The organism is Streptomyces sp. NBC_01689 (assembly GCF_036250675.1).
In the GTDB taxonomy this organism is placed as follows: Bacteria; Actinomycetota; Actinomycetes; order Streptomycetales; family Streptomycetaceae; genus Streptomyces.
The window spans coordinates 5,858,714-5,916,384 of sequence record NZ_CP109592.1 but is presented as its reverse complement, the minus strand read 5'-3'; the positions used below and the strand labels follow the sequence as shown (position 1 = coordinate 5,916,384).

The following is a 57,671-nucleotide window of genomic DNA, read 5'->3' as shown; positions in this document are numbered from 1 at the left end:
CGATCAGCTTTCCACACTCCGAAGAGCAGTACTGGCAGCCTGAGATGACTGAAAGTGCCGAATAATCAACGTTCCACCCATGAGCAACCACCGTCGAACGTTTGCCGACGTAATGGCCCTGGACCACCAGGCGAACCTGGCAGCCTAGATGCTCCTTAGAAAGGAGGTGATCCAGCCGCACCTTCCGGTACGGCTACCTTGTTACGACTTCGTCCCAATCGCCAGTCCCACCTTCGACAGCTCCCTCCCACAAGGGGTTGGGCCACCGGCTTCGGGTGTTACCGACTTTCGTGACGTGACGGGCGGTGTGTACAAGGCCCGGGAACGTATTCACCGCAGCAATGCTGATCTGCGATTACTAGCAACTCCGACTTCATGGGGTCGAGTTGCAGACCCCAATCCGAACTGAGACAGGCTTTTTGAGATTCGCTCCGCCTCACGGCTTCGCAGCTCTTTGTACCTGCCATTGTAGCACGTGTGCAGCCCAAGACATAAGGGGCATGATGACTTGACGTCGTCCCCACCTTCCTCCGAGTTGACCCCGGCAGTCTCCTGTGAGTCCCCATCACCCCGAAGGGCATGCTGGCAACACAGAACAAGGGTTGCGCTCGTTGCGGGACTTAACCCAACATCTCACGACACGAGCTGACGACAGCCATGCACCACCTGTACACCGACCACAAGGGGGCGACCATCTCTGGCCGTTTCCGGTGTATGTCAAGCCTTGGTAAGGTTCTTCGCGTTGCGTCGAATTAAGCCACATGCTCCGCTGCTTGTGCGGGCCCCCGTCAATTCCTTTGAGTTTTAGCCTTGCGGCCGTACTCCCCAGGCGGGGAACTTAATGCGTTAGCTGCGGCACCGACGACGTGGAATGTCGCCAACACCTAGTTCCCACCGTTTACGGCGTGGACTACCAGGGTATCTAATCCTGTTCGCTCCCCACGCTTTCGCTCCTCAGCGTCAGTAATGGCCCAGAGATCCGCCTTCGCCACCGGTGTTCCTCCTGATATCTGCGCATTTCACCGCTACACCAGGAATTCCGATCTCCCCTACCACACTCTAGCTAGCCCGTATCGAATGCAGAACCGGGGTTAAGCCCCGGTCTTTCACACCCGACGTGACAAGCCGCCTACGAGCTCTTTACGCCCAATAATTCCGGACAACGCTTGCGCCCTACGTATTACCGCGGCTGCTGGCACGTAGTTAGCCGGCGCTTCTTCTGCAGGTACCGTCACTCTCGCTTCTTCCCTGCTGAAAGAGGTTTACAACCCGAAGGCCGTCATCCCTCACGCGGCGTCGCTGCATCAGGCTTTCGCCCATTGTGCAATATTCCCCACTGCTGCCTCCCGTAGGAGTCTGGGCCGTGTCTCAGTCCCAGTGTGGCCGGTCGCCCTCTCAGGCCGGCTACCCGTCGTCGCCTTGGTGAGCCACTACCTCACCAACAAGCTGATAGGCCGCGGGCTCATCCTTCACCGCCGGAGCTTTCAACCCACCCAGATGCCCAGGCAGGTATTATCCGGTATTAGACCCCGTTTCCAGGGCTTGTCCCAGAGTGAAGGGCAGATTGCCCACGTGTTACTCACCCGTTCGCCACTAATCCACCCCGAAGGGCTTCATCGTTCGACTTGCATGTGTTAAGCACGCCGCCAGCGTTCGTCCTGAGCCAGGATCAAACTCTCCGTGAATGCTTACCGGTAATCCGGCGAAACACACACGAGAGCGGAACCGGAAGAGGAATAATCCCCCGGTTCACAGCGTCCTCGCTGTGCGCCTGCCCCGAAAGGCAGGACTTTTTCAAAGGAACCTCGCCCCGACCGATCGGCCGGAGACGGGGTATCAACATATCTGGCGTTGATTTTTGGCACGCTGTTGAGTTCTCAAGGAACGGACGCTTCCTTTGTACTCACCCTCTCGGGCTTTCCTCCGGGCGCTTCCCTTCGGTCTTGCGTTTCCGACTCTATCAGACCGTTTCCGTATCCGATTTCCTCGGCGCTTTCCAGGTTCCCGCTCTCGCGTTTCCCTTTCCGGCGACTCCGACTTTACCAGATCCGTTTTCCGTTCCGTTTCCGGTCGGAATTCATTTCCAGTGGCCGTTGGAGGGGCCTTTGCCTACTCACGCCTTGCGGCTCTCTTTCGGCGAGTCCGACTTTATCAGAAGCTTTTGACCGGCCTTGCCGGCCGCTCGGTCCTGAATTATCGGGAGGTACTTCTCGGAATCATCTTCACGAGAAGCTGATAGATGCTAACCGCTACCGACTGGACGTGTCCAGTTCTAGGCAACTGTTCGAATCTACCTCCCCACCGGCTCCATGTCAATGGTTCCTGTGGGGCGAAGAGGAGACTAGCAGGTCAACGGGCGGGGTCGCACATCACGCGGCCGTCGGCAGCGTGGCGCTGCGCTCGGCCTCCTCGACGTCGCCGGTGGCGCCGGACCGTGCCGCACGACCGCCCAGGACATACACGTAGGTGAGGAAGGCCAGTTCAGCCGCGATGCCTATGCCTATTCGGGCCCAGGTGGGGAGGCCGGACGGGGTGACGAAGCCTTCGATGGCGCCCGACACGAAGAGGACCAGAGCAAGGCCGATCGCCATGCCGAGGGCGGCGCGGCCCTCCTCGGCGAGTGCCGTGCGACGGGAGCGGGGGCCCGGGTCGATCAGGGTCCAGCCCAGGCGGAGGCCCGTGCCCGCGGCCACGAAGACGGCCGTCAGTTCCAGGAGGCCGTGCGGGAGGATCAGGCCGAGGAAGGTGTCGAGCCGGCCGGCCGACGACATCAAGCCGATGCCGACGCCGAGGTTGAGCATGTTCTGGAGGAGGATCCAGAGCACGGGTATACCCAGGAAGATGCCCAGGACCAGGCACATCGCGGCGGCCTGGGCGTTGTTCGTCCACACCTGGGCCGCGAAGGAGGCCGCCGGATGGCTGGAGTAGTAGGTCTCGTACTCGCCGCCGGGGCGCGTGAGCGAGCGCAGTTCGGCGGGGGCCGCGATCGTGGACTGGACCTCCGGGTGCGCGCCGATCCACCACCCGAGGAGGACGGCGATCGCGGTGGAGACGAGGGCCGTGGGTACCCACCAGTGGCGCGAGCGGTACACCGCCGCGGGGAACCCCTGGGTGAGGAAGCGCGTGACATCGCGCCAGGACGAACGCCTGGTGCCGGTCACGGCGCTGCGCGCGCGTGCCACCAGCTGGCTGAGGCGCCCGGTGAGCTGCGGGTCCGGGGCGCTGGACCGGACGAGGGAGAGGTGCGTGGCCGCGCGTTGGTAGAGGGCCACCAGTTCGTCGGCCTCGGCGCCGTTCAGCCGGCGCCGACGGCGCAACAGCGCGTCCAGGCGGTCCCATTCCGCGCGGTGCGCGGACACGAAGACGTCGAGGTCCATCGGTTCTGCCGCTCCTCGTCCTCTCGTACCGCGTATCAGCTTGTCGTACCGCGGCGCGATGTTGTCCTCAGCTTGGCAGACTGGCGGTTCTCGGGGCAGGTCAGGGGAAGGACGGGCGGGCGTGAGTGAGCTGGTGACGGGCGAGGCCGTGGCATTGGAGCTGCGGCCCGCGAAACTGCCGAGCCGTGCGCTGGCCGTGCTGCTCGACCTGGTCGTGGCGATGGCGGCCTATCTGATCGTCACCATCGGCCTGGTGGCCTCGACCGCGGCCCTGGACGAGGCGGCGCAGATCGCGGTGTCGATCGCGAGCTTCGTACTGCTGCTGGTCGGCGGACCGATCGCGGTGGAGACGCTCAGCCACGGCCGGTCGCTGGGGAAGCTGGCGTTCGGGCTGCGGGTGGTCCGGGACGACGGGGGGCCGATCCGGTTCCGGCACGCGCTGGTGCGCGGTGCCGTCGGGGTGGTCGAGATCCTGATGACGTTCGGGATCGTCGCGTGCATCGCCTCGCTCGTGTCGCAGCGCGGGCGGCGGCTGGGTGACGTGTTCGCGGGGACCCTCGTCGTGCGCGAGCGGATACCGGCCGGTCCGAGCACCTTCGTGCCTCCCCCGCCGCCCTGGCTGGCGGGGCGGTTCTCCGGGCTCGACCTGTCGGCGGTGCCGGACGGGCTGTGGCTGGCCGTTCGCCAGTACCTGACCCGGATGCGGCAGCTGGACCCGCAGGTCGGTGCGGCGATGGCGCAGCGGCTGGCCTCCGACGTCGCCGCGCGTACCGGCGCTCCGGTGCCGCACGGTGTGCCGGCGGCCGCGTATCTGGCGGCCGTGGTGCACGAGCGGCAGTCGCGGGACGCCCGGCGGGCCTTCGGGAGCGGGCCGGCGATGGCGGGGTCAGGGGGGCCCGGCGCGTACTCAGCCGGGGGGCCGGGCGGAAGCGGCCCGGTCGGTTGGCGTCCGGGATTCTCGGCGCCGTCGGCGGGGGCCGGGTCCGGTGCCGCGGGCGGAGATCCTCGGTCGCCGTCGCCGTCGCCGTCACCGACACCGTTGCGGGGCGGGGCCGACGGCGAGTCTCCGGAGGCACGGCCGACGGCGCCCGGGGAGCGGTCCGACCGGCCCGCGACGGGGTTCGCGCCGCCCGCCTGAACTCCGATGCCGCGAGGCCGGCGGGGCAGGTCGGGTCAGGCGAACACCGACGGCGGGGATTCGAGGTGTTCCAGCTCGATGCCCGGTGCCGCGAGGACGACGTCGCCCGCGAGGTGCACCTCGTGCCGCTCCCCCGTGTCCAGCGCTGTGACCTGGTACGCGTCCACAGTCAGGGGACCGTTGTCGGTGGCGTGTGTTTCTCTCGAGACCAGGGCCCAGGACTGGTCGAGGGTGCGCGGGGCGAGGACCGGGTCGGTGAAGGCGACGAGGCGGACGCGGGTGGCCGGGGCGGAGGGGATGAGGCGCAGCAGACGGGCGGTGGCGACGAGGAACGCGGGGGACGTGCCGGTGAAGGCGTGGGCGGGGACGTTGCCCTCGGTGGCCTCGGTGCCCGTGGGATCGGTGCGGACCCAGGTGACGCCGTCGAGCGCGGCGCCCCGGACCTGCCAGCTCGCGGCGTGCAGTTCGAGCCGGATGGGGCGGCCCAGTTCGTCGAGGGTGAGGTCGACGGAGCCGCTGTGATCGCCGGAGGGCGCCGTCAGCTGGGAGACGTAGCGCCAGCCGGAGGGGCCCGGCGCGCAGTGGAAGTGTTCTTCGGCGAGGGGGGTGTGGTCGTGCGGATCGTGGAGCGCATAGCGGCCACGTGGCATGGGCGTTCAGGTCCTCATCGGGGACAGGCCCCCGCCACGGGGGCGGGGGCCTGTCGACGTCCGTACGCCGCGCGGCCGGTGCGGCCGCTCGGCGGGGTGCTCAGTAGCGGTAGTGGTCCGACTTGTACGGGCCCTCGACCTCTACGCCGATGTAGGCGGCCTGCTCCGGGCGGAGCGTCGTGAGCTTGACGCCGAGGGCGTCGAGGTGGAGGCGGGCGACCTTCTCGTCGAGGTGCTTGGGCAGCACGTAGACGTCGGTCGGGTACTCCTCGGGCTTGGTGAACAGCTCGATCTGGGCCAGCGTCTGGTCCGCGAAGGAGTTGGACATCACGAACGACGGGTGGCCGGTGGCGTTGCCCAGGTTCAGCAGGCGGCCCTCCGACAGCACGATGAGCACCTTGCCGTCGGGGAACTTCCAGGTGTGGACCTGGGGCTTGACCTCGTCCTTGACGATGCCGGGGATCTGCGCGAGGCCGGCCATGTCGATCTCGTTGTCGAAGTGGCCGATGTTGCCCACGATCGCCTGGTGCTTCATCTTGGCCATGTCGGAGGCCATGATGATGTCCTTGTTGCCGGTCGTGGTGACGAAGATGTCGGCCTTGTCGATGACCTCGTCGAGCGTCGTGACCTGGTAGCCGTCCATCGCCGCCTGCAGGGCGCAGATCGGGTCGATCTCGGTGACGATCACCCGGGCGCCCTGGCCGCGCAGGGACTCCGCGCAGCCCTTGCCCACGTCGCCGTAGCCGCAGACGACGGCGGTCTTGCCGCCGATGAGGACGTCGGTGGCGCGGTTGATGCCGTCGATCAGGGAGTGGCGGCAGCCGTACTTGTTGTCGAACTTCGACTTGGTGACGGCGTCGTTCACGTTGATCGCCGGGAAGAGGAGGCTGCCGTCGCGGTGCATCTCGTACAGACGGTGCACGCCGGTCGTGGTCTCCTCGGTCACGCCGCGGATCTCCGAGGCGAGCTGGGTCCACTTCTGCGAGCCGTCGGTGATGGTGCGGTTGAGGAGTTCGAGGACGACGCGGTGCTCGTCGTTCTCCGCGGAGTCGACCGAGGGGACCTTGCCGTCCTTCTCGTACTTGACGCCGTTGTGGACGAGGAGGGTGGCGTCACCACCGTCGTCCAGGATCATGTTCGGGCCGCCGGTGGGGGTGTTCGGCCAGGTCAGCGCCTGCTCCGTGCACCACCAGTACTCCTCCAGGGTCTCGCCCTTCCAGGCGAAGACCGGGACGCCCTGCGGGTTGTCCGGCGTGCCGTTCGGGCCGACGGCGATGGCCGCGGCGGCGTGGTCCTGGGTGGAGAAGATGTTGCAGGAGGCCCAGCGGACCTCGGCGCCGAGGGCGACGAGGGTCTCGATGAGGACGGCGGTCTGCACCGTCATGTGCAGGGAGCCGGTGACGCGGGCGCCGGCGAGGGGCTGCGCGGCCGCGTACTCCTTGCGGATCGACATCAGGCCGGGCATCTCGTGCTCGGCGAGGGTGATCTCCTTGCGGCCGAAGTCGGCCAGGGAGAGGTCGGCGACCTTGAAGTCCTGTCGGTTGTCGACAGTCGTCATGGGGAGCTGCTCCTCGGGATCGTGGCGAGGTGGGTACGGCTGTACTGCGCGACGGCGGGCACAAGGGTGCCCTCGGGCACAGGCGTGCCCGGCGCGCAGCTCAGTCCGTCGGAGGCCCTCTCTCCCTCGGTCGGTCCGCGGTGGGACCGCCCGACCGCCATCAGCAGCGACGTCTGGCTCAGTCACCAAGCTACACCGGTCACCCCAGGCCTCCCCAGTCCGGCTCCGGCCAAAGTGTGCCGTGGACGGACCCGGGAAACCCCTAGCGTTCGGGCGGACGGGCGCCGGGGCGCGGGACCGCCGCCCGGCCGGCCGGGGTCCGGGCGGTCGGGGTACGGGTGCGGGAGGGGCGGGGTCCGGGGTGTCCGGGGCCAGTGCTCGGGGCCTGTGCTCGGATCAGTGTTCGGCGGGCCGGGCCGGGCCCCCCGGGGTGGCGTCGGGGTCCGCGCCCTTGGCCGCCTCGGCCTCGCTGTAGATGTCCGGCTCCAGGTAGATGACGCGCGCGATCGGGACGGACTCCCGGATGCGGGCCTCGGCCGCGTTGATCGCGGAGGCGACCTCGCCCGCGGTGTCGTCGTGCTGGACGGCGATCTTGGCGGCGACCAGGAGCTCCTCCGGGCCGAGGTGGAGGGTGCGCATGTGGATGATGCCGGTGACCGTGTCGCCGTCGACGATCGCGGTCTCGATCTTCTTCACCTCGTCGGCGCCGGCCGCCTCGCCCAGCAGCAGGGACTTGGTCTCGGCGGCCAGGACCAGGGCGATCAGGATGAGCAGGACGCCGATGCAGAGCGTGCCGATGCCGTCCCAGAGGCCGTCGTCGGTGAGCAGGGCCAGGCCGACGCCGCCGAGGGCGAGGACCAGGCCGATCAGCGCGCCGAAGTCCTCCAGGAGGACGACCGGGAGCTCGGGGGCCTTGGCGCGGCGGATGAACTGCGACCAGGAGAGCTTCCCGCGCAGTTCGTTGGACTCCTTGATGGCCGTGCGGAAGGAGAAGCCCTCGGCGATGATCGCGAAGACCAGGACGCCCACCGGCCAGTACCAGTGCTCGATCTGGTGCGGGTGCTTGATCTTCTCGTAGCCCTCGTAGACGGCGAACATGCCGCCGACGGAGAACAGGACGATGGAGACCAGGAAGGCGTAGATGTAGCGCTCACGGCCGTAGCCGAAGGGGTGCTGGGGCGTCGCCTCGCGCTGGGCCTTCTTCCCGCCGATCAGGAGCAGGGCCTGGTTGCCGGAGTCGGCGATCGAGTGGACGCCCTCGGCGAGCATCGAGGACGAACCGCTGAAGGCGAACGCGACGAACTTCGATACCGCGATCGCGAGGTTCGCGCCGAGTGCCGCCACGATCGCCCTGGTGCCGCCTGAAGCGCTCATCTGCTCCTGCTGTCCCTTCGTACGCCGTCCCGGACCCCGTCCGTACCCTCGTACCCCGGTCCGGGCTTTGCCCGCCCTTTGCGGTGGGCCATTGTTGCAGCCCGGTCCGGCGGCGCCGCGGCCGGTCACCTCCGGCGACCGGCCGGGCGGCTGCCGTCACCCCGTCAGGCGACCACTGTCGCACGGAAGATCGTGCCGGAACCCGACGCACCCGACACCACGGCCTTCTCACCGGCGGGCACGAAGACCGACTGGCCGGGAGCCAGGACCTCGCCGTCCGCGAGGACCGAGCCCGCCGTGCAGAGCAGGATCTGCGGGGTCTCGCGGGTGAGGTCGTGCGGGGCGGCGCCCTCCGCGAGGACGTAGCGGGAGAGGCGGAACTCGTCGATGGGGGTCGCGTAGACCTCCTCGCCGCCGGGGGACTCCTCCGGGCGCAGGACACCGGGGTCGCCCGCCTCGAAGCGGACGACGCGCAGCAGTTCGGGTACGTCGACGTGCTTGGGGGTCAGGCCGCAGCGCAGGACGTTGTCGCTGTTGGCCATGATCTCGACGCCCAGGCCGTTCAGATAGGCGTGCGGGACGCCGGCGCCGAGGAACAGGGCCTCGCCGGGCTGGAGCCGGACGTGGTTCAGGAGCATCGCCGCGAGGACGCCGGGGTCGCCGGGGTAGTGGTGGGCGATGTCGGCGTACGGGGCGTGGGCGCCGCCGAGGCGGTCGCAGGCGGCCGCGGTCTCGGTGACCGTGCGGGCCGTCTCGTCCGGGTCAGCGCTGAGCACGGCCGTCAGGACCTCGCGCAGGGCCGCTTCCTCCGGGTGGGCGCGCAGCAGGTCGACGTACGGCTTGAGCGAGTCGACGTCCAGGGCCGCGAGGAGGGCGGCGGCCTCCTCCGGGGCGCGGAAGCCGCACAGACCGTCGAACTCGGTGAGCGCGCAGATGAGTTCGGGCTTGTGGTTGGCGTCCTTGTAGTTGCGGTGCGGGGCGTCGGCCGGGATGCCCCGGCGCTCCTCGTCCGCGTAGCCCTCCCGCGCCTGTTCGAGGTTCGGGTGCACCTGGAGGGAGAGGGGGGCGCCCGCGGCGAGGATCTTCAGGAGGAACGGCAGCCGGGGGCCGAACTTGGCGACGGCCGCGCGGCCGAGCTCCTTCTCGGGGTCCTCGGCTATGACCTCGGTGAGCGGACCGCGCGCCGTGAGCGAGGGGGCGCCGGGGTGCGCTCCCATCCACATCTCCGCCTGCGGTTCGCCGGTCGGCTCGACGCCGAGCAGCCGCGGTATGGCGGTGGTCGAGCCCCAGGCGTAGGGGCGGACGGTGTTGTCGAGGCGGTCCATGTGTGCTGTTTTCTCCGTACGTACGCTGCTCTGCGGTCGTTTCCCCACCCGGGCGCCCGTGCGCCGTGGGGTGTCAGCCGGTGTGGCTCAAGGTCAGGCACCCGAGGCGAGCGCCAGGTAAACGGCGGCGAAATCCGTGACGGCGATCAGTTCGGCGAGCGTCTCGAGGTCGGCGCCCTCCTCGGGTTCGAGCTCGCTGATCGCGGTGTCGTGGCTGAGGGCCAGTTCGCGGGCGGCGGGCGCGGCGGTGAGGCCGCCCGCCGGGCGGTCGCGCAGGAGGACCACGCGGGCGTGCAGGACCTGCTGCTCCTCGACACGGTCGCGGAAGAAGTCGTCGGGGTCGGCGGCGGCGGCCAGCGCGCCGGAGAGCAGGACGCTGTGGGCGGCGAGCGCCTCGGGGAGCTCCGCGGCGAGCGCGGGACGCCCGGCCAGTTCCGCGAGCGCGGCGGTGAACCGGCGGCCCGCGGGACCGGCGGAGGTGCCCTCGGTCCAGATCACCGGGAGTGCTTCGGCCAGGTCGGCGGCGAGCGTCTTGGCGGGGTTGCCGTAGGTCGCGATGGCCGGACCGCAGCGTTCGGCCACCTGGTCGAGGCGGTCGGCGACCTTCTGCAGCGCCTCGGGCGGCGCGGTGACCAGTCCGGTGCGGTCCAGCAGGGCGAGGAGCGGGGTGAGCAGCGCCCACAGGACGCCGGGGGCCGAGGCCGCGAGGGGTGAGTTCGGCTCGTACGGGGCGGTCGCCATCGGTACGAAGAGGCCGTGCGTGCCCTGGACGGCCTCCGCGATCGGGGTGCCGGCGGGGGCGACCGCGACGACGGAGCTGCCACGCCGGTACGTCTGCTCGACCAGGAGTTCGAGTCCTGGTTCGGCGCCGTCCGGGGTGGCGATCAGTACGAGGTCCACCGGGCCGGCCCAGCCGGGGAGCTCCCAGCGCAGGGCGCCGCCCGCGGGGGCGACGCCGGTGGGGGTGAGCCGGGTGACGGGGCAGCTGGCCCCGGCGAGTGTGCCGAGCAGTTCGGCCACTCCGGTGGCGGCCAGTCCGGGGCCGGCGATCAGGACCGCGCGGGGGCGGCCGTCCGGCTTCAGGTCCGGGATCCCGGCCTCCGTGGCGTGCCGGGCCGCGGTACGCACGCGGGCGCCGGCCTCGGCGGCGCCGCGGAGAAGCTCACGACGGTCGGCGCGGGCGAGCGCCTCTGGGTCGTCGAGCAGCGAGTCGTCGAGCATGGGTCGGCAGCCTCCCGATCGCCGGTGTGTCGCCTGTGTCGCTGTGGTGCGGGACGGGCGCCCGGGTGGTGGCGGCGCCCGGTGGTTCGCTACGCCGGGCGGCGGGCCTCGTCGACGAGCAGTACGGGGATGCCGTCCCGGACGGGGTAGGCGAGGCCGCAGTCCTGTCCCGTGCAGACCAGCTCGTTCTCCTGCTCCTGGAGCGGGGCGTGGCAGGCCGGGCAGGCGAGGATCTCCAGGAGGCCGGCTTCGAGCGGCATGGGGTGTCCTTTCGAACAGGTGGATGCGGCCTGGTCAGAGTACCGCTGTGGGGGGCCGGGTGCCGGAGTTAGGTGGCGGGGGTGGGCCCTCCGGGGAGCGGGGGGTTGTGGCGGGGGCTGCCGCCCCGGGGCCGCCGTGTCGCCGCGACGGCTCGTCCTCGGGCGCCGGACGGGCCGGACGTGGCGGCCCGCGCCGACGGGTCTCGTCGGGTGGCGTGGGGCGAGGGGGTTCAGGGGCCGTGGCGGGTCCGCGGCCCCTGAAACGGGTGCCTCAGCCCCGGATGAGGTCCAGGACCTCGTCGCGGACCTTGGCCACCGTGGCCTCGTCCCTGGCCTCCGCGTTGAGCCGGAGGAGGGGCTCGGTGTTGGACGGGCGGACGTTGAACCACCAGTCGTCCGCGGTGACGGTCAGGCCGTCGAGTTCGTCGATGGTGACGCCCTCACGGCCCTGGTAGGTGTCCCTGATCGCGGTGAGGCGGGCCGTCTGGTCGTCGACGGTGGAGTTGATCTCACCGGAGGCGGCGTAGCGGTCGTACGCGGCGACGAGCTGGGAGAGCGGGCCGTCCTGGCCGCCGAGCGCGGCGAGGACGTGGAGGGCGGCCAGCATCCCCGTGTCGGCGTTCCAGAAGTCGCGGAAGTAGTAGTGCGCGGAGTGCTCGCCGCCGAAGATCGCGCCGGTGCGGGCCATCTCGGCCTTGATGAAGGAGTGGCCGACGCGGGTGCGGACCGGCGTGCCGCCCTGCTCACGGACGACCTCCGGGACGGACCAGGAGGTGATCAGGTTGTGGATGACCGTGCCGCCGCCGTGCTTGGCGAGTTCGCGGGAGGCCACCAGCGCGGTGACGGCGGACGGCGAGACGGGGTCGCCGTGCTCGTCGACGACGAAGCAGCGGTCCGCGTCGCCGTCGAAGGCGATGCCGATGTCGGCGCCCTCCTCGCGGACGCGCCGCTGGAGGTCCACGATGTTCGCCGGGTCCAGGGGGTTCGCCTCGTGGTTCGGGAACGTGCCGTCGAGCTCGAAGTACATCGGGACGAGATCGAGCGGCAGGCCTGCGAAGACGGTCGGGACGGTGTGTCCGCCCATGCCGTTGCCCGCGTCGACGACGACCTTCAGGGGGCGGATGGAGCTCAGGTCGACGAGCGAGCGCAGGTGTCCCGCGTAGTCCTCCAGCGTGTCGCGCCCGGTGATGGTGCCCGGCGTGGCGTCCGGGACCGGGGCGCCCGAGTCGAGCCAGGACTCGACGAGTTCGCGGATCTCGGAGAGGCCGGTGTCCTGGCCGACGGGGGACGCGCCCGCGCGGCACATCTTGATGCCGTTGTACTTCGCGGGGTTGTGCGAGGCCGTGAACATGGCGCCGGGCAGATCGAGCGCGCCCGACGCGTAGTACAGCTGGTCCGTCGAGCAGAGTCCGATCTCGGTCACGTCGACGCCGCGGGCCGCCGCGCCGCGCGCGAAGGCCCGCGAGAGGCCGGGCGACGAGGGCCGCATGTCGTGCCCGATCACGATGGCTTCCGCTCCGGTCACCTGGACGAAGGCGGCCCCGAACAGCTCGGCCATCGACTCGTCCCACTGGTCGGGGACCACCCCGCGTACGTCGTACGCCTTCACGAGCTGCGACAGATCAGCAGTCACGGCCAACCCTCCAGAAGTCCACTTCGGTCACCCCAAGCTACCCGTCCGTGCCGACCGCCCGCCGTGCGGAGGTGCATCGGACGCGCGACCGTCACCTGGGAAGCCCCTCCCGTCATCCGGCGACGCCCCGCGGGCCCGGCCCGGCACGCGCGGCGCCCCGACCGGCCTGGGCGGCAGCGTCCCGCCCGGTCAGGGCAGCATCCATCCGAGGACGGGCGAGCTCTGCCCCAGCACGATCAGGCACATGATCAGCAGCAGCCCCGCGCTCCACGGCAGCACCTTGCGCAGCAGATCCCCCTCGCGGCCCGCGAGTCCGACCGCGGCGCAGGCGATGGTGAGGTTCTGCGGCGAGATCATCTTGCCGAGGACGCCGCCGGAACTGTTGGCGGCGGCGAGCAGTTCGGGAGAGAGCCCCGACTCACGGGCCGCGCTGACCTGGAGGGCGCCGAAGAGGGCGTTGGCCGAGGTGTCGGAGCCGGTGACGGCGACGCCGAACCAGCCCAGGACGGGTGACAGGAAGGCGAGACCGGCGCCGGCCGCGGCCACGAACTGGCCGATCGTCGCGGCCTGTCCCGACAGGTTCATCACATAGGCGAGGGCCAGCACGGACGTGACGGTGAGGATCGCGAACCTCAACTCGTGGACGGTGGCCACCCATTCCTCGGCGGCGGTCCGCGCGCGCACGCCGAGGACGGCGGCCGTGCCGAGTCCGGCGAGCAGGACGAGGGTGCCGCCGGTCGAGACGAGCGGGAGCGTGAAGACGTTGCCGCCGACCGGTTCGCCGTGCGGATTGAGGACGTTCAGGAAGGGCCAGTCGAACGTCCGGGTCGCTCCGGCCAGCCAGTCCTTGACGGCCGGGATCTGGGCGACCGAGAAGACGAGGACGATCAGGGCGTACGGGGCGTAGGCGCGCAGGACGTCGGGGCGCGGGTCCTCCTCGTCCAGGTCCTCGCTGCGTACGCCGGTCAGGACCGCGACACGTACGGGTTCGGCGGCGGGCCGGCGGGCCCGCGGCAGGGCGACCAGCGCCGCGGCACCCGCCAAGGCGGCCGCGATGTCCGCGAGTTGGGCGGACACGTAGTTGGAGGCGGCGAACTGGGCGGCGGCGAAGGCGACTCCGCACGCCAGGGCGGGCAGCCAGGTCTCCCGCAGTCCGCGCCGTCCGTCGACCAGGGCGACGAGCAACAGGGGCACCACGAGGGCGAGCAGGGGGGTCTGACGGCCCACCACGGAGGCCACGGAGTCGAGTGGCACGCCGGTGACCTGGGCGAGGGTGACGACCGGTGTGCCCATCGCGCCGAAGGCGACCGGCGCGGTGTTGGCGACGAGCGCCACCACGGCCGCGCGCACCGGGTCGAAGCCGAGCGCGACCAGCATCACGGAGCAGATCGCCACGGGTGCGCCGAAGCCCGCGAGCGCCTCCAGGAGCGCGCCGAAGCAGAAGGCGACGACGAGTGCCTGGATGCGGGGGTCGTCGGAGAGGCGTCCGAAGGAGCGCCGCAGGACGTCGAAGTGCCGGGTGCGGACCGTCATCCGGTACACCCACAGGGCGTTGACGACGATCCACAGGATGGGGAAGACCCCGAAGGCGGCCCCCTGGGCGGCACTGGACAGCGTCTGGCCGAACGGCATGCCGTACGCGAACAGGGCGACCAGCGCGGCGGCGAGCAGCCCGAGGAGGGCGGCCAGGTGCGCCTTCATCCGGACGCCGCCGAGCAGGACGAGGACGACGAGGAGGGGCAGGGCCGCGACGAGGGCGGACAGGCCGAGCGAGCCGGCGACGGGTTCCACTTCCTGGACGTACACGGGGGCCTCCCCGGATTCGGCCGCACGGGACCTTCCGCGATGCGGAAAGCGATTTCTCGCGAGTGCCGAAATGGTCGTGTCCGCGACAACCGGCCGTCAATGGTCGTGCACGGCCCTGTGACAGGGGGGCACGGAAAAGCGGAGCGCCGGGCCGGCCGGGACGCGGACGCCGGGCGCTGGTCACGCCTGGTGGCGGGATCCCGAACGCGGGAAGTGGACGGAGGGGACGCTCAGTTGTCCGGGGAGCGCAGGACCCGCAGATGGCCGCGGCGGGCGACCTCCATCGGGTCCGCCGACCGCGCGCTGCCGCCGCCCTCGGCCGCGCGCTGCTGCGGACGGGCCGCCTCGCGCACCGCGTTGGCGAGCGCCTCCAGGTCGTCACCGCTGGGGCGGGAGGGGGTCGAGGCGTCGGCGAGCCGGACGACCTCCCAGCCGCGCGGGGCGGTGAGGCGCTCGGAGTGCTCGGCGCACAGGTCGTAGCAGTGGGGTTCGGCGTAGGTGGCGAGCGGGCCGAGGACCGCGGTCGAGTCGGCGTAGACGTACGTCAGCGTCGCAACGGCCGGACGGCCGCAAGCGGTTCGCGAACAGCGACGTACAGGGCTCACGAGGTTGGACGGTACCGCACTCTTGAGCGGGCCGCGACGACTCTCCCCCAGGTCACCCCACCGTGTCGTGCTGTGAGACCGCCCACAGGGCTCTCCGGGCCCGCCTCGCCGGCCTGGGAGGATCGCCGCCGCCGGGAGGCCGAACAGACCTTGGTCCGATCGCCACTTGGTGCACATCATGTCAAATGCCATGTGTACGGCGGTCCCGGAGGGATACGGAATCGAGCCCAAGCTTGGCCGGAATGGTCATCCGGCGACATCCGGACCACCTGCCGGGCGCTCGCCGCGGGGTCGGCGGACTGTCGCGTGGGGGCCGGGCGCGCGGCCGCCGCGAGGACTACGCTTCGTCAGTGATGGACACCCCCGTACCGCCTCGCGCCGCAGCACCCGGGCCCCGCCGCCGTGATCGCCACGGACGGGGCATGCGCGGCCCCGTCGCACCGCCCCAGGTGCCGCTCTCCGCGAGCCGCGCCGAGGTCTTCGCGGACCTGGTGCAGGACTCCGTGGAGCGACTGGAGCGTCGCTGGCCGCAACTGGCCGACATCGACTTCATGGTCCTGGAGGTCCCGCGCCTGGACGGCCCCGGCGAGAGCTGGAACGACGAGGCCGTGCCGCTGGGCGGCACGATCGCCGCCCGTGAGGGCCGTCCCGCGCGAGTGGTCGTCTACCGCCGCCCGGTCGAGATCCGCACCAAGGGCCGCGACGAGCGCGCCGCGCTGGTCCACGAGGTCGTCGTGGAGCAGGTCGCGGAACTGCTGGGGCTGACTCCGGAGACGGTCGACCCGCGGTACGGCGAGGAGTGAGGACCCACCCGCGGTACGGGGAGGAACGAGGATCCACCGCGTCCTCCCGGGACCCGGTGGATCACCCGTACGGGATCGCCCCGCCGTGATCAGCTCTTGAGCAGGACCGACAGGTCCTGCTCGGCCTCCGGGACCGCCACCGTCCCGCGGTCGTCCGGGAGCGTCTGGATCGTGAAGCCCGGTACGCCCTCCTGGGTGGAGGCGAGCGTCCGGGAGGCGTAGACGGGTCCTCCGGAGACCGACTCGACCGTGAGGGCGTACGTGCCCCGCAGGCCGCTCGGCACCGGCGCGTCGATGTCCTGGGTCGTCCCGCTCTTGATCGTGTACGTCTTCGTCGCGGGCGTGCCGCCCTCGCTGCCCGCCGACGCGGTGACCTTGACCTGGGCGGTCCGGCCGGGCGCGGAGAGGGCGAGCGTGCTGCCCTTGGCGCTGTTGTCGGCGACCGTCGAGCGCGCCGCGACCGGCGCCGTGGCCGGGATGAACGCCGACTCCTGCTTGTCGCCCTTGCCGCGAACCACCCGCAGGGCGGCGACGACCGGCACGGAGGTGTTGCCGCTGGGGGTGAGCACCAGGGAGCCCGCCTCGCCGCGGGTGACGTCACCGAGGTCGACCGCGGCGGTCATGCCGGACTTGACGTGCAGCGTCTCGTTGCCGGCCGGGGTGATCAGGCCCGAGGGCGACGCGAGCCGCACCTTCAGGTCCGCGTCCTGGTCGCCCGGGGCGAAGGCGACCAGCCGCACGGAGGTGGCGTCCTTCGGGATGCCCGGCAGGACGAGGCTGCCCGCCGGGTCGGTGGAGGCGCCCAGCCAGTCGCCGCCGGTCCGGTCGTCCAGGGCCTGGACGGCCGCGCCGACACGGCCGCTGCGGACGGTCACATGGACCGTGAGGTCGGTCTGCGGCGCGTCGGTGAGCGTGCTCAGCAGAAGCGGCTCGCTCGCGTGCGGCTGGACCGTGATGCCGTCCGCCACGGTGGACTTGAGCCTGCCGTCCTTGCCGTACAGCTCGACGTCGACGACGGCGGCCGAGTCGTCCGGGTTGGTCAGATGCACGTAGTCGGTGCGGCTGTCGGCGGTACTGGCGCCCGGGAGCCAGAACTCCGTGTCCGGGGCGGTGCAGTTGGTGCCGAGCAGACCGCGACCGGTGCCCGCGGCGACCTCGGTGGTCTCCTGCACCGTCCAGCCGGGCGCGAACCTGCCCTCGGCGGTGCCGACCAGGGCGGGTCCCTCGGCGCCCGAGCTGTCGCCGGTGGCCGGCTTGCCCGGCGCCTTGGGCTCCACCACGGGCCCGGCCGCCTTCTTCCCGGTCTTCTTGCCGCTCGTCCCGTCCGCCGACTCCTCGGTCGCGGACTGCAGTTCGGCCTTGCCGTCGCCGCCCGTGCCCTCGGTGACCGGCGTGAACGACGTGTAAGCCGTCTCCGCGAGGTCGGACGTGCTGGGCTGAGGGCACAGCAGCCGGCTGCGCTCCACGGGCCGCTGGACGGCCGCCGTGGCGGTGCTGTCGCCGGAGGCGGCGGGCGCGCTCATGGAGGCGAAGCCGGTGACGGCGGCGAGCGCGGTCGCACCGGCGATCAGGGACAGGGTGGTGCGGTTCACTGCTGGCTCCCGTCGGGGCGCTCACTGTCGGTGCCGTGCGGCGGCTGCGGAGGCATCGGCGGCTGCTGCGGGTCGTACGCCGTCCCGTAGCCCTGCTGGTACGCCTGGTCGTACGACGACGTGTTCCCGTACCCGTACGGGTCGTACTGCCCGCTCCGGTAGGGGTCCGCCTGGTACGGGTCGGCCTGGTAGGGCTGTTCGTAGGTGTCCGCCGGGTACTGCTGCGCGCCCTGGTACTGCTCGGCGCCGTAGGAACCGTAGTCGGCGCCCCCGTAGCCGGGCGTCTCCCAGTCGTCGTACGTCTGCTGGTGCGGGACCGCGGCGGGAGCGTGCTCCCGCTCCTCCTCCGCGGGCTCGAACTCCGCGGGATCGAAGCCGTCCGGGTCCTGGTCCGTCCGGACCGCCTCCTCGGCCTCCGCCTCCGCCTCGGCCTGGGCGCGCAGCCGACGGGCACGGCGGCCGTCGCCCGTGCTGTCCTGGGCGGGCAGGGCCGGCTCCTCGGGCAGGTCGTCGTCGATGTCCCGGCGCCGCCCGGGCAGGGCGAGGACCACGAGGACGACGGCGAGCGCGCCCTGCGCCCACAGCCAGCCTGTGTGGCCCAGCGGGGCGTCGAAGGCGACGTCCAGCCTGCCGCCGTCCGCGGGCAGTTCGAAGCCCTGCGCCCAGCCGTCGACGGTGGTGCGGGTGAGCGGCTTTCCGTCCAGGGTGGCCGTCCAGCCCGCGTCCGCCGTGTCGGCGAGCCGCAGGACGCGGCCCTCGGAGCCGGCGGGGACGGTCGTGTGCAGCTCGACGGGTCCGGCGGCGATGGACAGCGGCTCACCGGACTTGGGGACGACCGAGGCACGCGAGACCTGGCGGTCCAGGCGCCACAGGGCGCTTCCGTCCTGCTGGCTGAGCCGGGACAGACCCGGGGTGGCGTCCAGGACGCGGCTCACCTCACGGGGCGCGCCCTTGCGGACCAGGACGTAGCGCACGGCGAAGCCGCCGAGCTGCTCCGCCTGGTCGGCGCCGGAGCCCGCGACGAGGTTGGCGACGACCTTGTCGAGCCGCTCGTTCTCGCCGCCCGAGGCGGCGAGTTCGCCGTCGCCCATGCGCGCGCCGGAACCGCGGACGAGGGTGTAGCCGACGCGGGCACCGGTCTCGCTGTCGAGCACCAGAGTGCGGGCCTGGTCTCGGGTGCCGCTCTCCTCGGCGACGAACGCCGGCACCTGCACCGGGTCGCGGCGCTCCACCGGACCGTCGGCGCCGCCGATGATCCAGCCGGCGGCCACGAGCAGCGGGCCCGCGGCCGAGGCGAGGGCGATGAGCGCGGCGACCGGCTGCCGCCAGCCGAAGCTCTGCTCGGCCACGCGGGCGCGTGCCCCGTCGGCGCCGAGCGCGGCGGCGGTGAGCAGCGCGAGACCGTAGACCAGGGTGGCGGGCCCGGCCCACGCCGACTTGTTGGACAGGACCGCGAAGACGAGCGCCACCAGGGCCACGACCCAGGCGGTCCAGACCGCGCGCTGCCGCTCACCCCGCAGCAGGGCCGCCAGCCCGGCGAGCACGATGCCGATGAGCATCAGTCCGCTGACCGTGCCGGGGCCGCCGGGGCTCGCGCCGAGCAGGTCGAGCGCGGAGGCCGCGCTCGGGCCGTAGGGCAGGCCGGCCTCCTTGAAGAAGCCGAACGGGAGCAGCGTCAGCGACCAGGGGGCGAGGACCAGCAGCGGGGTGCCGAGCTGGGCCAGGAACCGCGGCCCGTACGCGGTGAGCTCCCGGCGGCGCACCGCGAGGAGCGCGACGCCGAGGACCAGCGCGAGGGGCCAGACGATCGGCGTGAACGCGGTGGTGAACGTCAGCAGCAGGGCGTACGCCCAGGTGGCGCGCCAGCTGCCGCGCGCGCCCGAGGCGTGCGCGAGCCCGCTCGCCGCGACGCCCGCGCGGGCGATGAGCGGCAGCAGGATCGCGAGGAAGGCGGTGCCGATGCGGCCGCCCGCGAGGGCGCCCGCCGCCGCGGGCAGGAACGCGTACGTCACGGACGCCCAGGCGCGCAGCAGGCGCGACTCGACGAGCGGACGGGAGGCGAAGTACGCGGCGAAGCCGGCCAGTGGCACGGAGGCCACCATGAGCACGGTGACCGCGAGCCCGGTGGAGCCGAGGAGCAGCGAGGACAGCAGCGCGACGAGCGCGAGGTAGGGCGGCGCGGACTCGGTGCCGCCCGCTCCCACCGGGTGCCAGCCGTCGAGGTAGCGCGACCAGAGTTCGGAGGCGTCGGCGGGCGCGGGCAGCAGCGCGCCGCCCGCGAGCGCCCCGCCGCCGAGGAGGCCGCGGCAGGCGAGCAGGGAGACGAACAGCAGCACCAGGAAGAGCATCGGGCCGGGGTTGCGGGCGATGCGCTTGAGCCGGGCGAACTGTTCGATCTCGAGGAAGTCGGCGTCGTCGCCGCCGGGCCCGGACTCCACCGCGCCGCCGTGCCGTCCGGCGCCGGAGGTGGCCTCGGGGTCGTCGCTGCCCATGAGGTTGCCCGCGACCTGCTCGACGGTCGCCCGCACCGTCGCGCCGGGGGGCGGGAACAGGGCGCGCAGTTCGCCCTTGTCGACCTGGGGGCTGCCTCTCCTGCGGCGGCCCGCGAGGATCCGCTCGGGCCGCAGCAGGGTCCCGAGCAGACCGCGGATCTCGTCGACGGCCTGGCCGGGGACCTTGCCGACGAGATAGGCGAGGGTGCGCAGCAGCGTGCCGACGACGAGGCGGACCAGGATCCAGGGGAGCTGGACCGTCCGCGCGTTGACCAGGAGGGTGTAGACGGCACCCGCCTTGTCGACCTTGTGCGGGGAGGCGGAGGTGCGCCCCACGCAGTCGACCGTGCGGCGCTCACGGGAGGCCGCCTCGGCGTGCCGGACGACCGCCTCGGGGGCGACCAGGACGCGGTGTCCCGCGGACTGGGCGCGCCAGCACAGGTCGACGTCGTCACGCATCAGGGGCAGGCGGCGGTCGAAGCCGCCGAGCTCCTCGAAGACGTCGCGGCGGATCAGCATGCCGGCGGTGGAGACGGCGAGCACGGGGTGGACGTGGTCGTGCTGGCCCTGGTCCTGCTCGCGACGGTCCAGACCGGTCCAGCGGCGGCCGGAGTTGGCGATGGTGACGCCGACCTCCAGGAGGGCGCGCCGGTCGTACCAGCCGCGGAGCTTGGGGCCCACGACGGCGACGTCCTGGCCGAGCTCCTGTTCGTTCTCCACGACGCGGAGCAGCTGGGCGAGGGCGTCGGGCTCGGGGGCGCAGTCGTCGTGCAGGAGCCAGAGCCACTGCTCGGGTTCGCCGTACGGGAGCTCCGGCATGTCGTACGCGTCGTCGCGCCAGCTTCGGGTGACGGGGTCCCAGCCGCTGGGCCGCTTCAGGTAGGGCAGGTCGTCCGGGGTGAGCACGCCGGTGCCGCGGATGGCCTCCTCGACGGCCTGGCCGAAGCCGGTCCGGCGGGCGAGGTGAAGCACCCGGTCGGCGCCGAGTGCGTCGGTCAGCAGCTGGGCGGAGTCGTCCGCGCTGCCGGTGTCGGCCGCCACCGCGTTCTGCACGGGGCGCTCCTGGCCGAGCAGGCCGGCGAGCGCGTCGGGCAGCCAGCGGGCGCCGTCGTGGGAGACGAGCACCGCGGTCACCACGTGGCGCGGGAACTCAGGAGCGGCAGCGTCTTGTTGGGCTGCCGTATGGCTGTGCACGGACATCGAGGTACGGGCCCCGGTTCGATGGACTGCGGTGGACGCCTGTGTCCGGCGGGGACAGCTGGACGTCTCGGACGAGGGCCCACACTAACGGCTGGGCAACACGGCGGCCCGCCGCCTGTGGATAACCCACCTGCGACGGGCCGTTCGTTACGTGTCGGTACGGAGAGGTGTGCGCCGTTCGGTCGGACGGCGGTTCGCTTCGGGCGGTGTGGCGCGCGGTCAGACGGCGGCCTTCTTCAGACGGCGCCGCTCGCGCTCGGACAGACCGCCCCAGATGCCGAACCGCTCGTCGTTGGCGAGCGCGTATTCAAGGCACTCCGAGCGGACCTCACAGGCGAGACAGACCTTCTTGGCCTCGCGGGTGGAGCCGCCCTTCTCGGGGAAGAAGGACTCGGGGTCGGTCTGGGCGCACAGCGCGCGCTCCTGCCAGCCGAGTTCCTCGTCCGCGTCGTCGACCAGCAGTTGCTGCACCAGCTCGGTCATGTGCGCCCCTCGTCTGTCTTTCGCGTCCCCGTGATGCTGTCGTTACCGTTTTCGGCTGAACGACACGAGTGAAATTACAAGTGTGCCGATCCGGGCCAGTCAAGCCGAGATCTGCTATTGGGCCCCTTATTCACTCTGCGGAACCAAGGCTATGCGGAAAGTGTTCAAATCGGCATAAACCATGACAGCCTCAAGGGTCCGACCGGACCACCGACCCGCTACAGGGAAGGACGTCCAGAAGTTCGATCTCGTTCCGACGCGCGACCCCGAAGCGAACCGGATCACATTTGGATCACAGGATCGCGCCGAGGTTTGCGCGCCCGGTTGTGCGCCATGTGTCCGGGGCGACTCCTGAGCAAACCTTTCACCTCTCAGATGAACCGGATGAGGTGAAACATCTCCCACATACCGGACATGAAGTTGACAGCTCGAGTGTGAACCGGTGTGCTGGTGGGCATGCTCGCGAACTTGGCACGCACCTCGACCCGCACCGCCGGGTCCCAGGGTGCTGCCCTCGCTCGCCGAAGCTGTTGCCGCTGTTCCAGCTGTTGAGCCTCATCGCGCTCCGGCTGCCTCGCCGCCACTGAGGCGAATCCCCGCCCCCTCCCGGGGCGAACGCCCGCACCAGGGCACCTCTCCCCGTCCGCGACCCGGACGCCACGGCCCTCCCCCACGTCCCGGCTCCGTCCGGACCGGGGGTCTCCCGCACTCTCCGCCGAGGAAACCACCGCACCCATGAACAGCGACAGCGACCTCCAGATCGCCGGCGACATCCTCGAAGTCCCGCACCTGCTCCAGCCGCCGCGCGAGCACCCCGTCACCGTGGCCGACTTCGTGGGACTCGCCCGCGCCGTCTCCGCCGACCGCTCCCGGTGGGAACACCTCGTGCGGTACGACGCCACCTCCCGCTGGTACCACCGGCTGCAGACCGGGCCCGGCTACGAGGTGTGGCTGCTGTCATGGGTGCCCGGACAGGGCAGCGGGCTGCACGACCACGGTGCCTCCTCCGGCGTACTCACCGTCCTGGACGGCGTGTTGACGGAGCGCACCGACCGGGGCACGCGCGCGCTGGGGGCGGGCGCGCAGCGGGTCTTCGCGCCCGGTTACGCCCATGAGGTCGTCAACGACTCCCTCGAACCGGCCGTCAGCCTGCACGTCTACCACCCCGGCCTCACCGAGATGCCGATGCACGCGGCGCGCTGCGCCGTCGCCGAGGTCCAGTAACCGACTCACACCTTGTCGTAGCCGCCTGCGAGACTGGACACCATGCGCATTGTGGTTCTGGCAGGCGGCATCGGTGGTGCCCGGTTCCTTCGTGGTCTCCAGCGGGCCTCGCCCGAAGCGGACATCACGGTCATCGGCAACACCGGGGACGACATCCACCTCTTCGGGCTGAAGGTCTGCCCGGACCTCGACACGGTGATGTACACCCTCGGCGGCGGCATCAACGAGGAACAGGGCTGGGGCCGGACCGACGAGACCTTCCATCTCAAGGAGGAGCTCGCCGCGTACGGGGCCGGGCCCGAGTGGTTCGGGCTCGGCGACCGCGACTTCGCCACGCACATCGTGCGGACGCAGATGCTGAGCGCGGGCTATCCGCTCAGCGCGGTCACGGAAGCCCTGTGCGACCGGTGGAAGCCGGGCGTCCGGCTGATCCCCATGTCCGACGACCGCGTCGAGACCCATGTCGCCGTCACGCTGCCGGACAGCGGCGAGCGCAAGGTGATCCACTTCCAGGAGTACTGGGTACGGCTGCGCGCCTCCGTGGCGGCCGAGGCCGTCGTGCCGGTCGGCGCCGAGCAGGCCAAGCCCGCGCCCGGGGTCCTGGAGGCGATCGCGGAGGCGGACGTGATCCTCTTCCCGCCGTCCAACCCGGTCGTGTCCGTCGGCACCATCCTCGCCGTGCCCGGCATCCGGGAGGCCATCGCGGACGCGGGCGTGCCCGTGGTGGGCCTGTCCCCCATCGTCGGCGACGCGCCCGTGCGGGGCATGGCCGACAAGGTGCTCGCGGCGGTCGGCGTGGAGTCGACCGCGGCCGCGGTCGCCGAGCACTACGGCTCTGGACTCCTGGACGGCTGGCTCGTCGACACGGTCGACGCGTCCGCCGTGGAGCGTGTGGAGGCGGCCGGCATCCGCTGCCGCGCCGTACCGCTGATGATGTCCGACCTCGACGCCGCCGCACGGATGGCCCAGGAGGCGCTGACGCTGGCGGAGGAGGTGCGGGGCGCGTGAGCGGCGGACGAGTCGGGAGCGGGGGAGCCGCGGACGGCCTCGGGCCGACGGACGGCACGGGCCGTACAGGCGACACGGGCCGTACGGACGACACCGTGCGCGATACGGGCCACGCGCGTGACGCGGGCGGTACGGACGGCACGGGCCGTACCGACGGCACCGCGGGCCGTACGGGGGACACGGGTGGCGGGGCGACGCGTACCGGCGTGGACGACGGCGCCGCCGGGTACCGGGTCTGGGCCCTGCCCGGCCTTCCGGAGGTCCACCGGGGCGACGACCTCGCCAAGATCATCGCCGGGGCCGGCGCCGGGCTGGCCGACGGGGACGTCCTGCTCGTCACCTCGAAGATCGTCTCCAAGGCCGAGGGGCGCCAGGTGGCGGCCGCCGACCGGGAGGCCGCCATCGACGCCGAGACCGTACGGGTCGTCGCGCGCCGCGGCGCCCTCCGGATCGTCGAGAACCGGCAGGGGCTCGTGATGGCCGCCGCCGGGGTCGACGCCTCGAACACGCCGGCCGGCACCGTCCTGCTGCTGCCCGAGGACCCCGACGCGTCCGCACGGACCATCCGGGACGGCCTGCGGGACGCCCTCGGGGTGGACGTCGGCGTCGTGATCACCGACACCTTCGGGCGCCCCTGGCGCGCCGGGCTCACCGATGTCGCCATCGGCGCCGCGGGCGTCCGCGTCCTGGACGACCTGCGCGGCGGCGCCGACGCGCACGGCAACCCGCTGAGCGCGACCGTCGTCGCCACCGCCGACGAGCTGGCCGGCGCCGGTGACCTGGTCAAGGGCAAGGCCTCCGGGCTGCCCGTCGCCGTCGTGCGCGGTCTGCCCCACGTGGTGGCCGAGGACGGCGGCGCGGGGACGCGCCCCCTGGTGAGGGACGCGCGCGACGACATGTTCCGGCTGGGCACCTCGGAGGCCGTGCGGGAGGCGGTGACCCAGCGGCGTACCGTACGGGCCTTCACCGACGAGCCCGTCGACCCCGGCGCCGTGCGGCGTGCGGTCGCCGCCGCGGTGACCGCACCCGCCCCGCACCACACCACGCCCTGGCGGTTCGTGCTGCTGGAGTCCGCCCGGTCGCGGACGCGGCTGCTCGACGCCATGCGGGAGGCGTGGATCGAGGATCTGCGCGGGGACGGGAAGAGCGAGGAGTCGATCGCCCGGCGGGTGCGGCGCGGTGACGTGCTGCGCAACGCGCCCTACCTGGTGGTGCCGTGCCTGGTGACGGACGGCTCCCATCCGTACGGCGACGCGCGCCGGGACGCGGCGGAACGTGAGATGTTCGTCGTCGCCATGGGCGCGGGAGTGCAGAACTTCCTCGTCGCGCTCGCCGGGGAGCGGCTGGGCTCCGCCTGGGTGTCCTCGACGATGTTCTGCCGCGACGTCGTACGGGACGTGCTGGAACTGCCGGACGACTGGGACCCTATGGGGGCCGTCGCCGTCGGACACGCGGCCGAGGCGCCCAAGGAGCGCCCCGGCCGGGACGCGGGGACGTTCGTCGAGGTGCGGTGACCCGCGCGGCGCGCCGTGCGGGGACCGCGATCCCCGGGCACCTGGGGCGACTCCCGTGTCCCCCGTGCCGGGAGCGCCTACCCTCGTAGGGCGACCCGAGCACCCCGAGGACCCCTTCCGTGGCTGGACGATTCACCCCCCGGCCGACGCGTACGACCGTGCGCGGCGGGCATGTCGACGTGCCCACGGGCGTCCGCGCCGGCCTCCCGCGCCAGGCCACCGGGCCTGGACTCGGACGGATCTGGACACCGCCCGGTCCGCTCGATCTCGGTCTGGTGCTCGGACCGCTGCGCCGGGGGCCCGGCGACCCGACCTTCCGCGCCACACCGGACGGGTCCGTGTGGCGTGCCAGCCGGACGCCCGCCGGGGCCGGGACGCTGCGGGTCGCGGTCCGGGACGGGGCGGTACGGGCCGAGGCGTGGGGGCCGGGTGCGCGATGGCTCCTCGAACAGCTTCCGGACCTGCTCGGCGCGTCGGACGATCCCGCCGCCTTCGAGCCCCGGCACCGGCTGGTCGCGGCGACGCGGCACCGGCGGCCGGGATTGCGGCTGACCCGCACCGGGCTGGTCCTGGAGTCGCTCATCCCCTCCGTGCTGGAGCAGAAGGTCACGACGGACGAGGCCTATCGGGCGTGGCGGCTGCTCGTACGGAAGTTCGGGGAGCCGGCGCCGGGGCCCGCGCCGGAGCGGATGTACGTCATGCCGGAGCCCCGGACCTGGGCTCTGATCCCCTCCTGGGAGTGGCATCGCGCCGGAGTCGACGACAAGCGGGCTTCGACGATCCTGCGGGCCGTACGGGTCGCCGCGCGGCTCGAGGAGGCGATGGGCATGGAGGCGGAGGGGGCGCAGGCGCGGCTGGAGCTGGTGTCCGGGATCGGGCCGTGGACGTCGGCGGAGACCGTGCAGCGCAGTCATGGGGCGGCGGACGCGGTGACGGTCGGGGATCTTCATCTGCCGGGGATCGTGGGGTACGCGCTGGCGGGGGACCGGGATGCGGACGATGCGGTGATGCTGGCGTTGCTGGAGCCGTATGCCGGGCAGCGGCATCGGGCGGCTCGGTTGATTCTGTTGTCGGGGCGGTCGCCTGCGCGGAGGGTGCCGCGGATGCCGCGGGGGGATATCGGGCGGTTGTGACGCGGGGGCGGTCGGGGGGTGGTTTCGCCCCCGCCGCCCCTACCCGTCCCATCCCCGGGGCTGCGCCCCGGAGCCCGCCCGGGGGCTGCGCCCCCGGACCCCCTGCGGGGCTCCGCCCCCGCGCCCCGCCAAGGGGCTGCCGCCCCCTGGACCCCCGCATCGCCCGAAGGGCTCGTCCTCAAACGCCGGACGGGCTGGACATGCGGGCCTGCGCTTCACCACTCCAGAAGCGCGTCCTCGGACGCCGGACAGGCTGAGAGTGCGGGCGCCCCGCCGTCGGCCGAAGGGCTCGTCCTCGGACGCCGGACGGGCCGGAGATGCACGCCCTCGCCGAACCACTCCGGAAATTCGCCCCCGAACACCGGACGGGCGGAAGATGCGCGCCCCCGCCGAACCACTCCGGAAACTCGCCCCCGAACGCCGGGCGGGCCGGAGATGCGGGTCACTGGTCCGAGGAGAAGCGGAGGGCTCCCGCGGGGATGTGGGCCTCGCACCAGATGCGGACGCCCTCGCGGAGTTCGTTGTCCGGGCCGATCACCGCGCCGTCGCCGACGACCGTGCCGGAGAGAACGGTGCGTTCGCCGATGCGGGCGCGGGCTCCCACCAGGGAGTCGGTGATGACGGCGCCGGGTTCGACGACGGCGCCGGACAGGATGGTGCTGCCCATGACCCGCGCGCCCTCGCCCACCTGCGCGCCCTCACAGACGACCGTGCCGCCGGTCAGTTTGGCGTCCGGGGCGACCCGGGCCGTGGGCAGGACCAGCCGGTCGCCGCAGCGGCCCGGGACGGCCGGCGAGGGGGCACGGCCGAGGACCAGGTCCGCGGAGCCCCGTACGAAGGCCTGGGGGGTGCCCAGATCCAGCCAGTACGTCGAGTCCACCATGCCCTGCAGATGGGCTCCGGTGGCCAGCAGTTCCGGGAACGTCTCGCGCTCCACCGAGACCGGACGGCCCGCCGGGATGGAGTCGATGACGGAGCGGCGGAAGACGTACGCCCCCGCGTTGATCTGGTCGGTGACGATCTCGGCGGGTGTCTGGGGCTTCTCCAGGAAGGCGGTCACCCGGCCCGAGGGGTCCGTCGGGACCAGCCCGTACGCGCGGGGATCGTCGACCCGGGTCAGGTGCAGGGACACGTCCGCGCCCGTCGACTCGTGCGTCGCGACCAGCGCCCGGATGTCCAGCCCGGTCAGGATGTCACCGTTGAAGATCAGGACCGGCTCGTCCGGGCCGGAGTGCAGACGGGCGGCGACGTTACGGATCGCGCCGCCCGTGCCGAGGGGTTCCTCCTCCGTGACGTACTCGATGTGCAGACCCAGCGCCGAGCCGTCACCGAAGTACGGCTCGAAGACCTCGGCCAGGTACGAGGTCGCCAGGACGATGTGCTCGACGCCCGCCGCTCTCGCCCGCGCCAGCTGGTGCGTGAGAAAGGGCACCCCGGCCGCCGGAACCATCGGTTTCGGGGTGTTCACCGTCAGCGGGCGCAGCCGGGTGCCTCTGCCACCGACCAGGAGGATCGCTTCTGTCACCTGTCGTCTCTGCTTCCTGCCGGGACCGGCCGAAGGGTGTTCCGGCCGGTCAGTGTATGCAGTCCGTTCGATGGCGTCGTCGACGGCGGCGCGGTTCCCTCGACGGCCGGGGAGTCGGCCGGGTCGCCGGACGTGTCGCCAGGTGACGGCCTCCTGCCCGCTCAGCGGCCCTGGTAGCGGGCCGCGGTCGTCCGGGCCGAGCCGAGCTTTCCGTACAGGAGCCGCCCCGGGCACTCCGTGGCGAACCCGTCCCGATGGCCGGAGATCACGTTGAGTCGTACGTTCTTTCCCTTTCGGTAGAGATTGCCACCGCCGGACTTCAGGTATGTCTTGCCGCGCGGATTGACCCCGTAGACACCGAGCTTCCACGCCGTGAGCCGTGCGACCGCGTTCAGCGCGGCGGCGGCCGGCCGGGCGTCGGCGAAGGTGCCGAGGACGGCGATTCCCATCGTGTTGCTGTTGAAACCGAGGGTGTGGGCGCCCATGACGGGCTTCGCCACGCCTCCGGCCCGGCCTTCGTAGACGGTTCCGCACTTGTCGACGAGGAAGTTGTAGCCGATGTCACGCCAGCCGCTGCTCACCACGTGATAGCGGTAGATGCTCCGGATGACCGAAGGGGCCTGCGAACAGCGGTAGTTGTTGCCGGACGCCGTGTGGTGCACGAAGGCGGCCTTCACCTTTTTGGTGTACACGAAGCCGCGCTCGCGCAGACTCTCGTTCGCGCCCCAGCCGCGCCGGGTGACGATGCGCGGGCGGGCGCCGATGTAGGGCTTCGCACGCGGCGCGCCGGGCTGGGCGGCACGGTACTCCTGCTCGGTACGGGCCTTGGACAGCGCCGGGATCTCGGTGGCGCCGAGCGGGGCGAGCGCCGCGTTGGCGGCGGACGCCTCGTAGGAGGCCGCGGTGGCCCCGGCGGCCGCGGCGGCGTTCTCGGCGGTGGCCCCGACGCCCGGCCCGACGGTGCGGCCGGCCGCCGTGGACGCTCCCCCGGGGTCGACCAGTTCGAGGTGCATGCCCCTGGGGAGCGGCGGTTCCCCGGCGGAGGTCGAGCGTTCGTCCACCGACGCCTGGACGCGTACCTCGACGCCGTCGGAGGCACCGACCCACAGCGGCGCCGTGGAGCCGCGCACCCGGCCCGAGCCGCTCTCGGCGCTGCCGGGGTCGGCTCCGTGCTCGTGGTTGTGCGTCTCGATGTCCTGCCAGCCGGTCCAGTGGGTGGTTCCGGAGGCGCGGGTGCGGACCTGGACGCGGCCGCGCAGTTCGGTGCCGGGGTCGTCCCAGACCACGCCGACGAGCGAGAACGACCGTACGGACCGTCTGGTGACGCCCTGTTCGGGCGCGGCGGCGCCGAGGCTCCGGTCGTCGCCGAGCGGGACGAGCGGGAGGGATCGGGTGCTGCCCGGGGCGGCGGGCTCGGTCTTCGCCGCCTGGGGCGCGGCCTGTGCCGGGGCGGACAGGGCCGGCGGAAGGGCGAGAGCGGCCGCGCAGGTGACGCCGACCGAGGAAGCAAGGAATCCACGCATGCCCCTGATCGTGGACATAGGCGTACATATCTGTCCATCGGTGAGGTGACGGCCAGTCTGCCGCGCTCGGCCGAACCGGTGGCACGGCCGGTCCGTCCCGCACGCGGGGCCCGCGTACGCTTCTGCGCGTGAACGCCACCGATCGCACCCCTGCCGACCTGCTGCGATCCGCGCTCGCCGCGGACCCCGCACGCCCACTGGTCACCTTCTACGACGACGCCACGGGTGAACGTGTCGAATTGTCCGTGGCCACCTTCGCCAATTGGGTGGCCAAGACCGCCAACCTGCTCCAGGGCGAGCTGTCCGCCGAACCCGGCGACCGGCTGGCGCTGCTGCTGCCCGCGCACTGGCAGACGGCGGTGTGGCTGCTGGCGTGTTCGTCGGTGGGGGTGGTCGCGGACGTGGGCGGCGATCCCGCCGCGGCCGACCTCGTGGTCAGCGGGCCGGACACGCTGGAGGCGGCCCGCGCCTGCTCCGGGGAGCGGGTCGCGCTCGCGCTGCGGCCGCTCGGGGGGCGCTTCCCGCAGCCCCCGGAGGGCTTCGCCGACTACGCGGTGGAGGTGCCCGGCCAGGGGGACCGCTTCGCACCGTACGCACCGGTCGACCCGGACGAGCCGGCGCTGATCGTCGCGGGGGCGGAGTACACCGGGTCCGAGGTCGTCGAGCGGGCCCGGTCCGCGGCACCCGCGCTCGGACTGACCGGGCCCGGTTCGCGGATTCTGTCGGGGCTCCCGTACGACACGTGGGAGGGGCTGAGCGCGGGGCTGTACGCGCCGCTGTCGACCGGGGCGTCCGTGGTGCTGTGCCGGCATCTGGAGCGGGCCGACGCGGAGGGGCTTGCCAAGCGGGTGGAGAGCGAGCGGGTGACCACGGTCCGCGGGGGCCCGGCCGGGGAGTAGGAGAGGTACGGGGGGATTTCCCGTGAGGGCCGCGGGTGGCTGAGCGCCCCGCTCCCCGCGCCCCGGGAAGGCCGCCACCCGTGAACCCGGCCGCGGAGCCGGCGCCGCGGGCCGTACGCGGACCGGGCCCGGCTGCCCCGCACCGGCCGCGTGCGGCCGAGCACCCCGTTCCCCGCGCGCCCCGGGCAGGGCGCCCCCGGTGCGGGCCCGCGGGGGTGTCGCCCGTTCGGGCTACCAGCGGGACGTCTTCGGGGGGCGGGCGGGCCATGGTCGTAGGAACACCGCAGTGCGACAGGCCCGTACGCCAGGAGGGGGTTTCCCGACGTGACCGTCAGCGCAGGGCCGGGAGCGGGGGCGTCGGCCACCGGTGCCGGGCTCGCCCGGCGGCGCCGGCGGCTGTGGCTGCGCAACTCGTCCCTGGGGCTCGCCGTCTTCGTGCTGGCCGCGAGCGGGGCCGGATGGGCCGTGTACGAGAAGCTGAACGGGAACATCACGGCGGACGACGACGCGGCCGCCGAGCTCGCGCGGTACGAGAAGGAACGGCCCACCGCGCTCGTGCGGGGCGCGCAGAACATCCTGCTGATCGGCTCGGACTCACGCTCGGGGAAGGGGAACCGGAAGTACGGCCGTGACTCCGGGACCGAGCGGTCCGACACCACGATCCTGCTGCACCTGGCCGCCAACCGGCACAGCGCGACCGCCGTCTCGCTCCCCCGCGACCTGATGGTGCACCTGCCGGACTGCCGCCGCCCGGACGGCACCCGCAGCTCCCCGGCCTTCGCGATGTTCAACTCCGCGTTCGAGGTGGGCGGTTCGGCCTGCACGATCCGGACCGTCGAGAAGCTCACGGAGATCCGGGTCGACCACCACATGGTCGTCGACTTCCACGGCTTCAAGGACATGGTCGACGCCGTGGACGGCGTCCAGGTCTGCCTGAAGCAGCCCATCGACGACAAGGACGCCAAGCTGCGGCTGCCCGCGGGCGAGGTGACGCTCAACGGCGAACAGGCCCTCGGCTACGTGCGCGCCCGCAAGAGCATCGGCAACGGCAGCGACACCGACCGCATGGACCGCCAGCAGCGGTTCCTGGGCGCGCTCGTCAACAAGGTGCGCAGCAACGACGTCCTGCTGAATCCGACGAAGCTCTATCCCGTCCTCGACGCGGCCACCTCCTCGCTCACCACCGACCCCGATCTCGCCAGCCTGCGCGGCCTGTACGAGCTGGTGCGCGGCATGCGCGACATTCCCACGGAACGGGTGCAATTCCTGACAGTGCCCCGGACGACGTACGCGTACAACGCCAATCGCGACCAACTCATCGAGCCGGAGGCCGCGCAGCTCTTCGCGCGGCTGCGTTCGGACACTCCGGTGGCCGTCGCCAAGGGTCTTCCGAAGGGGTCCCCCGGTGGCCTTCCCGGTGATTCCGGAGGGAAGAACGGAAATGCGGCGACGGGCCGTCCGGTTCCCGCGCGGAACTCGTTCGGGGGGCGCGGGGAAGGCGCGTACGACGCCGCATTCGACTACGAAGAGGAGTCGGACGGCGACACGAAGTGGCCGCTCGAACAGGCTCTCTCCCCCGTCGGCACCCCTCCCCCCGCTCCAACTTTCCGGGGAAACACGGCGGCCGAGGACGCCTGCGGGTAAAGCGTGCGCCAAGGACGGGAACTGCTGAGCTAAGAAGTCCCTGAGAAATAGGGCGGATTGCCCAGTTGTAGGCGAGTGGAATTTGTCACCGCCGTCGCTCGGCACTGAACTGGGCAGATAGTGTGAGCGATCCGGTGCACCCGGCCTCGAGGTCCGTCCTGGCGGTCGCGCACTGTTTGACCGAGAGACCCGAGCGCCTTGAGGGGGAAGGGCGCCGCGTGGCCCCGACGGAGGACTCAGACAACCGTGGACGCGCAAGGCCGTGGGCGGGCGGACAATATCGATCCCGCAGACCAATGGGTGCTCAACCCGAACACCGGTGAATACGAACTGCGACTGAGCAGTTCCGCACCGCAGTCGGGAGTTCCGAGACCACGGCGCGGCAATCCCGCGCCGACAGGAGCCGGGACGAGGCAGGGACAGCGGGCGCGCACGGCGCCGGAGCGGGACCGCCAGGCACCTCCCGGTACCGATGTGCCCGGGCCGCGCCGACGACGTGGCGCTCCCCCGGAGCCGCCTCCGGGCCGTCGCCGGACGAAGCCCAAGAAGTCGAAGGCGAAGAAGGTCCTGCTGTGGACCGGCGGTTCGATGGCCTTCGTGCTCGTCGCCGCGTCGGCGGCGGGATATCTCTACCTCAAGCACCTTGAGGGCAACGTCACGACGACGGACGTCGGCAGCGCGGGCAAACAGGGCTTCAGCAAGGACGAGGCCTTCAACGTCCTGATCATCGGCACCGACAAGCGCACCGGCAAGGGCAACGAGGGCTACGGCGACGCGAACAGTGTCGGGCACGCCGACACCAACATCCTGTTGCACGTCTCCAAGGACCGTACGAACGCGACCGCGTTGAGCATCCCTCGCGACCTGATCGCGAACGTCCCCGACTGCCCTACCAAGCAGCCCGACGGCAGCACGAAGGTCATCCCCGGCACCGACAACGTCCGCTTCAACATCAGCCTGGGGCAGGACGGCCGCGACCCGGGCTGCACGATGCGCACGGTGAAGGAGCTCACCGGCATCTCGGTGGACCACTTCATGATGGCGGACTTCAATGCGGTCAAGACACTGACGACGGCCGTGGACGGCGTCGACGTCTGTCTCGCGCACCCCGTCGACGACAAGGACTCGCACCTCAAACTGCCCGCGGGCGAGAGCAAGGTCGAGGGCGAGCAGGCGCTCGCGTTCGTCCGCACCCGCCACAGCTGGGGCAACGAGGGCGACCTGGACCGCATCAAGGTGCAGCAGCAGTTCCTGGGCTCCCTCATGCGCAAGATGAGCTCCAGCGACACCCTCACCAACCCGTCCAAGCTGATCAGCCTGGCCGAGGCCGCCACCAAGGCACTCACGGTGGACACCGGCATAGGAAAGGTCAGCACGCTCAAGGACGTGGCCCTGGAGCTGAAGAAGGTGCCGACGAAGAACATCAGCTTCATGACGGTACCGGTGCTCGACAACCCGGCCGACGGCAAATACCACAAGACGGTCATCGTCAATCCGGCCGCGGCCCCCGCCGTCTTCGGCGCGATCAAGGACGACGTCTCCTTCACCGAGGTGAAAAAGAAGGAGAAGGCGGCGAAGGACGCCCAGGCCGCACGCCTCAAGGGCACCAAGTCCGCGGCTTCCGAGGTGCGGGTGCGGATCCTCAACGGCGGGGCCGCCGGCGGCTCCGCGCAGTTGACCCTCGCCTGGCTTCAGAACTCCGAGGGTGTGCAGAAGTCCGAGAACGCCGGCAACGCGCCCGCGCAACTGAGCAGGACCACACTGGAGTACGCACCCGACCAGGCGCCTCAGGCACGCAGGCTGGCCGCGATCATGGGGCTGTCCGGATCCGCTCTGAAGCCCGGCAAGAGCGTGACCAACTCCCAGGGGCTGCCCGCGATGACGCTGACACTGGGCAAGGACTTCAAGGGCGCGGGAGAGCCGCTGACGGCGGCGACGAAGGCACCGGACGTGGACAAGTCCACGGCGGACAAGGTGAAGTGTGCCTCGTAGCTGACCCGACGGGTCCGCCGCACGTCCGTGCGGACGGGGCGGACCCGCGGCGGCAGCGGGACGAGTGGGGCCCGGCGGCGCGTACCCGTGCCGCCGGGCCCTCGTCTCAGGAAGCGGCGGGTTCCCGCACCGCGGGGCGGCGGGAGGCGATCACCTTGCGGGCCAGCGCGCGCGGGCTGGTCAGGAAGCCGAAGCCCCAGGACATGTGCATGGTGGCGAGGGCCACGGGGATCCGCAGGCGGGCCCCGGCCGGCAGCCCCTTGCCCGCGGGCAGCGAACCGGCGGCTATCGCCGCGAGGTAGCCGCCGGGGATCAGGAAGCCCCAGGGCGTGAGCGCGGCGCCCACCACGAGGCCCGCCGCGATCGCGCACACCGCGACCGGCGGGGCCAGGTAGCGCAGGTTGATGGAGCCCTCGTGGTAGCGGGCGACGACGTGACGCCACCGTCCGTAGTCCTTGTACTGCTTGGCGAGGGCCCTGACGGAGGGCCGTGGCCGGTACGACACCTTCAGCTCGGGCGAGAACCAGATGAGGCCGCCCGCCTCCCGGATCCGGAAGTTCAGCTCCCAGTCCTGGGCGCGGATGAACTCCTCGTTGTAGCCGCCCTGCCGCTCCAGCGCCTCGCGGCGGAAGACGCCGAGGTACACGGTCTCCGCCGGGCCGGCCTCCCCGCCCGTGTGGAAGGCCGCGTTGCCCACGCCGATCTTCGAGGTCATCGCGGCGGCGACGGCGTGCTCCCAGTCGTTCTCGCCCTCGGCGTGCATGATGCCGCCGACGTTCTGCGCGCCGGTCTTCTCCAGGAGGCGGACGGCGGTGGCGATGTAGTTCGGCGAGAGCATGCCGTGCCCGTCGACGCGGACGACGACGGGGTGCCGGGACGCCTTGATCGCCGCGTTGAGCGCGGCGGGGGTGCGGCCGGTCGGGTTCGGCACGGTGTGAACGCGCGGGTCCTCGGCGACGAGTCCGGCCGCGATCTCGTCCGTACGGTCCGTGGACGGGCCGATGGCGATCACCACCTCCATCTCGCCGTCGTACTCCTGCGCCAGGATCGCTTGGACGGCTCCGCGCAGGTGCCTCTCCTCGTTGAGGACGGGCATGATCACGGATACGGCGGGGGGCTGCACGCCAGACTTCTCGCTCATCGGACGTCACGTTACCGCGAATGGGGGACACGGGCGCGCGCCGCCCTGTCTACGGGCCGGGCAGCAGATCGTATCTGCCTACCGTGCTCACGCATCCCCACGCCCAGCCTCGCGGAGGTGTCCCCCTTGCCCACGTCGCCCCGCTCCGCCGCCCCGCCCCACGCTCCCGACCCCACGCGTCCCCGGCGTCCCCCGCTCCAGGGCCGCCCGCAGCCGTCCCGTACCCGGCGGCCCGCGGCGCGGCCCGCCGTACGGAGGAGGCGGCCGCGCTGGGCCATGCGGGTCGTCACCACGCTGTCGGTGGTGGTCCTCGCCTCGGCGGGCATCGGGCACGCGGTGGTCACCAGCCTCGACGCGGACATCGCGCGGGTCGACCCCTTCAAGGACATGAAGAACCGTCCCGCCGCGGGCCACGGCATGAACGTCCTGCTGGTCGGCACCGACGGCCGTGACAGGATCACGGAGCAGGAGCGGCGGAAGTACCGCCTGGGCGGCGCACCGTGCCACTGCACCGACACGGTCATGATCGTGCACATCGCGGCGGACAAGGAGCGCGCCAGCGTCGTCAGCCTGCCCCGCGACTCGTACGCCGAGGCGCCCGCGCACACCGACCCGGTGACCGGCGTCCCGCACGGCCCGCATCCGATCAAGCTCAACGCGGCGTACGCGGAGGGCGGGCCGCAGCTGACCGTGCGCACCGTCGAGAGCATGACCCACCTGAAGATCGACCACTATCTGGAGGTCGACTTCACCAGCTTCATGAAGACCGTGGACGTGCTCGGCGGCGTCGACATCTGCACCACGCGGCCCCTGAAGGACGCGTACACCGGACTCGACCTGACGGCCGGCCCGCACAAGCTGAACGGCGGGCAGGCGCTGCAGTACGTGCGCTCCCGGCACGTCGACGGCGCCTCCGATCTCGGCAGGATGCAGCGCCAGCAGCGGTTCCTGGCGGCGCTGATCGGCCGGGCCACCTCCTCCGGGGTGCTGCTGAACCCGATGAGGTTCCGTGACGTCACCCGGGCCGTGCTCGGCTCGGTCCGCGCGGACAAGGGCTTCGGCACGGACGAGCTGCTGGACCTCGGCCGGGCGATGCGCAACTTCTCCCCCTCCTCCTCCGAGTTCACGACCGTGCCGATCGGGCAGATGGGCTACGCCGTCAAGGGCATCGGCTCGACGCTGAAGTGGGACGGGCCGAAGGCCGCCGAGCTCTTCCGGGCACTGCGCGACGACAGGCCGCTCGCCCCGCCGCACCAGCCGGTGGCCGACCCGGTCGCCCGGGTCGAGGTGGCCCCGCAGCTGATCCAGGTCCAGGTGGAGAACGCGACGTCCACGGAGGGCCTCGGCCGGCGGGTGGACGGCGCGCTCGCCGCCAGCGGGTTCCGTACGACGGGACGGCCGGCCGTGGCGCGCGAGACGGGCCTGAAGCACACCGTCATCACGTACGACCCGCGCTGGGACCGTTCCGCGCGTTCCCTGGCCGCGGCGCTGCCCGGCAGTGAGCTGCGCGCGGCCGCCGGGCAGGGGCCGGTGCTGAAGGTGCTCGCGGGAGCGGACTTCAAGGAGGTCAGGCGGGTACGGGTGGACGCTCCGCCCCAGCAGGAGTCGTCGTCCGTGGTGACCGGCGACGAGGTGCTGTGCCGCTGAGGCGTGCCGCGGGGAGTCGTGTCCGGGCACGCGGCAGGGCCCCGCCGAGGTGCTCGGCGGGGCCCTGCCGTACGTCCTGCCGTACGTCCCGTCCTACGGGTGGGGTGTCGGGGTTCTCAGTTGCCCGAGACCGTCACCTTGTCGTCGTTGCGCAGCTCGCCGACCAGCTCCTTGACCTTGGTCTTGTCCCAGACCAGGTTGCCGCCCGTGGAACCGGAGATCGGCATGTTCATGGACTTGCCGTCGCCGCCGGTGACACCCTTCATCGCCCAGAACATGTCCGCGAGGTCCCACAGGCTCATGTCCTTGTCGACGGTCAGCGAGTCCAGGCCCGCGCCCATCGTCGGGTAGAGCGTGAAGGGGTTCAGGACCGTGGAGGGGGTCGCGACCTGGTGGGCCAGGGCGGCCAGGAACTTCTGCTGGTTCTTGGTGCGCTCCAGGTCCGAGGCGGCGAAGGCGTGCCGGGTACGGACGAAGGCCAGGGCCTGCTCGCCGTTCAGCGTCTGCTTGCCGGCCTTGAAGTCGGCGCCGGAGTACTTGTCCTTGAAGCCCTTGTCGAGGGTCATGTCGACACCGCCGACCGCGTCCACGATCTTCGCGAAGCCGCCGAAGCCGATCTCCGTGTAGTGGTCGATGCGCAGACCGGTGTTGAACTCGACGGTCCGCACGAGGAGTTCGGGGCCGTCCTCGGCGTACGCGGCGTTCAGCTTCACGTGCCGGCCGGTGCCCTGGTACGTCTTGCCGGAGTCGGAGCCCTTGTAGGTCGGTATCTCGACGTCGGAGTCGCGGGGCAGGGATATCAGCGTGGAGCCGTTGTCACCGGTGTGCAGGATCATCATGGAGTCCGTGCGCTTGCCCTCGGCGGACCCGGTGTGCAGCTTCTTCTTCTCCTCGGCGGACATGCCGGCGCGGCTGTCGGAGCCGACGATCAGGTAGTTCGTGCCCTTGCCCGCCTCGGGCCGGTCGATGACCTTCGAGAGGTCCACGTCACGGTGGAGCTTGGAGTCCGCCCAGAAGTACGTGCCCACGGAGACCACGACCAGCAGTGTGACCAGCGTGATCGCGGTCCACTTGATCCGGCGCCGCCAGTTCGGCGCGGGGCGCGGATCCCGGGTGCCGGTGCCACCGGGGCCCTGCGGGCCTCCGGGGCCGTTCGGCGATCCGTAGACCTGGCCGGTGTTGTAGCCGGAGTCGTATCCGTTGTCGTAACCGTCGCCGTCCCCGTAGGCCGGCTGCTGGGGCACTCCGCCGTAGGGCGGGGCGCCGGGGCCCGGACCGGGCGACGCCGGACCACGCCGAACCTGCCGCATGACGCGGGCGCTCTCGGGCTGTGCGCCCGCGCTGCCGCGACCGTAACGGTTGCCGCCGTTGTCGCGGCTGTCGTCCCACCCGTCGGGCCAATCGTTCATGCGGACCAGTGTGCAGGGCCGCACCATGCGCCTAACAAGAGAGGGGGGAGATCTGGGTCACGCCTGTTGCAGAGCTGATGCAAAGCGGACCGTGCCCTTACCCCGCATAGGGTGGAGGGCATGACAGACCAGGCGCCCACTCCGGAATCCGATATTCCGGGAAAGCCGACCTCAGCGTCCCGGACCACCCTCAGCCACATCATGACCCACAACGACACCAACCTCCTGGGCACGGTGCACGGCGGGGTGATCATGAAACTTGTGGACGACGCGGCGGGCGCGGTGGCCGGCCGGCACTCCGGCGGGCCCGCGGTCACCGCCTCCATGGACGAGATGGCCTTCCTCGAACCTGTGCGCGTGGGTGACCTCGTCCATGTGAAGGCCCAGGTCAACTGGACGGGACGGACGTCGATGGAGGTCGGCGTCCGGGTGCTCGCCGAGCGGTGGAACGAGTCCACGCCGGCGCAGCAGGTCGGCTCCGCGTACCTCGTCTTCGCCGCGGTCGACGCCGACGGCAAGCCGCGCCGTGTTCCGCCCGTGCTCCCGGAGACCGAGCGGGACGAGCGGCGTTACCAGGAGGCGCAGATCCGCCGCACCCACCGGCTGGCCCGCCGCCGGGCGATCATGGAACTGCGGGAGAAGCGGGTGGCTGAAGGGCTGGATGCGTAGCGCCTCGGGCGGCGTTGGCAGGTGGGGTGGGTGGGGGGTGCGTACGTGCGTGCGGGGTCCTGACGACCCCGGCCCGGGGCCCTGGGGCTTGCGCCCCTGAGGGGGCGCTCCCCTCGGGGTGCGGGTGTGGGTGCGCCGGGGCCCGGGCGAGGGTTTTTCGGGTGCGGGACGGGAGTGGTTGCTCGCGCCGTTCCCCGCGCCCCTGACGGGGCGCTTCGGTCGTGGACCTGGTGGGCGGGGGGACCGAGAGGGATGTCAGGGTGGGCGGCATGACCCTCTCTTCCGACGTGCGGCCCGGCCCCGGCGGGCGCTCCTTCGACGCGGTGCTGTGCGACGTCGACAACGTGATCCGTGTCTACGACCCGTCCGGCCTGAACGCGCTGGAGCGTGCCGCCGGGCTGGCCGAGGGCACCACCATGAAGCTGGCCTTCGCGCCGGACACGGTGCTGCCGCTGGTGGTGGGGCGGGTCACGCCGGACGAGTGGGCGCGGTCCGCCGTCCAGGGGCTGGCCGGACTGGTGCCGGAGGCGACGGCCCGGGAGCTGGCCGAGGCCCTCGTGCGGACGCCGTTCCGCGCGGACCAGGTCGTGGTGTCACTGCTGCGCGAGGCCCGCGCCCGCGTACCGCTGGTCCTCGTCACCAACACCTCGGTACAGCTGGAGGAGGACCTGGCGGCCCTGGGGCTGACGGATCTCGCCGACCACGTCGTCAGCAGCGCGCGGGTGGGCATCGCCAAGCCCGACCGGCGCATCTACGACATCGCCGTCGAACGGGCCGGCGTCCCGGCCGGACGTTGCCTGTTCGTGGACGACACCCTGGAGAACGTGGAGGCGGCGGCCGCCCTCGGGATGCGGGCCGTCCACTACCGCGGACCCGAGGACCTGCGCCGCGCGCTGAACCCCCTGTGACCGTCCGCCGGCCCTCGGATTCGGGCCGCCGACGGTAAAGCGTGCACCAAGGGGCGATCCTTATTCCCCGGAACCGGACCGATTGACCGGTTGTACTGAAGTAGAAATACTCACCACTGTCGCTCGGTGCTCGACTGTGGCGATAGTGTGAGCGATCCGGTGCGTTCGACCACGAGTCACGCACCGCCCGAGCGCGTGACCGACCGAGGGCCTTCGGGGCCTGGCGCACCGCGCGGCCCTGACGGAGGACAAGAGGACCGTGGACACGCAAGGCCGTGGATGGGCGGAGAGCCTCGACGCGTCTGGCCGGGCGACGGAGAAGTCCATGGGCAAAAGGTTTCTGTGCACCAGCGGCGGCATGGTGTCCGGACTGACCGCCGACGCGCGGGGCGCCCGGTTCCGCCACGCGGGCACCGACGTCCTGGGCGGGTCCAGGCACCCGGTGATATGCGACTCCCCGCCTGGCGGACCCCGTGAGCGCGACCGCGCGCGGCGGCTTCCGGTGTTTCGCCGCCGGCGTCCCGGAGAGCGGCGACCGCGGCGCGGAACCGTTCGGCGGCCCCGCGCACACGGCTCTCGTGGCGAAGAGACAGCGGGCGACGGATGCGGGCCGGCGCAGGGGCCTCCGCTCCGCGACCTCCGGGGCCCAGGCAGGCGTCCGCCGCGCGCGGGCGTCAGGGGGCTCCGGGCGGACGCTCCGTCCCCGGCCGCGGGACCGGCAGAGCGCGTTCACGTCCGCCCACTTCGGCGACACCGCCTCGAAGGGGCGGAGGGAGACGCTGGAGTACGCTCCTGACCAGGCCTACCAGGTCTGTGAACTGGCTGTCACCGCAAGGCCCTTGGCGTCGCGCCGTCGGCCCGGCGAGAGCGGTGTCGGCCATGGGGGAGCGTCAGCGACGTTGCTGACGCCCGACGAGGTTCTCGAGTACGCGGCGCGGGCGTACCGCTCACCACTCCGACGAAGGCACCGGCCCAGCGTTTCGAGGTCGAGGGCCGATGAGGTCAGGTCCGCCCGGTGACCTCGGGGGCCGATTCTGCGTCTCACTGAGTGGAGGAGCGCGGCCACGCCACGAAAGGTGCCGTGGCCGGGACTTCGCCCGGCTTGTGTCCAGGTCTTCAGGGGCACACGGCCGGCGGGGAGGGCGACAGGTTGCCCCGGTCCGTCTCTGGGACGGATACCGGGACGCGAGACGAAGCCGCGGTGAGGATGCCGGGGGCGGGAGGGGCAGGAAGATGACACGAAGCAGCGTGCGCGGAGAAGGGGCTCTGCCGCACACTCGGCGCGGCGACTCCGGTGGGGCGGGAGAGGCACAAGGCACGGCCGACGGACTCCGCAAGGACGGCCCGGGGTCCGACGGCCGCGAGCCGCAGGGCGGAAGCCGGAGGCGCAGAGCGGAGTCCAAGCCGGCACGCCCGAAACGGCGCATACTGCGCTGGTCGGCGATGACACTGACGGTGGTGATACTCGGCACCGCCGGGGCGGGCTACCTCTACTACGAGCACCTCAACAGCAACATCAAGAAGGACAAGCTGAACCTCGGCGACGACGCCGCGCCCAAGCCGACCGCGAACGCCGCCGGCCAGAAGCCGCTCAACATCCTGATGATCGGCTCGGACAGCCGGAACACCGCGGAGGATCTCAAGCTGGGCGGGTCCAAGGGCGATGTGGGCCGGCCTCCGCTCGCGGATGTGCAGATGCTGGTGCACGTCTCGGCCGACCGCAGCAACATGTCCGTGGTCAGTCTCCCGCGCGACACCATGATCTCCATCCCCAAGTGCACGGACCCGCACACCCACAAGGTGTACGAGGCGCTCTCCCTCTCCATGGCGAACGAGTCCCTGGGCCGCGGCGGCCCCGGCTGCACGGTCGCCACCTGGGAGAAGCTCACCGACATCCACATCGACCACTTCATGATGGTCGACTTCTCCGGGGTCGTGTCGATGGCCGACGCCATCGGCGGCGTCCCGGTCTGCGTGCGGCAGAACGTCTACTCGCATACCTCCGACGGCCACGGGTCGGGCCTGAAGCTGAAGGCGGGGACCACACCGGTCAAGGGGAAGCAGGCCTTGCAGTGGCTGCGCACCCGCTACGGCTTCGAGGACGGCACGGACCTCGGCCGCACCCACGCGCAGCACATGTACATGAACTCGATGGTGCGCCAGTTGCGCAAGAACGCGACGCTCAGCAACCCCGACGAGATGCGCAGCCTGGCGGAGACCGCGACGAAGGCGCTCACGGTCGACGAGGGTCTGGGCACGGTCAAGAAGCTGTACGACCTGTCCGAGGACTTCAAGAAGGTGCCCACCAAGGGCATCACCATGACGACGCTGCCCACGCAGCAGTGGTCGCAGGACCACAACCGGCTCGTGCCCATGCCGGGCGACGCCGACCAGCTCATCTCCATGATCCGCAAGGACACTCCGCTGAACGGCCACGGCGCGAAGCAGAAGGCCGACGACACGTCGAAGGACCCGGCGGCACCGGACGACCAGATCGCCGTGCAGGTCCGCAACGGCACCGGGGTGAACGGCCAGGCACCGACACCCCAGCGGGCCCTCGCGGTCGAACAGGCCCTGCGGGGCAAGGGGTTCACGCAGGCCGCGAAGGACACCGAGCTGACCCCGGAGGCCGAGACCACCGTCCTCTACCCCAGTGCGGACCTGGAGGGCGATGCCCAGGCGGTGGCCAAGGCGATGGGGATCCCGGTGAGTTCGGTGCGCAAGTCGACGGACGTCTCGGGCGTCACGTTGATCGTGGGCGGGGACTGGCGTACGGGGACAGCCTATCCGGCGTCCGCGCAGCCGACGAAGGCACCCAAGTCCGCGGCCGTGCTGAGCGGCGACAAGGAGGACGCGTGCATGGAGATCCAGAAGGGGTTCACCTGGGAGTGAGCCGGGGCCCGTGCCGCGCCGTCGACGAGCGCGTGCATGCCGGAGGGGGCCGCAGCTCGTCACGGAGCTGCGGCCCCCTCCGGCATCCGCCGTCGATCAGCGCACGCGGGCGATCAGTACGCGGCCGTCCTGGTCTGGATCTCACCGCTGACGATGTCGATGTATCCCTTCGCGAAGGACGTCATGCCCTTGTCGTACACCTGCGGGGTGTAGCACTGGCTCTGCCCCTGGCTGATGGTGCATCCGTACGAGCGCCCGTCGTCGTTGCGCGTGACGGTCGCCGCGGCGCAGGCGTAACCGGCGGAGGCGTTTCCGCACGCGAACTGGGTGTAGTTGAGCGTGAGCCGGGCCCAGGCGGTGTGACACTTCAGGCTGTAGCGCAGCTCGATGGTGCCCTGCGTGCCGCCGGCGTTCTTCATGGGCGCGGACGCGACCGTGGTCCCGTCGTCCGCGCAGCCGGTGGACGCCGGGCTGGTGCCGTCGTTGGTGTACGCGTTCGCGGCTCCGGTCGCGGCGATCACCGACAGGGCGACGCTTCCGGCCAGCACGCCGATGCGGGCGAGCGTCCTCTTCTTCGTGTTCATCTCTGCTCCCTGGGCATGACACATCGCTGACGGAGCCTCATGTGCTCGTCAGTGTGGGCGGGTTGACGGGATCGGGTCGTGCGTGAACGACGGCAGCCGTCAGCTGCAGTGGTCGTTCCACTCGATGTCGGTGACACCGGAGCTGTGGGCGACATAGCCGCCCCAGTCGATGCAGTGGTGGGCGGCGTAGACGTAGCGCGGACCGGCGTAGTACCGGTACTGACCCGAGTCCTCGTTCCAACTGCCCCCGGAGACCTCGATCTCGGCATTGACCCACTGCGTCGAACCGGTGTTGTTCATCGTGACGACGCAGTTGTAGCCGTTGGAGCTGTTGTAAGTGAGGTACGTGGTGCCGGCGCCCTGGAAGCCCACGCTCATGGAGTCGATGACGCCGTAGCCGCTGCCGCAGGCGCCGTTGTAACCGGCGGCTTGGGCCGGAGCCGCCGCGAGGACAAGGCCCCCGACGGTGATCGACAGCGCCGCCGCACATCCCGCAAGTCTCCTGCGTACGGACATGATCATCTCGGATCCCCCACATGACTCTTCCGATCGATCACTTGATCGACCGGAAGATCATGGCCAAGGATTCTTGTCATGGCAAGGGCAAATTTCGCCCACTCGATCCACAACATGACGTCCGAATAAGGAGATTGACGGGACATCAACAACCATGATCCAATTCGGCGTCAACCCGGGTTGCCGCCATTTACATGAACACGACATCAAGGGAGTCCTTGTGCGCATCCAGGCCAAGTTCATCACCGCTGCCATCGCCGGTGCCGCGGTACTCGGTCTCGCGGTCCCCGCGCAGGCGGTCAGCACCCACCACTCCACCGGCAACGCCACCGGCCGGTGCGGCAACTCCGTCCTCGGCGGGGGCAACTTCCAGCCGCTGTGCCTCTTCTTCGTCAACAACGGCACCGGCGCGATCTGGGGCAAGGACGGCAGCGTCTCCAACCTGGCCGGCTACACCTTCAAGAGCGGTTCGGGCACGGGTTCCGGCCAGATTGTGAAGAACAACGCGACCGCCATGGAGTCGGAGTACTTCGAGAACCGCGGTGGCACCGTCTGGGTCAACAGCGGATTCAACGGCAACTACGACTGGTCGTACGACGGTGAGGGCGGCGCGCTCGGCTACACCTGGAACAACAACGCCGCCACCCAGGTCGGCATCGGCGTCGGCTGAGCCGTCCGCCCGCCCCGGCTGCCCGACCTTCCCCGCTCCCTCACCGCCGTTCCGGTTCCGGAACGGCGGTGAGGGCACCCTGACGTGAGACACACATGACGACTACCTCTTGCCGGGCACGTGCCGGACTGATCTGCGCCCTCCTCAGCGCCGCTCTCCTCACGGGCTGTTCGAACGAGCCTGGCGGCTCCGCGTCGCAGGGAGCGCAGCCGAGGCCGACCGTCTCCAGGATTCCCGGCGTCACCTCGATCGCGAAGCTCACCGACACCGCGGACCTCGCGCTGCCCGTCGACAGCTACATGCCGACGGGGCACGAACTGCTACAGACGACCGATGCCATGACCACGCTGGAGCAGCGCTGCGTCAGACGGTTCGGGGTCAGGTACACCCCCACCGAGGCTCGGCTGCCGAACTTCAGCAAGAACTCGCGCCGGTACGGCGTTCCCGAATCCCTCCAGGTGGCCCGGGAGTTCGGCTTCCACATGACGCAGAACGACCCGCGCAGCCTGCCCGAACACCTGGGTACCCCGCCCTCGGCGGAGGTGCGCACGGTCCTGACCGCCACCTCCTCGCACGGGCTGGTCAGTTCGTACCATGGCATGCGCCTGCCCAGCGGCGGCTGTGTCGGCGAGGCGGACCGCGCCATCACGGGCGGCGACGTGGACCAGCGAGCCGGGCACTCCCCCATGGCCGAGCAGATCCGGGCCCACTCCTTCGAGTACTCGACACTGGACCCCCGGGTCATCGCGGCCCAGACGGCGTGGAAGAAGTGCATGAGTGCCCAGGGCTACACGAACTACAAGAGAACGTTCGACGCCTCGGGTGACCAACGGTGGAACACCGCGTCCGCGACCTCGCAGGAGATCGGCGTCGCCGTGGCGGACTGGCAGTGCGCCAAGGGGGGCAACCTCGTCGGCATCTGGTTTGCCGTGGAGAGCGCCTACCAGGACGACCAGATCGACCGGCACGCGGAAGAGCTGCAGCAGGCCCGGGAGGGACTGCGCCAGCAGTCGAGGCGGGTCGCGACCGTGCTGGCCGGCGGCAAGCTGTCCGGTTCCTGACCGGACGCGGCGGAAGAGAATCGATGGCAGACCTGATGAAGAGGGCGGACGCCGCCCCGCACCGGACCGGGCTGGAATCCGGCCCCGAAGCGGAACCCGGCCCCGAGCCGGAACCGGGCACCGTGCCGGGCGACGACCGTACCGTCCGTGCCTCCGCCCTGGCCCGGCGCCGTCGTGGCGTGCTCGCGGTGGCGTCGGCGGCCGCGCTGCTGTCCCTCGGCGGCCTCGGCGGGGCGATGCTCGTCAAGTCCCCGGCTCAGGCCGCGGCGGACACCCGTGCACCCGAGGCCGGCCTCATCACCGCGTCCGTCGGCTCCGAGCGGCTGGCCCGCACGGTGGTGCTGCGCGGAGACGTGACCAGCGGCGCCACCCTGTCCGTTACCCCCACCGAGGTGGCGAACAGCCGGGCCCTCGGCGGCGGGATCAACCCGGGCGGCTCCTCGCCGGTGCTCACCCGGAAGCTGGTGCACGTCGGGGACGCCGTCAGGGCGGCCAAGCCTCTGGTCGAGTTCTCCGGCCGCCCGGTCTATGTCCTGCCCGGCCGGATTCCCGCCTACCGCGACATGCTCCCCGGCGAATCCGGAGACGACATCGCCCAGTTGCAGGGCGCTCTGGCCGGGCTCGGCCTCTACCGCGGGGGCGACCGGCACGGCTGCTTCGGCACGGCGACCGGGAAGGCCGTCGTGGCGCTCTACCACCGCCTGGGCTATCCGGTGCCGGTCACCGCGGGCTCCGCCGGGAAGGGCCGGGGAGGGACCACCGGCGATCCGTTCGTCCCCTCCTCCGAGCTGGCGTTCGTCTCCTCGGTACCGGTCAGGGTCGTCGGCCTGGCCGCGTCCGTGGGCGACAAGGTGTCCGGCCCGGTGGTCTCCCTGGCCACCGGCGGCCTGAAGCTCACCGGGTATCTGGACCCCTCGTACCAGGGCCTGGTCAAGGGGGGCATGAAGGTCCGGATCACCTCCGAGGCCCTCGGCCTGACCGCCGCCGCACGCGTGTCCTCGGTGGGCGAGCTGGTCACCCCCGGCGACAGGGCCGGCTCCCGGACCTCCGGCGCGAGCGCGCAGGCCGAGGACGGCAACCCTCCGGCCAACGGGGGGATCCCCTACCTGCCGGTCCAGGTCACGCGCGTCGGCACGTGGGACAACCGGCTCGACGGGCAGAACGTGCGCATGACCATCACCGCCGCCACCACGGCCGGCGCGGTCCTGACCGTCCCCGAAGCGGCGATCAACGCTGGCGCCGACACCCGGACCAGCGTCACGGTGGCGGCCCCCGACGGCTCCCAGCACCGGGTGCCGGTCACGGTGGGCGTGTCGGCGGACGGCAAGGTACAGGTCACCCCCGTCGGTACGGCACGGCTACAGGCCGGAGACCGAGTGGTGGTCGGCCAGTGAGCGAACCGACCCCCTCCGCACCCGTGATCCGGCTGCGGGGCGTCGCCAAGACGTACCCGGGCGCGGTCGCGGTCCACGCCCTGCACCCCACAGACCTCGACATCGCGCGCGGCGACTTCGTGGCCGTGGTCGGTCCCTCGGGTTCCGGCAAGTCCACCCTGCTCAACCTCATCGGCATGCTGGACCGGCCGTCCACGGGCCGCTACGACTTCGCCGGCACCGACGTGTCCTCCCTCCGCGAACGGGAGCGCACGGCCCTGCGCGGCCGCAGGGTCGGCTTCGTCTTCCAGTCTTTCCACCTGCTGTCCCACCGCACGGCCACGGAGAACGTCGCGCTGGCCCAGCTGTACGTCACCACGAATCGGGGCGCCCGCGACGACCGGGCGGCACAGGCCCTGCGCACCGTGGGACTCGGCCACCGGCTCGACGCGCTGCCGCCCACCATGTCCGGCGGTGAGCGTCAACGGGTCGCGATCGCCCGCGCGTTGGTCAACCGTCCCGAACTGGTCCTCTGCGACGAACCCACCGGCAACCTCGACTCCGCCACCTCGGGGCACGTCATGACCCTGCTCGAAGAACTCCACGCGGCGGGACTCACCGTGGTGGTCATCACCCATGATCCCGCCGTGGCCGAACGCGCCCGGCGGGTACTGACCATCCGGGACGGCCGCATCCTCACCGACACCGGACGGCGGCCCGCCGCGTGAGGGCGGACCGCGTCCGCGACCTGCTGCGCCGTGGCCGGAACCCGGCTCCGGCTCCCCCGTCCCGCCTCCTCGTCCGGGACATGTTCGCCGAGTCCCTGGCCGGCCTGGTCCAGCGCCCGGGCCGTTCCGTGCTCACCATGCTGGGCACGGTGCTCGGAGTGGGGGCCTTCGTCGCCGTACTTGGCCTGACGTCGACGGCGGCCGGCCAGATCAGCGCGTCGTTCGACGTGCTGCGCGCCACCACGGTGACCGTGGACGACGTGACGCCCAAGTCCGGCGAAAGCCCCGCGGTCCACTTCCCTGCGGACTCCGACGAGAGGATCCAGCGGCTCAACGGGGTGCTGGCGGCGGGCGTATGGTGGGACGCCCCGCTGCACAACCCGAGGATCGGCACCCAGCCGCTTCCCCCGACCGACAGCCCCAGCACCGGGGTCACGGTGTTCGCGGCGACCCCGGGGGCTCTGAAGGCGATCCAACCGACCCTCCGGGCGGGCACCCTCTACAACCGCTTCCACGAACGGCGGGCCGAGCCGGTCTGCGTGCTGGGCGCGGGCGCCGCGCGCGTCCTGGGCATCACACGGCTGGACAACCAGCCTGTGGTCTTCATCGACGACAGCGCCTACACGGTCGTCGGCATCATCTCCGACGCGCAGCGCAAGCCGGAAGCCCTGATGGGCGCGATGCTCCCGACCACCACGGCGCTCAAGGCCTTCGGTCCGCCGGCAGAGCAGCCCGCCGAGATGATCATTCAGACCCGGGTCGGCGCGGCTCGGCTCCTCGCCCGGCAGGCCCCGATCGCGCTGCTCCCCGAACACCCACGCCTGCTGCACGCCGCTGCGCCGCCCGACCCGCACGCCCTGCGCGATTCCGTGAACACGTCCCTCTCCGGCCTGTTCCTCCTGCTGGCGGCGATCTGTCTGGTGATCGGCGCGCTGGGCATCGCCAACACCACGCTGGTGGCGATCCTGGAACGCACGGGCGAGATCGGCCTCCGCCGCTCCCTGGGCGCCCGTCCACGGCACATCGCGGCCCAGTTCCTGACCGAGTCCACCACGCTGGGCACGCTCGGCGGCCTGATCGGCACGGCGATCGGCGTCTGCACGGTGGTCGTGGTCGCCCTGATCCAGCACTGGACGGCCATCGTGGACCCCCTGACCGTCCTGCCTGCGCCGCTCGTGGGATCCGTCGTCGGTCTGCTGGCCGGTCTCTACCCCGCGCTGCGGGCCGCCCGCATCGAGCCACTGGAGGCCCTGCGGCAGTGATCCGCCGACCGCGCACCGCGGCGCGGGTCACGGGCCGACGGGACGCACGGGCGTCGCCCCCCGTCCCGGGAGGGAACGGCGGGCGACGGGACGCGCGAGGTCAGATCGTGTTCACGGCAGGTTCCTGGCCATCACGATCCGCTGGACTTGGTTCGTGCCTTCATAAATCTGCGTGATCTTGGCGTCGCGCATCATGCGCTCGACCGGGTAGTCACGGGTGTAGCCGTAGCCGCCGAGCAGCTGGACGGCGTCCGTGGTGACCTCCATGGCGACGTCGGAGGCGAAGCACTTGGCCGCCGCGCCCTGGAAGGTCAGGTCGGCGTCGCCGCGCTCGGACTTGGCGGCGGCCGCGTACGTCAGCTGGCGGGCCGCCTCGATCTTCATGGCCATGTCGGCGAGCATGAACTGGATGCCCTGGAAATCGGCGATCGGCTTGCCGAACTGCTTGCGCTCGCGGACGTAGCCCTTGGCGTAGTCCAGCGCGCCCTGGGCGATGCCGAGCGCCTGCGCCGCGATCGTGATGCGGGTGTGGTCCAGGGTCTTCATCGCGGTGGCGAAGCCGGTGCCCTCCTCGCCGATCATGCGGTCCGCGGGGATGCGGACGTTGTCGAGGTAGACCTCGCGGGTCGGGCTGCCCTTGATGCCGAGCTTCTTCTCCGGGGCGCCGAAGGAGACACCCTCGTCCGACTTCTCGACGACGAAGGCCGATATGCCCTTGGAGCGCTTCGTGGGATCGGTGACGGCCATCACCGTGTAGTACTCGGACTCGCCCGCGTTGGTGATCCAGCGCTTCACGCCGTTGAGGACGTAGGAGTCGCCGTCACGGACCGCCTTCGTCTTCATGCCCGCCGCGTCCGAGCCCGCGTCCGGCTCGGAGAGGCAGTACGAGAACATGCCGTCGCCCGCCGCCAGCGGCGCCAGGTACTTCTGCTTGAGGGCCTCGGAGCCGGAGAGGATCACCGGGAGCGAACCCAGCTTGTTCACGGCCGGGATGAGGGAGGAGCTGGCGCACACCCGCGCCACCTCCTCGATCACGATCACGGTCGCGAGCGCGTCGGCGCCCGCGCCGCCGTAGTTCTCCGGTACGTGCACGGCGTGCAGGTCGGAGGAGACCAGGGCGTCCAGGGCCTCCCGCGGGAAACGGGCTTCCTCGTCCACCACGGCCGCGTACGGGGCGATCTTCGCCTCGGCCAGCGAACGGATCGCGTCTCGGAGCATGTCGTGCTCCTCGGACGGGCGGTACAGGTCGAAATCAGCCGATCCGGCCAAGGTCTCTCACGCTCCAAAGACGCTAATTACCGTTAAGTAACCCAAATTTTAGGGGCCCGCCCACGGGAGGGGTACGTGAGCTTGGCGACAGCGGGAAACCTGCCCGACGAGGGGCCCCGTCATGCCCCGACTATGCTCGGGCAGCGCACCCACGGCCGTATACCCCAGGAGCACGCATGGCCCTCAAGATCACCGTGATCGGCACCGGCTATCTCGGCGCCACCCACGCCGCGGCCATGGCCGAACTCGGCTTCGAGGTGCTGGGTCTCGACGTCGTCCCCGAGAAGATCGAGATGCTGCAGCGGGGCGAGGTCCCGATGTACGAACCGGGCCTGGAGGAGCTGCTGCGCAAGCACGTGGCGGGCATCGAGGGCTCCACCGGGCGCCTGCGTTTCACCATGGACTGGGCCGAGGTCGGGGAGTTCGGCGACGTCCACTTCGTCTGCGTGAACACCCCGCAGAAGCACGGCGAGTACGCGTGCGACATGTCGTACGTCGACGCGGCCTTCGAGTCCCTCGCCCCGCACCTGAGGGGACCCGCCCTCGTCGTCGGCAAGTCCACGGTTCCCGTGGGCTCCGCGGAGCGGCTGGCGCGGACGCTCGCCGAGCTGTCCCCCGCCGGCGAGGACGCCGAGCTCGCCTGGAACCCGGAGTTCCTGCGCGAGGGTTTCGCCGTGCAGGACACGCTGCACCCCGACCGGATCGTGGTGGGCGTCCGCACCGAGCGGTCGGAGAAGCTGCTGCGCGAGGTGTACACGACGCCGGTCGCCGAGGGCTCGCCCTTCGTGGTCACCGACTTCCCGACCGCCGAGCTGGTGAAGACCTCCGCGAACTCCTTCCTCGCCACCAAGATCTCCTTCATCAACGCCATGGCCGAGGTCTGCGAGGCGGCCGGCGGTGACGTCGCCATGCTGGCCGAGGCCATAGGACACGACGAGCGGATCGGCAAGAAGTTCCTGCGGGCCGGGATCGGCTTCGGGGGCGGCTGTCTGCCCAAGGACATCCGGGCCTTCATGGCGCGCGCCGGGGAGCTGGGCGCGGACCAGGCGCTGACCTTCCTGCGCGAGATCGACTCCATCAACATGAGGCGGCGCGGCCAGATGGTAGAGATGGCCCGCGAGGCGCTCGGCGGCGGTTCGTTCCTCGGCAAGCGGGTCGCCGTGCTCGGCGCGACCTTCAAGCCCGACTCCGACGACGTACGGGACTCCCCGGCACTGAACGTCGCCGGGCAGATCCACCTCCAGGGCGGGCAGGTCACCGTCTACGACCCCAAGGGCATGGACAACGCCCGGCGGCTCTTCCCGACCCTCGGGTACGCCGACTCGGCGGCCGGCGCGGTGCGCGGGGCCGATGTCGTCCTGCACCTCACCGAGTGGCGCGAGTTCCGTGAGCTGGACCCCGCGGCCCTGGGCGAGGTGGCCACCGCCCGTGTGATCCTCGACGGACGCAACGCCCTCGACCCGGCGCTGTGGCGCCGGGCGGGCTGGACGTACCGGGCGATGGGCCGCCCCACCGCCTGACCCACCACGTCGGAGACGCCTGGCGGCCGGCGGCTGACGCTCGATGCCTGACGGCCGGCGGCTGATCCATGACGTACGGCGCGTGGCGTCCCGCGTGTGACGACCGGCGTCCGCGTCTGACCCGGCCGCCCGTCCCGGCTTGCGACCCCTCCTCCCGGGACCCCAGGCTGTCCCTGACGCCCCTTGTGTTCGATCTGTCCCGTTGCGGCCCGGTCATCGAAGCCACGGCGTCGACCGCAGGCGCCTCCCCGGCGGCACGCCTGTCCGGTCCCGACGGCGGAGGGCGGTGACGTACGGGTGACCGACGGATCACGCCGTGGGCACGGACGGCCGGGAACGCACCGGACCGGTCCGGGCGCGGACCCGGGAGCCGCTCCGGACGCGGGAGACGGCGCCGGGCGCGGCGGACGCCGGACGCGGTACGTCGTACGGGGGAACCGGCCCGCCCGCGGCGCGCGCGCGACCGCCAGGGTCCGTGCGGCCGGGGCGGCGGCGTGGGGCGACGGGGTCCCGGTGACCGTGAACAGCGGGCTGCGGACGGCCTCCGCGTACGCCTGGCGCCTGCTCGTGCTGGGGGCGGCCGCGTACGCGTGTTTCAAGATCCTGGGACGGCTGCAACTGGTCGCCGTCGCGCTGTTCCTGGCGCTGGTGGTGACCTCGGTGCTGCGACCGGCGGCCAATCTGCTGTCCCGGTGGCTGCCCCGGGGTCCGGCGACCGCGCTGAGCCTGGTGGGGAGCGTGGTCCTGTTCCTCGGGCTGCTCTCCCTGATCGGCAGTCTGGTCGCGGGTGAATCGGACCGGCTGGGCCAGGAGTTCGCCGGCGGCGTCGGACGGATCGAGCGGTGGCTGGAGGGTTCTCCCTTCCATCTGGACCACAAGGCGCTGGCGAACCTCCAGTCCAGGGTGACCAGGTATCTCTCGGAACACCGTTCGGCGCTGCTCAGCAGCGCGCTCAGCGGCGCCGGGCGACTGCTCGAGGTGCTGACCGGGGCCGTGCTCGCGCTCTTCTGCTCCCTCTTCTTCATCCACTCCGGCGAGAGGTTCTGGCACTGGTTCCAGGCGCTGCTGCCCGAACGCGTCCGGGACCCGTGGGACCGCGCGGGGCGGGCGGCCTGGCGGACGTTCGCCGGTTACACCCGCGGCATCATCATCGTGGCCGCCACCAACGCCGTCGTGGTGGGCGTCGCGCTGTATCTGCTGGGTGTGCCGCTGGCCCTGCCGTTGATGCTGCTGGAGTTCTTCGCCGCGTTCGTGCCGCTGGTGGGCTCGCCCGTCGCGCTGGCCGTGGCCACGGTCGTCGCCCTCGCCTCACGGGGTCCGGTGATCGCCGTCGTGGTGCTCGCCCTGATCGTGGTCGTGGGCCAGCTGGAGGGTCATGTGCTGCATCCGCTGGTGCTCAGCTGGGCGGTCCGGCTGCACCCCGTGGTGGTGGCCCTCTCCGTCATCGGCGGCGGCGTCCTGGCCGGGGTGATCGGCGCGGTCGTGGCCGTTCCGATGGTGTCGGTCGCCTGGTCCGTGTTCGGCGCGCTGCGCGCCCCGCCCGTACTGGCGGCGGAGGCGCGCACGGCCACGGAACGGCACGTTTAGTCACACAGGGTCTGTTCGGCGCTTACCGCTGATTCCACGTATTGGGAGTGTTCCACGCATCTCGTTTCAAGCCGGTGCCTGCGGGGACCCGACGGGAAGAGGCGCACATCGGGCGCCGGCGAGGAGGCTCTGCCCCATGTCAACAGGAACACTTCTGGCCATCATCATTCCCGTGGTGGTGGTGATCGCTCTGATCGCGGTGGTGGCTTCACAGATCATGCGGCGCCGGCAGTTGCGTGAGCGCTTCGGCCCGGAGTACGAGCGGACGGTGGAGAGCGCCGACAACCGCTCGGCCGCCGAGCGTGAACTCAAGGCCCGCGAGAAGCGGCACGATTCCCTGGACATCAGGCCGCTGGACAGCGGAGCCAAGGACCGCTACACCCGCGACTGGGCCGTCGTGCAGGAAGACTTCGTGGATCACCCGGAGGGCGCCGTGCACGACGCGGACCGTCTGGTGACCTCGCTGATGAACGAACGCGGCTATCCGACCCAGGACTTCGAGCAGCAGCTCAAGGACCTCTCGGTCGAGCACGGCCGCACCCTGGAGCACTACCGGGCCGCCCATGACGTGGACGGGCTCAGCATGCGGCACCAGGCGACGACGGAGCAGCTGCGGGGGGCCATGGTGCACTACCGCGCCCTCTTCGACGAGCTGCTCTCCGACGGCGGCCGACGCCGCCACGCCCGCGCCTGACCGGCCCGGGCGGAACGGAGGAGTGATGCACCGCCAGGACACTCGAGGCCATGACATGCCGGACACCGCCACCGAGAGCGGTCTGTCCACCGACGATCTCGCCAGGCCGCGTGACCGGGACACCGGGGACGCGTCGGGTCCGCCGCCCGAGGCGCCGACGTTCCCCGGCGAGAGCACGGCCACACCGAGCGACGCCCCGGAGCGTGACGACGGCGCCGGGTTCGACGACGGATTCGACGACACCGGGCGTGAGGACACCGGACGCGAGGACACCGGGCGCGACGAGACCCGCCGCGATGACGCCGGACGCGACACCGCGGACGCGGACGACCGCTCCGCGGCCACCGGCACCCGGGCGCCGGGGACGGGCGACCGGGACGGCGGCGCCGGGGACGAGGACGACGTCCCCCAACTCCTCGGTCCGCAGGACGAGGAGGCGTTCCGCGCACGCTGGCAGGAGGTGCAGAGCCAGTTCGTCGACGACCCGCGCGAGGCCGTGCACACCGCCGACGCGCTCGTCGCGGACGTGATGCAGCGGCTCGCCGCCACCTTCGCCGACCACAAACAGGAACTGGAAGGACAGTGGAACCGGGGCGAGCAGGCGGACACCGAGAACCTGCGCCTCGCGCTGCGCCACTACCGCTCGTTCTTCAACCGGCTGCTGGTCACCTGACCCGCGGCGCGGCGTCAGGGCGACGCCGGTCCGGCCGAGGCTCAGTCGGCCGGACCGGCGTCGTCCCACATTCTCCACCGTCCCGCCGACCGGCGCGGCCGGTCGGCCCACTTCGCACGGCTCCGTCGGCTACTTCGCGCGGTAGCGGCGCATCTTGGCGCGCGCGCCGCACACCGACATCGAGCACCAGCGGCCCCGGCCGGCCGGAGAGCGGTCGTAGTACGCCCAGTGGCAGGTCGGCGCCTCGCAGGCCTTCAGCCGCGTCCAGGTGCCGTCGACGAGCGACTGCGCGATGGCCGCGGCGACCCGGGAGACGAGGAGTGTCCCGGCGACGGGCGACGGAGCGAGGGGGGCCATGGGTACGGCGAGGGCGGCGGAGCCGGTCGGCGGCGGGGCCGCGGTGGGGGGAAGGGGCGCCGCGGGAGCCGGGCCGGCCGTTCCAGGACCTGCGGGAACAGGACCGGTAGGAACAGTGCCGGTAGGAGCAGGACCGGTAGGGCCTGCGGAGACAGGGCCGGTAGGAGCAGGACCTGCGGGGACGGGGCCGGTGGGGGTCGGGCCCGTGGTGGCGAAGCCCGCGCCGCCGTCGTGTGCGTCCACGGTGAGGTACAGGGGTGCCGAGGCCAGCAGCTCGCCGAGCGGGGTGACCGCCCGGTGCGGCGGATGGTCGGCGTGCGCCAGGCACACCGCGCGCAGTGACTCGCGCAGCTCGCGGGCCGCCTCCGTGCCGCCCTGCGCGAGGCCGAACGCCGCCCGGCCCTCGGCGGTGTCCAGGCGGTCCGCGCCGGATTCGAGGTCGAGGGTGTTCACCAGGGACTGGATCAGGGCCAGTCCGCCGGGCGCGGGGGCGCGGTCGTTCATGGTTGCGATGTTACCGCCTGTACGGGAGTATGCAGTAACCGTTACCCCATTCGGGGTGCTACAGGTAACCATTCCCGTAGGAGGAGTCATGGCTCTCGCCAAGCTCGGTGCCGTCGTCCTGGACTGTCCCGACCCGCTCGCGCTGGCCGGGTTCTACGCCGAGGTGCTGGGCGGCACCGTGGAGCCCGAGAGGGAAGCCGGAGGCGGCGAGGGAGACGGCACAGGGGTCCGCTGGGTGGATCTGACGGTGCCGGACGGACGGTCGCTGGCGTTCCAGGCCGCCCCCGGACACGTACCGCCGCGGTGGCCCGCGCCCGAGGGCTCCCAGCAGTTCCACCTGGACCTGACCGTCGACGACCTGGACACCGCCGAGAAGGGCGTGCTCGCCCTCGGGGCGCGGCCGCTGGACGCGGCGGACCGCTCGCGGACCTGGCGGGTCTACGCCGACCCCGCGGGGCACCCGTTCTGCCTCTGCGCCTGCTGACCGGGGCGGGCCCGCGTCCCGGCGGCCGGATCAGCCGTCCAGGTCGGCGATCCTGGCCGTGGACGGTTCGCGGCGCTGCTGGGCCGCCCGCGCCGTGAAGTCCGCACTGCGCACCACTCGCTGGACGTTTCCCCAGGTCAACAGGGCGAGGTCGGCCTCGGACCAGCCACGGGCGAAGAGCTCGGCGATCAGGTTCGGGTAGCAGGACGCGTCGGCGAGGTCCTGCGGGTGCGCGGCCCCGGAGTCGTAGGTCCCCGAGACGCCGACGCACGCAGGGCCCGCGACCGCCCGGACATGGTCCAGGTGGTCGGCGACGTCCCGGACGGTCGGACCCGCCTGCTCGGCGGTGAGCGGGACCAGGCACACCCCGCCCGCGGCACCCAGTGCGGCGAGGACGTCGTCGGAGAGGTTCGCCGGGTGCGGCCGCAGCGCCCGCGCCGCCGAACGGGTGAACAGGACCGGGGCCTTGGAGGCCGCCAGGGTACGGGCGATGGTGGCGTCCGAGGTCCCGGAGAGGTCGGCGATCACCCCGAGCCGGTTCATCTCGCGCAGCACCTCCTCGCCGAACCTGGTCAGGCCCGCCTGGCTCGCCCAGGAGGCGCCCGCGAGGGTGAGGACCCGGAGGCCGAGGGTGCGCAGGGCGCGCAGGATGCCGAGCGAGTCGCCGAGCGCGGCGGCACCGGCGGGACCCAGCAGAACGGCCACCCGGCCGCAGTGCCGGGCGTCGTTGACCTCGGAGGCGGTGTGCGCCATCCGCAGCCCCTCGGGGTGGGCCTGGACCACCGTGCGCACCAGGTCCAGCTGCTCCAGGGTGGCGCCGACGGCCCGGTCCCCGGCCAGTCCCTCGGGCAGGTGCAGGGACCAGAACAGCGCGCCGACATGCCCCTCCCGCAGCCGCGGCACATCCGTGTCCACCGCGCTCTCGCCCACCTCCAGGTCGAACCACGGCAGGTGGCGCAGCGCCCAGGGCAGACCGCTGTAGCCGTCGGCGACGGGATGACCGGCGAGGAAGCTGCGTGCCCGGGTGAGGGGATCGGTGTCCGTGGCCTCGGCCTCCGGGGCGCTCTCCCGCGCCGAGGCCTCCGGGACGTCCCGGCCCGCGGTCCCGGTCTCCGGGCCGCCCTCCGCCCAGGCGGCGGGCCGGCCGAGCTCCGCCACCTCGGGGGTGGGGTGCAGTTCTTCCTGCAGGTCTGCCATGAGTGGCTCCGTTGGGTGGACGGTGATCGCAGTACCGTCACCGTCGCACGGGGCGCGGGGGAGCTTCCTGGTGGACGGGGCGTTCGGGGGTACGGCCCGTCCACCGGGAAGCGGCGGCGGGAGCGGTCAGCCGTCCAGCTGCTCCAGGGTCGCGTTCGACGGGCCGCGTGTCGCCCGCAGCCCGCGGGCCACGTCCTCGGCCGCGCCCAGCACCCGTACCGCGTTCTGCCAGGTCAGCTTGGCGAGGTCGGCCCGGGACCAGCCACGGGTGAACAGCTCCGCGATCAGGTTCGGATATCCGGCGACGTCGTCGAGACCGTCGGGCGTGAACGCCGTGCCGTCGTAGTCGCCGCCGATGCCGAGGTGGTCGACTCCCGCGACCTCGCGCATGTGGTCGAGGTGGTCCGCCACCGTCGACACCGTGGCGACGGGCCGCGGGTGGGACTCCTCGAACGCCCGGTGGACCTTCATCCCCTCGGGGGTGGTGTCGAGGTGGTGGAGGCCGTGCGCGCGCATGTTCTCGTCGGCCGCCGCCGTCCAGTCGACC

At 71.7% G+C, this 57,671-nt stretch carries 45 protein-coding genes, 1 rRNA gene and 2 pseudogenes (1 of these 48 cut by a window edge); 23 read left to right on the top strand and 25 right to left on the bottom strand.

Annotated features, from left to right (window positions below; all coding sequences use genetic code 11):
• Positions 1-159: 159 nt before the first annotated feature.
• Both OG776_RS25240 and OG776_RS25235 read right to left on the bottom strand, forming a co-directional pair.
• Positions 160-1,685 (bottom strand): 16S ribosomal RNA (locus OG776_RS25240).
• A 684-nt stretch (positions 1,686-2,369) separates the two neighbouring features.
• Positions 2,370-3,377 (bottom strand): stage II sporulation protein M, encoded by a 1,008-nt coding sequence (locus OG776_RS25235; RefSeq protein ID WP_148008697.1) that lies wholly within the window; start codon positions 3,375-3,377, stop codon positions 2,370-2,372.
• Between the two features lie 121 nt (positions 3,378-3,498).
• Between OG776_RS25235 and OG776_RS25230 the strand changes: the two genes are divergently transcribed.
• A complete protein-coding gene (locus OG776_RS25230) occupies positions 3,499-4,515 on the top strand; it encodes an RDD family protein (RefSeq protein WP_329322561.1) in 1,017 nt (338 codons plus the stop codon).
• Positions 4,516-4,550: 35 nt separating this feature from the next.
• On the opposite strand, the gene OG776_RS25225 is transcribed toward OG776_RS25230, so the two are convergent.
• From OG776_RS25225 to OG776_RS25185, 9 genes are all read right to left on the bottom strand, one after another.
• Positions 4,551-5,165 carry a hypothetical protein gene (locus tag OG776_RS25225; RefSeq protein WP_148008698.1) on the bottom strand — a complete coding sequence of 205 codons (615 nt, stop codon included), beginning with the start codon at positions 5,163-5,165 and terminating at the stop codon, positions 4,551-4,553.
• Between the two features lie 100 nt (positions 5,166-5,265).
• On the bottom strand, positions 5,266-6,723 hold the full coding sequence (ahcY, locus tag OG776_RS25220; RefSeq protein WP_148008699.1) for an adenosylhomocysteinase: 1,458 nt from the start codon (positions 6,721-6,723) through the stop codon (positions 5,266-5,268).
• A 396-nt stretch (positions 6,724-7,119) separates the two neighbouring features.
• Positions 7,120-8,097, bottom strand: a complete 978-nt coding sequence (locus OG776_RS25215; RefSeq protein WP_148008700.1) for a cation diffusion facilitator family transporter — start codon at positions 8,095-8,097, stop codon at positions 7,120-7,122.
• Between the two features lie 164 nt (positions 8,098-8,261).
• The gene (gene manA, locus OG776_RS25210) at positions 8,262-9,422 is read right to left on the bottom strand and encodes a mannose-6-phosphate isomerase, class I (RefSeq protein ID WP_148008701.1); all 1,161 of its coding nucleotides are present in this window, start codon (positions 9,420-9,422) and stop codon (positions 8,262-8,264) included.
• A 93-nt stretch (positions 9,423-9,515) separates the two neighbouring features.
• Positions 9,516-10,643, bottom strand: a complete 1,128-nt coding sequence (locus OG776_RS25205) for an SIS domain-containing protein (protein ID WP_329322560.1) — start codon at positions 10,641-10,643, stop codon at positions 9,516-9,518.
• Between the two features lie 89 nt (positions 10,644-10,732).
• Complete coding sequence (locus OG776_RS25200) at positions 10,733-10,903, bottom strand: Trm112 family protein (protein WP_148008703.1); 171 nt, start codon at positions 10,901-10,903, stop codon at positions 10,733-10,735.
• Positions 10,904-11,174: 271 nt separating this feature from the next.
• Positions 11,175-12,536 carry a phosphomannomutase/phosphoglucomutase gene (locus OG776_RS25195; RefSeq protein WP_148008704.1) on the bottom strand — a complete coding sequence of 454 codons (1,362 nt, stop codon included), beginning with the start codon at positions 12,534-12,536 and terminating at the stop codon, positions 11,175-11,177.
• A gap of 189 nt (positions 12,537-12,725) precedes the next feature.
• Entirely contained in the window at positions 12,726-14,342 is a 1,617-nt protein-coding gene (locus tag OG776_RS25190) for an L-lactate permease (RefSeq protein WP_148008705.1), read from the bottom strand.
• Positions 14,343-14,572: 230 nt separating this feature from the next.
• Complete coding sequence (locus tag OG776_RS25185; protein WP_187285568.1) at positions 14,573-14,947, bottom strand: DUF3499 domain-containing protein; 375 nt, start codon at positions 14,945-14,947, stop codon at positions 14,573-14,575.
• Positions 14,948-15,300: 353 nt separating this feature from the next.
• On the opposite strand from OG776_RS25185, the gene OG776_RS25180 reads away from it, so the two are divergent.
• Entirely contained in the window at positions 15,301-15,750 is a 450-nt protein-coding gene (locus OG776_RS25180) for a metallopeptidase family protein (protein ID WP_187285569.1), read from the top strand.
• A gap of 89 nt (positions 15,751-15,839) precedes the next feature.
• Here the strand turns inward: OG776_RS25180 and OG776_RS25175 are convergent, their stop codons facing one another.
• The 3 genes from OG776_RS25175 to OG776_RS25165 all read right to left on the bottom strand — a co-directional run bounded on the left by OG776_RS25175 (position 15,840) and on the right by OG776_RS25165 (position 21,517).
• A complete protein-coding gene (locus OG776_RS25175) occupies positions 15,840-17,342 on the bottom strand; it encodes a DUF5719 family protein (RefSeq protein ID WP_329322559.1) in 1,503 nt (500 codons plus the stop codon).
• Positions 17,339-21,034: a glycosyltransferase family 2 protein gene (locus OG776_RS25170; protein WP_148008707.1), complete on the bottom strand. Its 3,696-nt coding sequence runs from the start codon at positions 21,032-21,034 to the stop codon at positions 17,339-17,341. Before OG776_RS25170 ends, OG776_RS25175 begins: the two co-directional genes overlap by 4 nt.
• 219 nt (positions 21,035-21,253) lie before the next feature.
• On the bottom strand, positions 21,254-21,517 hold the full coding sequence (locus OG776_RS25165) for a WhiB family transcriptional regulator (protein WP_003975777.1): 264 nt from the start codon (positions 21,515-21,517) through the stop codon (positions 21,254-21,256).
• A gap of 735 nt (positions 21,518-22,252) precedes the next feature.
• Here OG776_RS25165 and OG776_RS25160 point away from each other — a divergent pair.
• From OG776_RS25160 to OG776_RS25145, 4 genes are all read left to right on the top strand, one after another.
• Positions 22,253-22,741, top strand: coding sequence for a cysteine dioxygenase (locus OG776_RS25160; RefSeq protein WP_148008708.1), 489 nt, complete (start codon positions 22,253-22,255; stop codon positions 22,739-22,741).
• Positions 22,742-22,783: 42 nt separating this feature from the next.
• Positions 22,784-23,749 carry a 2-phospho-L-lactate transferase gene (gene cofD / locus OG776_RS25155; protein ID WP_148008709.1) on the top strand — a complete coding sequence of 322 codons (966 nt, stop codon included), beginning with the start codon at positions 22,784-22,786 and terminating at the stop codon, positions 23,747-23,749.
• Between the two features lie 206 nt (positions 23,750-23,955).
• Positions 23,956-25,263, top strand: a complete 1,308-nt coding sequence (locus OG776_RS25150; RefSeq protein WP_329323760.1) for a coenzyme F420-0:L-glutamate ligase — start codon at positions 23,956-23,958, stop codon at positions 25,261-25,263.
• A 119-nt stretch (positions 25,264-25,382) separates the two neighbouring features.
• Positions 25,383-26,396 carry a DNA-3-methyladenine glycosylase family protein gene (locus OG776_RS25145; RefSeq protein ID WP_329322558.1) on the top strand — a complete coding sequence of 338 codons (1,014 nt, stop codon included), beginning with the start codon at positions 25,383-25,385 and terminating at the stop codon, positions 26,394-26,396.
• 442 nt (positions 26,397-26,838) lie between these two features.
• On the opposite strand, the gene OG776_RS25140 is transcribed toward OG776_RS25145, so the two are convergent.
• Both OG776_RS25140 and OG776_RS25135 read right to left on the bottom strand, forming a co-directional pair.
• Positions 26,839-27,921, bottom strand: a complete 1,083-nt coding sequence (locus tag OG776_RS25140) for a nucleotidyltransferase family protein (protein ID WP_148008710.1) — start codon at positions 27,919-27,921, stop codon at positions 26,839-26,841.
• Between the two features lie 161 nt (positions 27,922-28,082).
• Positions 28,083-29,444: a peptidoglycan recognition protein family protein gene (locus OG776_RS25135; RefSeq protein ID WP_148008711.1), complete on the bottom strand. Its 1,362-nt coding sequence runs from the start codon at positions 29,442-29,444 to the stop codon at positions 28,083-28,085.
• A 128-nt stretch (positions 29,445-29,572) separates the two neighbouring features.
• On the opposite strand from OG776_RS25135, the gene OG776_RS25130 reads away from it, so the two are divergent.
• The 3 genes from OG776_RS25130 (at position 29,573) to OG776_RS25120 (ending at position 33,979) form a co-directional block, all read left to right on the top strand.
• Positions 29,573-30,343: a TIGR03089 family protein gene (locus tag OG776_RS25130; protein ID WP_148008712.1), complete on the top strand. Its 771-nt coding sequence runs from the start codon at positions 29,573-29,575 to the stop codon at positions 30,341-30,343.
• Between the two features lie 324 nt (positions 30,344-30,667).
• Positions 30,668-31,987, top strand: coding sequence for an LCP family protein (locus OG776_RS25125; RefSeq protein ID WP_148008713.1), 1,320 nt, complete (start codon positions 30,668-30,670; stop codon positions 31,985-31,987).
• A gap of 246 nt (positions 31,988-32,233) precedes the next feature.
• Positions 32,234-33,979 carry an LCP family protein gene (locus tag OG776_RS25120; RefSeq protein WP_148008714.1) on the top strand — a complete coding sequence of 582 codons (1,746 nt, stop codon included), beginning with the start codon at positions 32,234-32,236 and terminating at the stop codon, positions 33,977-33,979.
• A 106-nt stretch (positions 33,980-34,085) separates the two neighbouring features.
• Here the strand turns inward: OG776_RS25120 and OG776_RS25115 are convergent, their stop codons facing one another.
• Positions 34,086-35,120: a glycosyltransferase family 2 protein gene (locus OG776_RS25115; RefSeq protein WP_329326520.1), complete on the bottom strand. Its 1,035-nt coding sequence runs from the start codon at positions 35,118-35,120 to the stop codon at positions 34,086-34,088.
• A 126-nt stretch (positions 35,121-35,246) separates the two neighbouring features.
• Here OG776_RS25115 and OG776_RS25110 point away from each other — a divergent pair, with 126 nt between their 5' ends.
• A complete protein-coding gene (locus tag OG776_RS25110) occupies positions 35,247-36,767 on the top strand; it encodes an LCP family protein (RefSeq protein WP_443077284.1) in 1,521 nt (506 codons plus the stop codon).
• Positions 36,768-36,883: 116 nt separating this feature from the next.
• Here the strand turns inward: OG776_RS25110 and OG776_RS25105 are convergent, their stop codons facing one another.
• On the bottom strand, positions 36,884-38,176 hold the full coding sequence (locus OG776_RS25105) for an LCP family protein (RefSeq protein ID WP_148008717.1): 1,293 nt from the start codon (positions 38,174-38,176) through the stop codon (positions 36,884-36,886).
• 120 nt (positions 38,177-38,296) lie between these two features.
• On the opposite strand from OG776_RS25105, the gene OG776_RS25100 reads away from it, so the two are divergent.
• The 3 genes from OG776_RS25100 (at position 38,297) to OG776_RS25090 (ending at position 42,645) form a co-directional block, all read left to right on the top strand.
• Positions 38,297-38,845 carry an acyl-CoA thioesterase gene (locus OG776_RS25100; protein ID WP_148008716.1) on the top strand — a complete coding sequence of 183 codons (549 nt, stop codon included), beginning with the start codon at positions 38,297-38,299 and terminating at the stop codon, positions 38,843-38,845.
• Positions 38,846-39,114: 269 nt separating this feature from the next.
• Positions 39,115-39,753 (top strand): HAD family hydrolase, encoded by a 639-nt coding sequence (locus OG776_RS25095; protein WP_148008719.1) that lies wholly within the window; start codon positions 39,115-39,117, stop codon positions 39,751-39,753.
• A gap of 1,233 nt (positions 39,754-40,986) precedes the next feature.
• A complete protein-coding gene (locus OG776_RS25090) occupies positions 40,987-42,645 on the top strand; it encodes an LCP family protein (RefSeq protein ID WP_148008720.1) in 1,659 nt (552 codons plus the stop codon).
• Between the two features lie 113 nt (positions 42,646-42,758).
• Here OG776_RS25090 and OG776_RS25085 read toward each other — a convergent pair whose 3' ends face one another.
• Positions 42,759-43,229 carry a DUF2690 domain-containing protein gene (locus OG776_RS25085; protein WP_187285570.1) on the bottom strand — a complete coding sequence of 157 codons (471 nt, stop codon included), beginning with the start codon at positions 43,227-43,229 and terminating at the stop codon, positions 42,759-42,761.
• Between the two features lie 99 nt (positions 43,230-43,328).
• The gene (locus OG776_RS25080) at positions 43,329-43,751 is read right to left on the bottom strand and encodes a spore-associated protein A (protein WP_329322556.1); all 423 of its coding nucleotides are present in this window, start codon (positions 43,749-43,751) and stop codon (positions 43,329-43,331) included.
• Between the two features lie 148 nt (positions 43,752-43,899).
• Between OG776_RS25080 and OG776_RS25075 the strand changes: the two genes are divergently transcribed.
• The 5 genes from OG776_RS25075 (at position 43,900) to OG776_RS25055 (ending at position 48,839) form a co-directional block, all read left to right on the top strand.
• Complete coding sequence (locus OG776_RS25075) at positions 43,900-44,415, top strand: hypothetical protein (RefSeq protein WP_148008723.1); 516 nt, start codon at positions 43,900-43,902, stop codon at positions 44,413-44,415.
• 95 nt (positions 44,416-44,510) lie between these two features.
• Positions 44,511-45,476 carry a hypothetical protein gene (locus tag OG776_RS25070; protein ID WP_148008724.1) on the top strand — a complete coding sequence of 322 codons (966 nt, stop codon included), beginning with the start codon at positions 44,511-44,513 and terminating at the stop codon, positions 45,474-45,476.
• Between the two features lie 23 nt (positions 45,477-45,499).
• Entirely contained in the window at positions 45,500-46,870 is a 1,371-nt protein-coding gene (locus OG776_RS25065; protein WP_329322555.1) for a peptidoglycan-binding protein, read from the top strand.
• On the top strand, positions 46,867-47,577 hold the full coding sequence (locus OG776_RS25060) for an ABC transporter ATP-binding protein (RefSeq protein ID WP_329322554.1): 711 nt from the start codon (positions 46,867-46,869) through the stop codon (positions 47,575-47,577). The genes OG776_RS25065 and OG776_RS25060 overlap by 4 nt, the downstream gene beginning before the upstream one ends.
• Before the next feature lie 80 nt (positions 47,578-47,657).
• The gene (locus OG776_RS25055; protein ID WP_329323759.1) at positions 47,658-48,839 is read left to right on the top strand and encodes an ABC transporter permease; all 1,182 of its coding nucleotides are present in this window, start codon (positions 47,658-47,660) and stop codon (positions 48,837-48,839) included.
• Positions 48,840-48,950: 111 nt separating this feature from the next.
• On the opposite strand, the gene OG776_RS25050 is transcribed toward OG776_RS25055, so the two are convergent.
• Entirely contained in the window at positions 48,951-50,108 is a 1,158-nt protein-coding gene (locus tag OG776_RS25050; protein WP_148008727.1) for an acyl-CoA dehydrogenase, read from the bottom strand.
• Positions 50,109-50,284: 176 nt separating this feature from the next.
• On the opposite strand from OG776_RS25050, the gene OG776_RS25045 reads away from it, so the two are divergent.
• The 4 genes from OG776_RS25045 to OG776_RS25030 all read left to right on the top strand — a co-directional run bounded on the left by OG776_RS25045 (position 50,285) and on the right by OG776_RS25030 (position 54,582).
• Positions 50,285-51,628 (top strand): UDP-glucose dehydrogenase family protein, encoded by a 1,344-nt coding sequence (locus OG776_RS25045; RefSeq protein ID WP_148008728.1) that lies wholly within the window; start codon positions 50,285-50,287, stop codon positions 51,626-51,628.
• A gap of 519 nt (positions 51,629-52,147) precedes the next feature.
• Positions 52,148-53,215: an AI-2E family transporter gene (locus OG776_RS25040; protein WP_329326641.1), complete on the top strand. Its 1,068-nt coding sequence runs from the start codon at positions 52,148-52,150 to the stop codon at positions 53,213-53,215.
• A gap of 136 nt (positions 53,216-53,351) precedes the next feature.
• Positions 53,352-53,909: a hypothetical protein gene (locus OG776_RS25035; RefSeq protein ID WP_148008730.1), complete on the top strand. Its 558-nt coding sequence runs from the start codon at positions 53,352-53,354 to the stop codon at positions 53,907-53,909.
• Between the two features lie 55 nt (positions 53,910-53,964).
• Positions 53,965-54,582, top strand: a complete 618-nt coding sequence (locus tag OG776_RS25030; protein WP_148008731.1) for a hypothetical protein — start codon at positions 53,965-53,967, stop codon at positions 54,580-54,582.
• A gap of 129 nt (positions 54,583-54,711) precedes the next feature.
• On the opposite strand, the pseudogene OG776_RS25025 reads toward OG776_RS25030, so the two are convergent.
• Together OG776_RS25025 and OG776_RS25020 are read right to left on the bottom strand one after the other, a co-directional pair.
• A pseudogene (locus tag OG776_RS25025) lies at positions 54,712-54,900 on the bottom strand (CGNR zinc finger domain-containing protein); the annotation flags it as partial.
• Positions 54,901-55,152: 252 nt separating this feature from the next.
• Positions 55,153-55,443, bottom strand: a pseudogene (locus tag OG776_RS25020) (ABATE domain-containing protein); the annotation flags it as partial.
• An 88-nt stretch (positions 55,444-55,531) separates the two neighbouring features.
• Between OG776_RS25020 and OG776_RS25015 the strand changes: the two are divergent.
• The gene (locus tag OG776_RS25015; protein ID WP_148008732.1) at positions 55,532-55,927 is read left to right on the top strand and encodes a VOC family protein; all 396 of its coding nucleotides are present in this window, start codon (positions 55,532-55,534) and stop codon (positions 55,925-55,927) included.
• Positions 55,928-55,957: 30 nt separating this feature from the next.
• Here the strand turns inward: OG776_RS25015 and OG776_RS25010 are convergent, their stop codons facing one another.
• Positions 55,958-57,124 carry a dipeptidase gene (locus tag OG776_RS25010; protein WP_148008733.1) on the bottom strand — a complete coding sequence of 389 codons (1,167 nt, stop codon included), beginning with the start codon at positions 57,122-57,124 and terminating at the stop codon, positions 55,958-55,960.
• Positions 57,125-57,250: 126 nt separating this feature from the next.
• On the bottom strand, positions 57,251-57,671 hold the 3' end of the coding sequence (locus OG776_RS25005; RefSeq protein ID WP_148008734.1) for a dipeptidase. The gene runs 758 nt beyond the window's last position; only the last 421 of its 1,179 coding nucleotides appear in the window; its start codon lies beyond the right edge, outside the window; it ends in the stop codon at positions 57,251-57,253.

What these genes read in the sequence shown, in the direction of transcription:
- OG776_RS25070 (WP_148008724.1), top strand. Translation starts at nt 44,511, where the DNA reads ATGACGACTACCTCTTGCCGGGCACGTGCCGGACTGATCTGCGCCCTC.
- OG776_RS25170 (WP_148008707.1), bottom strand. Translation starts at nt 21,034, where the DNA reads ATGTCCGTGCACAGCCATACGGCAGCCCAACAAGACGCTGCCGCTCCT.
- OG776_RS25115 (WP_329326520.1), bottom strand. Translation starts at nt 35,120, where the DNA reads ATGAGCGAGAAGTCTGGCGTGCAGCCCCCCGCCGTATCCGTGATCATG.
- OG776_RS25215 (WP_148008700.1), bottom strand. Translation starts at nt 8,097, where the DNA reads ATGAGCGCTTCAGGCGGCACCAGGGCGATCGTGGCGGCACTCGGCGCG.
- OG776_RS25035 (WP_148008730.1), top strand. Translation starts at nt 53,352, where the DNA reads ATGTCAACAGGAACACTTCTGGCCATCATCATTCCCGTGGTGGTGGTG.
- OG776_RS25055 (WP_329323759.1), top strand. Translation starts at nt 47,658, where the DNA reads ATGTTCGCCGAGTCCCTGGCCGGCCTGGTCCAGCGCCCGGGCCGTTCC.
- OG776_RS25015 (WP_148008732.1), top strand. Translation starts at nt 55,532, where the DNA reads ATGGCTCTCGCCAAGCTCGGTGCCGTCGTCCTGGACTGTCCCGACCCG.
- OG776_RS25105 (WP_148008717.1), bottom strand. Translation starts at nt 38,176, where the DNA reads ATGAACGATTGGCCCGACGGGTGGGACGACAGCCGCGACAACGGCGGC.
- OG776_RS25160 (WP_148008708.1), top strand. Translation starts at nt 22,253, where the DNA reads ATGAACAGCGACAGCGACCTCCAGATCGCCGGCGACATCCTCGAAGTC.
- manA (WP_148008701.1), bottom strand. Translation starts at nt 9,422, where the DNA reads ATGGACCGCCTCGACAACACCGTCCGCCCCTACGCCTGGGGCTCGACC.
- OG776_RS25090 (WP_148008720.1), top strand. Translation starts at nt 40,987, where the DNA reads ATGACACGAAGCAGCGTGCGCGGAGAAGGGGCTCTGCCGCACACTCGG.
- OG776_RS25225 (WP_148008698.1), bottom strand. Translation starts at nt 5,165, where the DNA reads ATGCCACGTGGCCGCTATGCGCTCCACGATCCGCACGACCACACCCCC.
- OG776_RS25205 (WP_329322560.1), bottom strand. Translation starts at nt 10,643, where the DNA reads ATGCTCGACGACTCGCTGCTCGACGACCCAGAGGCGCTCGCCCGCGCC.
- cofD (WP_148008709.1), top strand. Translation starts at nt 22,784, where the DNA reads ATGCGCATTGTGGTTCTGGCAGGCGGCATCGGTGGTGCCCGGTTCCTT.
- OG776_RS25065 (WP_329322555.1), top strand. Translation starts at nt 45,500, where the DNA reads ATGGCAGACCTGATGAAGAGGGCGGACGCCGCCCCGCACCGGACCGGG.
- OG776_RS25100 (WP_148008716.1), top strand. Translation starts at nt 38,297, where the DNA reads ATGACAGACCAGGCGCCCACTCCGGAATCCGATATTCCGGGAAAGCCG.
- OG776_RS25085 (WP_187285570.1), bottom strand. Translation starts at nt 43,229, where the DNA reads ATGAACACGAAGAAGAGGACGCTCGCCCGCATCGGCGTGCTGGCCGGA.
- OG776_RS25010 (WP_148008733.1), bottom strand. Translation starts at nt 57,124, where the DNA reads ATGGCAGACCTGCAGGAAGAACTGCACCCCACCCCCGAGGTGGCGGAG.
- OG776_RS25075 (WP_148008723.1), top strand. Translation starts at nt 43,900, where the DNA reads ATGATCCAATTCGGCGTCAACCCGGGTTGCCGCCATTTACATGAACAC.
- OG776_RS25030 (WP_148008731.1), top strand. Translation starts at nt 53,965, where the DNA reads ATGCCGGACACCGCCACCGAGAGCGGTCTGTCCACCGACGATCTCGCC.
- OG776_RS25165 (WP_003975777.1), bottom strand. Translation starts at nt 21,517, where the DNA reads ATGACCGAGCTGGTGCAGCAACTGCTGGTCGACGACGCGGACGAGGAA.
- OG776_RS25200 (WP_148008703.1), bottom strand. Translation starts at nt 10,903, where the DNA reads ATGCCGCTCGAAGCCGGCCTCCTGGAGATCCTCGCCTGCCCGGCCTGC.
- OG776_RS25135 (WP_148008711.1), bottom strand. Translation starts at nt 29,444, where the DNA reads ATGCGTGGATTCCTTGCTTCCTCGGTCGGCGTCACCTGCGCGGCCGCT.
- OG776_RS25095 (WP_148008719.1), top strand. Translation starts at nt 39,115, where the DNA reads ATGACCCTCTCTTCCGACGTGCGGCCCGGCCCCGGCGGGCGCTCCTTC.
- OG776_RS25080 (WP_329322556.1), bottom strand. Translation starts at nt 43,751, where the DNA reads ATGATCATGTCCGTACGCAGGAGACTTGCGGGATGTGCGGCGGCGCTG.
- OG776_RS25235 (WP_148008697.1), bottom strand. Translation starts at nt 3,377, where the DNA reads ATGGACCTCGACGTCTTCGTGTCCGCGCACCGCGCGGAATGGGACCGC.
- OG776_RS25180 (WP_187285569.1), top strand. Translation starts at nt 15,301, where the DNA reads ATGGACACCCCCGTACCGCCTCGCGCCGCAGCACCCGGGCCCCGCCGC.
- ahcY (WP_148008699.1), bottom strand. Translation starts at nt 6,723, where the DNA reads ATGACGACTGTCGACAACCGACAGGACTTCAAGGTCGCCGACCTCTCC.
- OG776_RS25045 (WP_148008728.1), top strand. Translation starts at nt 50,285, where the DNA reads ATGGCCCTCAAGATCACCGTGATCGGCACCGGCTATCTCGGCGCCACC.